The sequence below is a fragment of the Paraburkholderia agricolaris genome (genome assembly GCF_009455635.1).
Classification (GTDB): Bacteria; Pseudomonadota; Gammaproteobacteria; order Burkholderiales; family Burkholderiaceae; genus Paraburkholderia; species Paraburkholderia agricolaris.
The window spans coordinates 55,036-112,706 of record NZ_QPER01000002.1 but is presented as its reverse complement, the minus strand read 5'-3'; the positions used below and the strand labels follow the sequence as shown (position 1 = coordinate 112,706).

47 protein-coding genes and 1 pseudogene (2 of these 48 only partly in view) are annotated in these 57,671 nt (G+C 60.9%); 14 read left to right on the top strand and 34 right to left on the bottom strand.

Annotation, left to right across the window (positions count from 1 at the left end; genetic code table 11):
• Positions 1 to 174, top strand: the 3' portion of a protein-coding gene (locus GH665_RS21810; RefSeq protein ID WP_153138795.1) for an aldo/keto reductase. Its footprint begins 822 nt before the window's first position; the window shows 174 of its 996 coding nt (coding positions 823-996); its start codon lies beyond the left edge, outside the window; it ends in the stop codon at positions 172 to 174.
• A gap of 124 nt (positions 175 to 298) precedes the next feature.
• On the opposite strand, the gene GH665_RS21805 is transcribed toward GH665_RS21810, so the two are convergent.
• The 5 genes from GH665_RS21805 to GH665_RS21785 all read right to left on the bottom strand — a co-directional run bounded on the left by GH665_RS21805 (position 299) and on the right by GH665_RS21785 (position 8,265).
• Positions 299 to 868 (bottom strand): YbhB/YbcL family Raf kinase inhibitor-like protein, encoded by a 570-nt coding sequence (locus GH665_RS21805; RefSeq protein WP_153138793.1) that lies wholly within the window; start codon positions 866 to 868, stop codon positions 299 to 301.
• 18 nt (positions 869 to 886) lie between these two features.
• The gene (locus tag GH665_RS21800; protein ID WP_153142226.1) at positions 887 to 1,687 is read right to left on the bottom strand and encodes an ROK family protein; all 801 of its coding nucleotides are present in this window, start codon (positions 1,685 to 1,687) and stop codon (positions 887 to 889) included.
• A 33-nt stretch (positions 1,688 to 1,720) separates the two neighbouring features.
• The gene (zwf, locus tag GH665_RS21795) at positions 1,721 to 3,322 is read right to left on the bottom strand and encodes a glucose-6-phosphate dehydrogenase (RefSeq protein ID WP_153138791.1); all 1,602 of its coding nucleotides are present in this window, start codon (positions 3,320 to 3,322) and stop codon (positions 1,721 to 1,723) included.
• Between the two features lie 119 nt (positions 3,323 to 3,441).
• A complete protein-coding gene (locus GH665_RS21790; protein WP_153138789.1) occupies positions 3,442 to 6,225 on the bottom strand; it encodes an MGH1-like glycoside hydrolase domain-containing protein in 2,784 nt (927 codons plus the stop codon).
• A gap of 51 nt (positions 6,226 to 6,276) precedes the next feature.
• On the bottom strand, positions 6,277 to 8,265 hold the full coding sequence (locus GH665_RS21785; RefSeq protein WP_153138787.1) for an amylo-alpha-1,6-glucosidase: 1,989 nt from the start codon (positions 8,263 to 8,265) through the stop codon (positions 6,277 to 6,279).
• 209 nt (positions 8,266 to 8,474) lie between these two features.
• Here GH665_RS21785 and GH665_RS21780 point away from each other — a divergent pair, with 209 nt between their 5' ends.
• Both GH665_RS21780 and GH665_RS21775 read left to right on the top strand, forming a co-directional pair.
• Complete coding sequence (locus tag GH665_RS21780; RefSeq protein WP_153138785.1) at positions 8,475 to 8,807, top strand: hypothetical protein; 333 nt, start codon at positions 8,475 to 8,477, stop codon at positions 8,805 to 8,807.
• 62 nt (positions 8,808 to 8,869) lie between these two features.
• On the top strand, positions 8,870 to 11,023 hold the full coding sequence (locus GH665_RS21775; RefSeq protein WP_028195904.1) for a phosphocholine-specific phospholipase C: 2,154 nt from the start codon (positions 8,870 to 8,872) through the stop codon (positions 11,021 to 11,023).
• A gap of 465 nt (positions 11,024 to 11,488) precedes the next feature.
• On the opposite strand, the gene GH665_RS21770 is transcribed toward GH665_RS21775, so the two are convergent.
• Both GH665_RS21770 and GH665_RS21765 read right to left on the bottom strand, forming a co-directional pair.
• Positions 11,489 to 12,607, bottom strand: coding sequence for a succinylglutamate desuccinylase/aspartoacylase family protein (locus GH665_RS21770; protein ID WP_153138783.1), 1,119 nt, complete (start codon positions 12,605 to 12,607; stop codon positions 11,489 to 11,491).
• A gap of 36 nt (positions 12,608 to 12,643) precedes the next feature.
• Complete coding sequence (locus GH665_RS21765; protein ID WP_153138781.1) at positions 12,644 to 13,411, bottom strand: transporter substrate-binding domain-containing protein; 768 nt, start codon at positions 13,409 to 13,411, stop codon at positions 12,644 to 12,646.
• Positions 13,412 to 13,534: 123 nt separating this feature from the next.
• On the opposite strand from GH665_RS21765, the gene GH665_RS21760 reads away from it, so the two are divergent.
• Complete coding sequence (locus tag GH665_RS21760; protein ID WP_153138779.1) at positions 13,535 to 14,476, top strand: LysR substrate-binding domain-containing protein; 942 nt, start codon at positions 13,535 to 13,537, stop codon at positions 14,474 to 14,476.
• On the opposite strand, the gene lysA is transcribed toward GH665_RS21760, so the two are convergent.
• On the bottom strand, positions 14,473 to 15,714 hold the full coding sequence (lysA, locus tag GH665_RS21755; protein ID WP_425496051.1) for a diaminopimelate decarboxylase: 1,242 nt from the start codon (positions 15,712 to 15,714) through the stop codon (positions 14,473 to 14,475). The genes GH665_RS21760 and lysA overlap by 4 nt on opposite strands.
• Positions 15,715 to 15,826: 112 nt before the next feature.
• Here lysA and GH665_RS21750 point away from each other — a divergent pair, with 112 nt between their 5' ends.
• Entirely contained in the window at positions 15,827 to 16,756 is a 930-nt protein-coding gene (locus GH665_RS21750) for a LysR family transcriptional regulator (RefSeq protein WP_153138775.1), read from the top strand.
• Between the two features lie 57 nt (positions 16,757 to 16,813).
• A complete protein-coding gene (locus tag GH665_RS21745; protein WP_153138773.1) occupies positions 16,814 to 17,668 on the top strand; it encodes an oxidoreductase in 855 nt (284 codons plus the stop codon).
• 2 nt (positions 17,669 to 17,670) lie between these two features.
• Here the strand turns inward: GH665_RS21745 and GH665_RS39135 are convergent, their stop codons facing one another.
• From GH665_RS39135 to GH665_RS21675, 13 genes are all read right to left on the bottom strand, one after another.
• A complete protein-coding gene (locus tag GH665_RS39135) occupies positions 17,671 to 18,084 on the bottom strand; it encodes a rubredoxin (protein ID WP_153138771.1) in 414 nt (137 codons plus the stop codon).
• A 372-nt stretch (positions 18,085 to 18,456) separates the two neighbouring features.
• Positions 18,457 to 19,446, bottom strand: a complete 990-nt coding sequence (locus GH665_RS21730) for an alpha/beta hydrolase (RefSeq protein WP_153138768.1) — start codon at positions 19,444 to 19,446, stop codon at positions 18,457 to 18,459.
• Positions 19,447 to 19,607: 161 nt separating this feature from the next.
• Positions 19,608 to 20,846, bottom strand: coding sequence for an aromatic ring-hydroxylating oxygenase subunit alpha (locus GH665_RS21725; RefSeq protein WP_153138766.1), 1,239 nt, complete (start codon positions 20,844 to 20,846; stop codon positions 19,608 to 19,610).
• A 204-nt stretch (positions 20,847 to 21,050) separates the two neighbouring features.
• Positions 21,051 to 22,514, bottom strand: a complete 1,464-nt coding sequence (locus GH665_RS21720) for a glycosyltransferase family 2 protein (RefSeq protein WP_153138765.1) — start codon at positions 22,512 to 22,514, stop codon at positions 21,051 to 21,053.
• A 58-nt stretch (positions 22,515 to 22,572) separates the two neighbouring features.
• The gene (locus GH665_RS21715; RefSeq protein ID WP_153138763.1) at positions 22,573 to 23,172 is read right to left on the bottom strand and encodes a cytochrome b; all 600 of its coding nucleotides are present in this window, start codon (positions 23,170 to 23,172) and stop codon (positions 22,573 to 22,575) included.
• 169 nt (positions 23,173 to 23,341) lie between these two features.
• Positions 23,342 to 23,941, bottom strand: a complete 600-nt coding sequence (locus GH665_RS21710; protein WP_153138761.1) for a uracil-DNA glycosylase family protein — start codon at positions 23,939 to 23,941, stop codon at positions 23,342 to 23,344.
• Between the two features lie 145 nt (positions 23,942 to 24,086).
• Positions 24,087 to 24,308 carry a hypothetical protein gene (locus GH665_RS21705; protein WP_153138759.1) on the bottom strand — a complete coding sequence of 74 codons (222 nt, stop codon included), beginning with the start codon at positions 24,306 to 24,308 and terminating at the stop codon, positions 24,087 to 24,089.
• 138 nt (positions 24,309 to 24,446) lie between these two features.
• The gene (locus GH665_RS21700; RefSeq protein WP_153138757.1) at positions 24,447 to 26,960 is read right to left on the bottom strand and encodes a glycoside hydrolase family 95 protein; all 2,514 of its coding nucleotides are present in this window, start codon (positions 26,958 to 26,960) and stop codon (positions 24,447 to 24,449) included.
• A 237-nt stretch (positions 26,961 to 27,197) separates the two neighbouring features.
• On the bottom strand, positions 27,198 to 30,254 hold the full coding sequence (locus GH665_RS21695; protein ID WP_217361899.1) for a glycoside hydrolase family 35 protein: 3,057 nt from the start codon (positions 30,252 to 30,254) through the stop codon (positions 27,198 to 27,200).
• Between the two features lie 282 nt (positions 30,255 to 30,536).
• On the bottom strand, positions 30,537 to 30,827 hold the full coding sequence (locus GH665_RS21690; protein ID WP_153138755.1) for a GntR family transcriptional regulator: 291 nt from the start codon (positions 30,825 to 30,827) through the stop codon (positions 30,537 to 30,539).
• 182 nt (positions 30,828 to 31,009) lie between these two features.
• Positions 31,010 to 32,665, bottom strand: a complete 1,656-nt coding sequence (locus GH665_RS21685; protein WP_153138753.1) for a glycoside hydrolase family 43 protein — start codon at positions 32,663 to 32,665, stop codon at positions 31,010 to 31,012.
• Between the two features lie 946 nt (positions 32,666 to 33,611).
• On the bottom strand, positions 33,612 to 34,715 hold the full coding sequence (locus GH665_RS21680) for an SAM-dependent methyltransferase (protein ID WP_153138751.1): 1,104 nt from the start codon (positions 34,713 to 34,715) through the stop codon (positions 33,612 to 33,614).
• Positions 34,716 to 34,779: 64 nt separating this feature from the next.
• On the bottom strand, positions 34,780 to 35,556 hold the full coding sequence (locus GH665_RS21675; protein WP_153138749.1) for a DUF1295 domain-containing protein: 777 nt from the start codon (positions 35,554 to 35,556) through the stop codon (positions 34,780 to 34,782).
• 163 nt (positions 35,557 to 35,719) lie between these two features.
• Here GH665_RS21675 and GH665_RS21670 point away from each other — a divergent pair, with 163 nt between their 5' ends.
• From GH665_RS21670 to GH665_RS21660, 3 genes are all read left to right on the top strand, one after another.
• Positions 35,720 to 36,784 (top strand): DMT family transporter, encoded by a 1,065-nt coding sequence (locus tag GH665_RS21670; RefSeq protein WP_153138747.1) that lies wholly within the window; start codon positions 35,720 to 35,722, stop codon positions 36,782 to 36,784.
• A 187-nt stretch (positions 36,785 to 36,971) separates the two neighbouring features.
• Positions 36,972 to 37,175, top strand: coding sequence for a DUF3562 domain-containing protein (locus GH665_RS21665; protein WP_153138745.1), 204 nt, complete (start codon positions 36,972 to 36,974; stop codon positions 37,173 to 37,175).
• A 157-nt stretch (positions 37,176 to 37,332) separates the two neighbouring features.
• Positions 37,333 to 38,436: an NAD(P)/FAD-dependent oxidoreductase gene (locus GH665_RS21660; RefSeq protein ID WP_153138743.1), complete on the top strand. Its 1,104-nt coding sequence runs from the start codon at positions 37,333 to 37,335 to the stop codon at positions 38,434 to 38,436.
• 34 nt (positions 38,437 to 38,470) lie between these two features.
• Here GH665_RS21660 and pdxR read toward each other — a convergent pair whose 3' ends face one another.
• The gene (gene pdxR, locus GH665_RS21655; protein WP_153138741.1) at positions 38,471 to 39,943 is read right to left on the bottom strand and encodes a MocR-like pyridoxine biosynthesis transcription factor PdxR; all 1,473 of its coding nucleotides are present in this window, start codon (positions 39,941 to 39,943) and stop codon (positions 38,471 to 38,473) included.
• Positions 39,944 to 40,055: 112 nt separating this feature from the next.
• On the opposite strand from pdxR, the gene GH665_RS21650 reads away from it, so the two are divergent.
• The 5 genes from GH665_RS21650 (at position 40,056) to GH665_RS39675 (ending at position 44,801) form a co-directional block, all read left to right on the top strand.
• Entirely contained in the window at positions 40,056 to 40,322 is a 267-nt protein-coding gene (locus GH665_RS21650) for a hypothetical protein (RefSeq protein ID WP_153138739.1), read from the top strand.
• A 50-nt stretch (positions 40,323 to 40,372) separates the two neighbouring features.
• Positions 40,373 to 40,834 carry a GNAT family N-acetyltransferase gene (locus tag GH665_RS21645; RefSeq protein WP_153138737.1) on the top strand — a complete coding sequence of 154 codons (462 nt, stop codon included), beginning with the start codon at positions 40,373 to 40,375 and terminating at the stop codon, positions 40,832 to 40,834.
• A 286-nt stretch (positions 40,835 to 41,120) separates the two neighbouring features.
• Positions 41,121 to 42,830 (top strand): molecular chaperone HscC, encoded by a 1,710-nt coding sequence (locus GH665_RS21640; RefSeq protein WP_153138736.1) that lies wholly within the window; start codon positions 41,121 to 41,123, stop codon positions 42,828 to 42,830.
• A 6-nt stretch (positions 42,831 to 42,836) separates the two neighbouring features.
• Positions 42,837 to 44,579 (top strand): J domain-containing protein, encoded by a 1,743-nt coding sequence (locus GH665_RS21635; protein ID WP_153138734.1) that lies wholly within the window; start codon positions 42,837 to 42,839, stop codon positions 44,577 to 44,579.
• 120 nt (positions 44,580 to 44,699) lie between these two features.
• Positions 44,700 to 44,801 carry a SymE family type I addiction module toxin gene (locus GH665_RS39675; protein WP_153138732.1) on the top strand — a complete coding sequence of 34 codons (102 nt, stop codon included), beginning with the start codon at positions 44,700 to 44,702 and terminating at the stop codon, positions 44,799 to 44,801.
• A 106-nt stretch (positions 44,802 to 44,907) separates the two neighbouring features.
• On the opposite strand, the gene GH665_RS21625 is transcribed toward GH665_RS39675, so the two are convergent.
• The 12 genes and pseudogenes from GH665_RS21625 to GH665_RS21570 form a co-directional block, all read right to left on the bottom strand.
• The gene (locus tag GH665_RS21625; protein ID WP_153138730.1) at positions 44,908 to 45,210 is read right to left on the bottom strand and encodes a hypothetical protein; all 303 of its coding nucleotides are present in this window, start codon (positions 45,208 to 45,210) and stop codon (positions 44,908 to 44,910) included.
• 307 nt (positions 45,211 to 45,517) lie between these two features.
• Entirely contained in the window at positions 45,518 to 45,913 is a 396-nt protein-coding gene (locus GH665_RS21620; RefSeq protein WP_153138729.1) for a hypothetical protein, read from the bottom strand.
• A gap of 10 nt (positions 45,914 to 45,923) precedes the next feature.
• Complete coding sequence (locus tag GH665_RS39670; RefSeq protein ID WP_153138727.1) at positions 45,924 to 46,442, bottom strand: RHS repeat-associated core domain-containing protein; 519 nt, start codon at positions 46,440 to 46,442, stop codon at positions 45,924 to 45,926.
• Between the two features lie 116 nt (positions 46,443 to 46,558).
• Positions 46,559 to 46,915: a hypothetical protein gene (locus GH665_RS21610; RefSeq protein WP_246216315.1), complete on the bottom strand. Its 357-nt coding sequence runs from the start codon at positions 46,913 to 46,915 to the stop codon at positions 46,559 to 46,561.
• 48 nt (positions 46,916 to 46,963) lie between these two features.
• Positions 46,964 to 50,611 (bottom strand): RHS repeat-associated core domain-containing protein, encoded by a 3,648-nt coding sequence (locus GH665_RS21605; RefSeq protein WP_153138725.1) that lies wholly within the window; start codon positions 50,609 to 50,611, stop codon positions 46,964 to 46,966.
• Between the two features lie 37 nt (positions 50,612 to 50,648).
• Positions 50,649 to 50,915 (bottom strand): RHS repeat domain-containing protein, encoded by a 267-nt coding sequence (locus GH665_RS21600; protein ID WP_246216314.1) that lies wholly within the window; start codon positions 50,913 to 50,915, stop codon positions 50,649 to 50,651.
• A 435-nt stretch (positions 50,916 to 51,350) separates the two neighbouring features.
• Positions 51,351 to 52,755: pseudogene (locus tag GH665_RS21595) on the bottom strand (MFS transporter).
• 25 nt (positions 52,756 to 52,780) lie between these two features.
• Positions 52,781 to 54,046, bottom strand: coding sequence for an NAD(P)/FAD-dependent oxidoreductase (locus tag GH665_RS21590; protein ID WP_153138722.1), 1,266 nt, complete (start codon positions 54,044 to 54,046; stop codon positions 52,781 to 52,783).
• A complete protein-coding gene (locus tag GH665_RS21585) occupies positions 54,039 to 55,004 on the bottom strand; it encodes a VOC family protein (RefSeq protein ID WP_028195924.1) in 966 nt (321 codons plus the stop codon). The genes GH665_RS21590 and GH665_RS21585 overlap by 8 nt, the downstream gene beginning before the upstream one ends.
• A 17-nt stretch (positions 55,005 to 55,021) precedes the next feature.
• Entirely contained in the window at positions 55,022 to 56,512 is a 1,491-nt protein-coding gene (locus GH665_RS21580) for an aldehyde dehydrogenase (RefSeq protein ID WP_153138720.1), read from the bottom strand.
• 32 nt (positions 56,513 to 56,544) lie between these two features.
• Positions 56,545 to 57,375, bottom strand: a complete 831-nt coding sequence (locus GH665_RS21575; protein WP_028195926.1) for an aspartate dehydrogenase — start codon at positions 57,373 to 57,375, stop codon at positions 56,545 to 56,547.
• Positions 57,368 to 57,671 carry the end of a thiamine pyrophosphate-binding protein gene (locus GH665_RS21570; protein ID WP_153138718.1) on the bottom strand. Its footprint extends 1,355 nt past the window's final position, so the window shows 304 of its 1,659 coding nt (coding positions 1,356-1,659); the start codon falls outside the window, past its right edge — the gene reads right to left on this strand; its stop codon occupies positions 57,368 to 57,370. The genes GH665_RS21575 and GH665_RS21570 overlap by 8 nt, the downstream gene beginning before the upstream one ends.

The window sequence follows — 57,671 nt, the reverse complement described above, 5'->3', positions numbered from 1 at the left end:
TCGCTTGCATGGGTGCTGGCGAATCCGCTGATTACCTCGGCGATTATCGGCGCCAGTCGCGCTGAGCAGTTGAGCGATACGCTGGCGGCTTCGGAGCTTGTACTCGACGCACAAGTCAAAGCGCAGCTTGATGAGGCCACGCTGGAATATCGCTGGGGCGATGCGGCGAGGTAATGCGTAAGCTTTGACGGCGTCGGTCGATTGTCCGCTTGTCCGCTTGTCCAATGGTCCGCTGGTCCGCTGGTCCGCTGGTCCGCTGGTCCGCTGGTCCGGCCGACCGCCGCGAAGGCAACAGAAATCACCGTCCGTATCGTAATACCGTACTGGTGGCAGCCAGGACGTGATCCTTCATAGCCGCCTGCAACGCGTCTCGCGTCAATCCCGCCGGCAATGCATCAGGCGGTAGGTCAAGCGCATAAATCTGCACGACATAATGATGCGGCACATCGCCGACCGGCGGGCATGGCCCGTAGTATCCCGGACCGCCAGTCCGGTTCGTTCCGGCCACACTCCCTGCCGGCGGCGTAGCACCGCTGCCCAATCCGGTCACCGAAGGCGCGAGGCCATATAACACCCAGTGCACGATTCCCAATCCCTTCGCGCCGTCCGGATCGAAAAGAGTGACCGCGTAACTCTTCGTGCCGGCAGGTGCGTTCCGCCATTGCAAGGCCGGCGACACGTTCCCGCCGCCGCAATTGTTCGCGCTCGCCGCGTGGCTCGAATCCAGCGTGCCGCCATCGGCCAAACCTGGCGACGACAGCGCAAAACCATCCGCCGCCCGGACATTTGCCGCAACTAGAACCAGCGCGGCGCACATACCGGCTGTGAGCAGGCGTCGCAGATCGCTGGCGTCATTGAGTCGAATCATCGCTGAGCGTCTCCCGTTTCACTTGAAGTGGCCGGTCCGCGCATTAGCCTCCGGCAACTGCCGCGTCTCGCGCAACGACTTCGGATGCCACAGGCGCGCGCCGCCTTCGATCCCCGCGTCGTTCGACACGGTCGCGACATTCGCGGGCAATTTGAAGTTCAGCCGGGCCGCGTTGCCACCGCCAATCCACAGCTTGTCGTAGTTCACCAGCGAATCGAGAATCTCGATCACCTTCTCGACCCGTCGATTCCAGCGCTTATTCCCCGCCTTCTTGCGCGCCGCGTCGCCGATGTACTCGTCATACGCAACGCCCTTCTTGCTGACCGGATGATGCGCAAGCTCGAGGTGCGGCATCAACTCGCCGTCGCGAAACAGCGCCGTGCCCGCGCCTGTGCCAAGCGTCAGCACGAACTCGAGTCCGTGTCCTTCGATCGCGGCGAAGCCCTGCATCTCGGCGTCGTTGATCATTCGCACCGGCAAACCGCCCAGGCGTTGCGCCAGCGAGTCCGCTAACGGAATGTCGTGCCAGCCTTCAACGCCAAAGTGCGGCGCCGTCAGAATGCGGTTGTTGCGCACCACACCGGGAAAACCGATCGACATGAGTGTAGGCGGCGCCTCTTTGACAAGCGGCTCGACCAGCTTGGCCAACGCATCCACCAGTTGATCGGGCGTGCAAGGATGCGGCGTCGCCACGCGCAAGCGCTCGGTTTTCATCTGTCCGTCCGCATCGATGATCGCGGCTTTCAGGCCCGTGCCACCGACATCGATCGCCAGAATCCGCTCGGTACTGCTTTTTACTTTCGTCTTACGTGTGGCCACGGTACCCCCGGTTGTGTTGGTGCGTTTCACGATTTACTTCTTTTCCACTGCATCCCGCTTCAAAGGCCGCCATGCGTGGCCGTCGCGCGCGAGCAGCGCGTCTGCTTCAGCCGGCCCCTCGCTGCCGGCCGGATAACCATGCACAGGCATCGCGCCGCCGGTCTTCGGATGCAGCACATCGTCCACCGCGGCCCAACTTGTCTCGATGCTGTCGGCGCGCTGGAACAGCGTCTCGTCGCCGAGCATGCAGTCGTACAGCAGCGTTTCGTAGCCTACGTTGGCTTTTTCCGCGAAGAAATCGGCATAGTCAAAAGACGATTGAACTGCGCCGATCTGCATCAGCGGCCCCGGCGTCTTCACGTTGAAGTCGAAGCTCGTGCCGTGCGCGGGATCGATGCGCAAGGTCAGCACGTTCGGCGTTAGCGCATCGACCGGCGTGTCGCGGAACAGACGGAACGGCACCGGCTTGAGTTGCACCGAGATCTCCGTGCGGCGCGCGGCAAGCCGCTTGCCGGTGCGCAGATAGAAAGGCACACCCGCCCAACGCCAGTTCTCGACGTACACGCGCGCAGCGGCGTAGGTTTCCGTCGTGCTGCCTGGTGCAACGTCCGGTTCCTCACGATAGCCGACGCCCGCCGGCCCCTTTTCGTATTGACCGAAGACGACGTCGGCGGCGGTCAGCGGCTGGATCGCGTCGGAAATTTCGGCCTTCTTGTCGCGCACGGCTTCGGCATCGAACGAATTGGGCGGTTCCATCGCGACCATGCCGAGCAACTGGAACAGGTGGTTCGGCAGCATGTCGCGAAACGCGCCGGTCTGCTCGTAAAACTTGCCGCGCCCCTCCACGCCGATCGTTTCGGCCGCGGTAATCTGCACACTGTCGATATATTCGCGCCGCCAGATCGGTTCGAACAACGCATTCGCAAAGCGCACTGCGAGAATGCTCTGCACGGTGTCCTTACCGAGAAAATGGTCGATGCGATACACCTGCGACTCGTTTGCGTACGACAGAATGTGCGCGTTCAGATCACGCGCGGTGGCAAGGTCGGTGCCGAACGGCTTCTCGACCACGATACGGCGGAAGCCGCCGCTGCCGCCGTCGGCTTCTTTCAGCAAACCGGCGTTGCCGAGATGTTCGACGATCGGCTTGAAAAAGCGCGAGCTGACCGCGAGGTAAAAAATCACGTTGCCGCCCGGCGCTTGATCGAGCTTCTGCTTGAGCTTCGTGAACGTGTCGTCGGTTTCAAATTCGCCGGCCATGTATTCGAGCCGTTGCGCGACCCAGTCCCACGCTTTGTCGTCGAGCTTGCCGGCGTGGAACGTGCTGGCTTTGTCGGCGGCGAACTGCTGCAGCGACTTGTGCAGATCCTCGCGCCATACGCTTGTCTCGCGCTCGCCGTGATTCACGCCGATGATCTTCATGCCGTCGTCGAGCAGGCCATCGACTGCGAGGTTGTACAGCGCGGGCACCAGCAGCCGTTTGGTCAGATCGCCGCCCGCACCGAAGATCACGAGCGTGCAAGGCGGCGCAGGCCGTTTGCCGGCCGGCGACGACGGTCCCTCATGCGGACCCGCGCTGACTTTGCAACTGGGTTCGTGGCTGGCGGAAGTTGAGGTGTTCGGTGTAGTCGACATGGGATTCACTTAAGGAAGCCAATGGAACGGACGTGGCAGTACATGACAGACCACGCTTGAACCCACACAGTTCAAAAACAAAGACTAAACCTGCCCGGCGCCCCGTACTCGCCCACACGCTATTTGGTCACGACCGGTTCCGGCGCGGATTCAGGCGGGCTTGCGAGGGTAGACGCCGAAGCCCCCACCGGCGCCTGGTCCGGGTCGCCGGTAAGCGGGACATTACCCGACGCGCCCATCGCTCGCGGTTGCAGCAGCAACGCCACCAGCCCGCTCCAGCCGGTCTGATGCGAAGCGCCCACGCCACGCCCGTTGTCGCCATGAAAATACTCATGGAACAGCACGAGATCGCGCGAACGCGGGTCCGCCTGCAGCAGTGGGTAGGCGCCCATCACCGGACGTTCACCATTCTTGTCCTTCAGGAACAGCGTGGTTGCCCGGCGTGCCAGTTCGTCGCCGATTTCGCTAAGCGAGAACTTCTGCCCCGACCCGGTCGGATACTCGACGCGGAAATCGTCGCCGTAGTAGCGATGAAATTCGTACAGCGATTCGATCAGCAGATAGTTCACCGGCATCCATACCGGCCCGCGCCAGTTCGAGTTGCCGCCGAACACACGGGTGTCGGATTCGGCCGGCAGATAGCGGACCGTGACGCTGGTGCCGTTGTGGTTGAACTCGAACGGATGGTCGCGATGGAATTGCGACAATGCCCGCACGCCGTGATCGGAAAGGAATTCGCTCTCGTCGAGCGCGCGGCGCAACAAGGCTTTCATCCGATGCCCGCGCAACAGCGAGAGCAGCAGCGCGTTGCCCTTGCCAGGCTCGTCCCAGCGCGAAACCAGCCGCGCCAGATCGGGACGATGTTCGAGGAACCAGACGAGCCGCTCGCGCAGACCCGGCAAGTGGCCATGCAAACGTTCTTCGAGCACGTGCACGGCGAACAGCGGAATCAGGCCGACAATCGAGCGCAGGCGCATCGGAATATTGCTGCCGTCGGGCAGGCGCAGCTTGTCGTAAAAGAACTCGTCTTCGCTGTCCCAGAGACCGGTATCGCAGCCGTCGTCGCAACTCACGGCTTCGGCGATATACAGGAAGTGCTCGAAAAACTTCACACCGATATCGACGAACACATGGTTCGCATACGCGAGTTCGAGCGCGATCCGCATCAGGTCGAGCGCGTACGCGGCCATCCAGGCCGTACCGTCCGCCTGGTCGATATGCCCGCCGGTGGGTAGCGGCGACGAGCGGTCAAAAATGCCGACATTGTCCAGCCCGAGAAAACCGCCCTGGAATATGTTGTGGCCGTCGGCATCCTTGCGGTTCACCCACCACGAGAAGTTCAGCAGCAGCTTGTGAAACACGAGCTCCAGAAAATCGCGATCCGCTTTGCCCGTGAGCGCACGGTCGATTTCGTACACGCGCCAGGCAGCCCACGCATGCACAGGGGGATTCGCGTCGCCGAGCGCCCATTCGTAGGCGGGCATCTGGCCGTTCGGATGCTGATAGCGATCCTTCACCAGCAGCAGCAATTGACGCTTGGCAAACGCGGGATCGATCAGCGCGAATGCGGCGGCATGAAACGCCAAATCCCATGACGCGTACCACGGGTATTCCCACTTGTCAGGCATCGACACGATGTCAGCGTTGCACAAATGCCGCCAATCCACGTTGCGGCCGTGTTTGCGGGACTCAGGCGGTTTGGGTTGCAGCGGGTCGCCTTCGAGCCAGCGCTGCACGTCGTACTGGTAGTACTGCTTGGACCACAACATGCCGGCGAGCGCCTGACGCTGCACAAGGCGTGCGTCGGGGTCGGCGATCTCATGCTGCAACGCGCCATAGAACTCATCGGCCTCGGCGATACGGCGGGCGAACACCGCATCCGCATCGAGTTGCGCGTCATCGGGACTCGACTGCGGACGCCAGCGCATGTACACCACCGCACGGCCATGCGGGCCCAGTTCGATCGGCGCGTGCGCGCCCGCCTTGGTGCCGGCGTCGCGGCGTACCGCCTGTTCGTCGCTGTGGATCAGGTAGTCGTTGAAGCCGTCCTTGAACGGCCCGGTGCCGTCCATATTGAACAGGCGCTTGACGTTGGTGTCGTTCTCACAGAACAGCCACGTTATATGCGGCGCGTCCTTCGACCACGCCGTCACGACGATCGGTTCATGGCCATGCTGACGGCCGACCACCTGCACTGCGCCGTCGTGGTCCTGGCCCGCAACGAGCGACGGCTTGTCCTTGTTCTCTTTCCACGACCACGAATTGCGCGCCCAGATTTGCGGCAGCACATCGAGCGAGGCTGGCTCGTCCGCGCGATTCTCGATAGTCACGCGCATCAGGATGTCGTCGGGCGCGTGTTTCGCGTATTCGACCTGCACCTCGAAGTAACGTAAATCGTCGAATACGCCGGTGTCGAGGATTTCGTATTCCGGCATGTCCCCGCCGCGCCGCCCGTTTTCCTGAACCAGGTCGTCGTATGGGAAGGCAGCATGCGGGTACTTGTACAGCATCCGCATGTACGAATGCGTAGGTGTGCCATCGAGGTAGAAGTACAGCTCCTTCACGTCCTCGCCGTGGTTGCCCTGCGCGTTGGTGAGCCCGAACAGGCGTTCCTTCAGGATCGGATCTTTGCGGTTCCACAGCGCGAGCGACACGCACCAGTTGAGCTTGTCGTCGCCGAAACCGGCAATGCCGTCCTCACCCCAACGGTAGGCACGGCTGCGCGCGTGATCGTGCGGGAAGTGGTCCCAGGCGGTGCCGTCCGGACTGTAATCCTCGCGCACGGTGCCCCACTGACGCTCACTGAGATACGGCCCCCAGCGCTGCCAACGGGGGCAGTCGGCGGAGTGCAGGCGGGTACCTTCGATCGTACCGAGCAGATTGGCAGCGCGCAGCGGTGGCATGAATATGTCCTTGCGTCGGGCCTGGCGGTGGGATACACATCGTAGCGCGGTTTACGCGGCGGTGGGCTCCAACCGCACAAGCAGGGTTTCGATGCGCAGCAACTCCCCCAGCGACCACGCCTGAAACGGCGTGCCGGCGGGCGTGTGAGGTGCGTCGCCATCGGCGATTTCGGACAGGTGGTCGAGGCCGGCGTGATCGAGATGCGCGTACAGAGGGTCGAGAAAGCGCGCTTTGGCTTGTGCGCGGGCATCCGGCTCGTCGCCATGAACCCGCAACCAGGCTTCGACGAACGGGCCCAGCAGCCATGGCCAGACCGTCCCTTGATGATAGGCGCCGTCGCGCTCAAGCGGCGTGCCGCCGTAGTGCCCACGGTAGGCCGGATCGGACGGTGCGAGCGTTCTGAGGCCGAGCGGCGTGAGCAGGTGAGCTTCGACCTGATCGACCACGGCGCGCGCCGCCGCGCCTTCGAGTAACGGAAACGGCAAACCGCCTACCGCGAAAATCTGGTTCGGACGGATTGAGCGATCTACTGCACCTTTGACGAAATCCACATCGACGTTGTCGACAAGCGCTTGTGTCGACGGATCGGAAAACCGTTCATGAAACGCTTGTGACGCTCGCTCCGCAGGCGCCCGCCACTGCGAATTCCACGTTGCTGCAATGCGCAATGCGTTGATCCAGAGCGCCTGCACCTCCACGGGTTTGCCGATGCGTGGCGTGACCACCCAGTCGCCGACCTTGGCATCCATCCACGTGAGTTGCACGCCGGGGACACCGGCACTCAGAAGACCGTCGTCGGCAGATGCCTTGATGTTGAAGCGCGTGCCGTTCGTGTAGCCCGTGAGGATGGTTTCAACGGCCTGCCGCAGACGCGTTCGCGTGTCGGCTTTCGCGTGGTTCGTCGCCAGATAGTCGTGCACGGCGACGACGAACCATAACGATGCATCGACGGAGTTGTATTCCGGCGTGTCGCCATAGTCGGGAAAACGATTCGGCAGCATGCCGGCGGACAAGGTGCCCGACCATTCGAGCAGGATCGCTTCGGCTTCGTCGAGACGGCCCGTGGCGATCAGCAGGCCGCGCATGGCGATGAAGGTGTCACGGCCCCAATCGGTGAACCAGGGGAAGCCTGCGAGAATCGTGCGGCCCTCGTTACGCGCGACGACGTAGGCATCGGCCGAACGCTGCAGACGTGAGCCGAGTGCGTTGCGGCGCTGCTGTTCGACGCGCGCGAGTTCAGTTGCGTGGGCGGCAGCAGGTTCGGTGCTGACCGGCACCGTTGCCGACCCTGAGGACGCGACCGACGCGCTGAGGATCATTACCGCTTCGCCATCAACGGGATTGAAGCTGAACACGCCGGGCGTGGCGAGGTCTTCGCTGAAATCAAGGCCACGCTCGCGCTCGCGAACGTAGCAGAAGTTCCGGTACCAATCGGGCGCGTGCGTGTAGGCGCCGTTCGTTACGACGTTGATGGCCGGCAGGTCGCCATAGGGCTGCCAACTCACGCAGGCCGGGTTGTCGCTCGTCCTCGCGTTGAAGTTGAACGCGGGATTCTCATGGTGCAGTGCGTGGTAATCCCGGCCGGAAAGCAAAGGCCGCACTTTCAGAGTGAACGCGCCAGAAGCAGACGCACCGCCCAATCCTTCCAGCCGCCAGCGCAAAACCGTTTCGCGCGTCGCCTTGCTCACGAATACTTCGGCCGTCACCACGCGCTGCGGATCAAGTTGGAAGCGCCACGTGGGCCACGGCTCGGTATTGAACGCAAGAAGACTTGTCGTCAGATCGGGATAGATTACGTCTGGCACGTATCGCTGCATGCTCAACGGGTAACGCTTACCGTCCGCTTCGAGCCACGCTTCGACTCCGTTGACGAGCACCACGCGCCCGCCAGGCGCTCGCGTGGCCGTGAGCAGCAACGCGTGATAGCGACGCGTGCGCAGCGTGCCCACGGTTCCCGAGGCGAAGCCGCCGAAACCGTCTGCTTCGAGCCATTCGTCTTCGAGACGCGTGATGTCGAAAGGTCTGTCGATGTGTGTCATGCGCGTACCGGGTTATGCAAACCGCAATTCATTCGGTGTGCCTGGACTTCAGGCGCGTGGCGTCACTGTGACCATTCTCCTGCTTATCGCTTTCCATTTCCTTTCGTCTAACTGACGAATTTAATAAGCCTTATTCACTCGCAAACGTTTCACAATTATTTCTCGAAAGGATTGGAGACTGCATCCGCCGCCACAAATTGGATGCAGACATGAGAACAGACACTCGCCTCGCCGGCGTCGTTCTAGTTGCGCTCGCAACTTGCGCGTTAAGCGGTTGTGGCGCCGACGACTCCGCTTCGGCCTCGACGTCTTCAACGTCTTCAACGTCCTCATCGCCAACCGCCGCGAACAACGCTGCCGCACCAGGCACCACGATGGTCCCCGCAGCCGGCATGCCTGACGCATCGGCACCCCTCGCAGCCGCCCCCGCTGCCGCGTCCGACGCCATTACCCAGAACATGCAAGCCAGCCTTGCTGCCGACAGCCAGCAAGTTGCGCCCGTGATGCATTACGCACCGGGCGACAGCGCCAATAGCAACTGATCTGATTCCACCGGCGCGCGAGGCGCGCTATTCTTTCCCCCACCCGCAGAAGGTGATATTCGATGACATCAAATAGCCGTCGCCGTTTCCTGCAGACCGTGGCTTCATCGGCCGGCGCTGCTGCCGCGCTGACCGCGCTGCCCGAGTCCATTCGCAATGCGCTTGCCGTGCCCGCGTTTTCGCGCACCGGCACGATCCGCGATGTCGAGCACATCGTCGTGTTCATGCAGGAGAACCGTTCGTTCGACCACTACTTCGGCCATATGCGCGGCGTACGCGGTTACAACGACCGCTTCCCGATTCCGCTGCCGGGTGGCCAGCAACCCGTGTGGTACCAGCCGTCGAAGGAAAACGCGGCGCAACCGGTGCTGCCGTTCCATCTGAACACGGCGACGACCAGCGCGCAATGTATCGGCGACCTCGACCACTCGTGGTACCCGACGCACTACGCGATGAACAACGGCGCGTACAACCAGTGGCCGCAGTACAAGACCGACATGACGATGGGCTACTACCTGCGTAGCGACATCCCGTTCCACTACGCTCTGGCCGACGCGTTCACGGTGTGCGACGCCTACTTCTGCTCGCTGCCGGGACCCACGCACCCGAACCGTGCCTATCTGATGAGCGGCATGGTCGATCCGACCGGCACCATGGGCGGCCCGCTGCTCGACAACAACGATTTCGTCGATAACGACGGTCCGCCGACCTATCAGTTGCTCTCGTGGACCACGTATCCGGAACGTCTGCAAGCCGCGGGGATTACATGGCAGGTGTATCAGCAGGGTCTGACGGGCGCCGATCCGTTGAACGGCAACTACGGCACCAACGTCCTGCAGAACTTCGCGAACTTTATCAACGCGCAACCGGGCAGCGCCCTGTACGAGCGCGCGCAGACTGTGCGCACGATTGCGGACCTGAAGAACGATGTGCTCGCGGGTAATCTGCCGCAAGTATCGTGGCTGTGCCCACCCGCCGCGTACTCCGAGCACCCGAGCTATACGCCCGCATACGGCGCGGAATACACGTCGCAGATTCTGGACGCGTTGACGTCGAATCCCGAAGTGTGGAGCAAGACGGTGTTGTTCATCATGTACGACGAGAACGACGGTTTCTTCGATCACCTCGTGCCGCCGCAACCGGCGACGACGCCGGCCCAGGGCCAGTCGACGGTCAGCACCGACGGCGAGATTCACAACGTGGTGAATCCGGGGCGCGGCGGCAGCTACACTGCTGACGGCTTGCCGTACGGTCTCGGCCCGCGCGTCCCGATGACGATCGTATCGCCGTGGAGCAAGGGTGGTTTTGTGTGCTCGCAGGTGTTCGATCACACGTCGGTGATTCGCTTCATCGAGACGCGCTTTGGCGTCTACGAGCCGAACATCACTGCATGGCGCCGTGCCGTGTGTGGCGACCTGACCACCGCGTTCGACTTCCGCACGCCGGACGCCTCAGTGCCGACGCTGCCGGACACGAGCAATTACCAGCAGATCGCCAACGAGTGCTCGTCGCAGCCGAAACCCACGGTGCCCACCACGCCGGTCGCCTTTGACCCGCAGGAAAGCGGTATCCGTTTCGCCCGTGCGTTGCCGTATGAGTTGCACGTGAACGGTCATGCGGACGTGAAGAAGAACACGTTTGAGATCGTGTTCGCCAACAGCGGCCGTCAAGGCGCGCATTTCTACGTGTACTCGACGAATCGCACGGACGGCCCGTGGCGCTACACCGTCGAGGCTGGCAAGTCGCTCAGCGAGAGCTTCGATCTGACGACGACGAACGGCGTGTACACGTTCGAGGTATTCGGACCGAACGGTTTCGTGCGCAAGTTTGCTGGTAACACGCAGACGGCTACGGCACAGACCGCGCAGGCGGCGGGTTGGCACGGCCACAACAAGCCCGCGGAACCGGAGATCAAGGTGCAGTATGACGTTGCGAACGGGAACGTGTTTATCAAGTTCAGCAACAAGGGTGGCGGTATTGCGCGCTTGACGGTGACGGACAACGCGTATGGTGCGCGCACGCGTCCGGTGCTGGTGCCGGCGGGGGCGCATATCGAAGAGGGCTGGGTGCTGGCATCGAGTCACCACTGGTACGACTTGACGGTGACGAGCAACGACGACACCAGTTTCTCGCGTCGTGTGGCGGGGCACGTGGAGAATGGCCGACCGAGCATCAGTGACCCGGCGGCTGTCGCGCCGGTATTGGTGGTGAGCTAAGGGCGAGCGGGGGAAGTAGATGAGCCTCGGTTGGGTAGCTGCTGTTGGGCCGCTCGATCGAGGCTTGGCGATGCAATATTGAAGCGCGGTAGGAATCTTGCGGACGTCTTGGGCCGATTGACCAAAGTTAGCGTCTTGCGGCGGCAACGGCAACGGCAACGGCAACGTCTTGAAGAAATACCGCATCGGCGCGCGCAGCGCCGCCGGAAGTATGACTGCCTTGTCACTGATGCGGAGTGTGCGAGGAGACGGATTCCAGATGCACCACTACCGTAGCTGCGCGGGGGACCCGCTTATGAGCTAGCGGTGTAAAGCCGCTTTCTTTTGCCTACTTTTCTTTGCGGCCGGCAAAGAAAAGTAGGTGCCGCCCCGCACAGGGGCAACGCTAATAGACCACTAACACAACAAGGAAAGGCCAAACACCATAAGCACACAACCAACCCAACCGCCGAGCAGGCCAAACCCTTAAGCCCCCAACAAGACTCCAGTCCTAAAAGCCCGCGTCCCAGTCACGCGCCCCAACGGCGCCCCAGCCGTCACAAACCGAATTGCGCGCCGCATATAAAACACGCCTTCGGTGTTGCTACACAGCGTAGTAGTCTCATCAGTCAACGGATCGACGATATCGAACAGTGCCTGCCCGACACGAATCGTGTCCCCAATCTTGGCGCGATGAACAAGAATCCCGCTAACGGGCGCATAGAACTGTTCACTACCGGCAAGCGGCGTCGCAGGCGCCAATAACTCGGGCAATGGCTTAACAGCATCAACCCGAACAACGTTCCGCCAAACCAGATAATCAATCAACGCATCAGCATCTTCCTGCGCGACTTCATAAGAAACATCCCGCTGCCCACGGCATTCCACCGTAACAGCAATCGCCCCATTGGGCACAGGCTTATCAGCAGGCAAAGCTTGCTGCAATTGCCACCACAACAAACTATGCGTCTCATCAAACGACTCCCCACCCGAGTTAGTCGCCAGCAACGAAGCCTGCGCCCCCAGATACCGCGCCAAAGGCTCAAACTCCGGCCACGCCGCCTCACTGGTATAGAGATGCATCGCCGCTTCCAACGAGCAATGCAAATCGATCACCACATCCGCATCGAAGGAAAGCTTCAGCAACGCCAATTGCAGCGACTCGAACTCGGTCAACGGTTTCTGTTCAGCCAACTCAGCGGCGATCAGTTCGCGAACAATCCGCCGATTCTCCGAAGCATCCGAACCCAACGCCTCCTTAGCCCGCGCCACCAGCCCAGAAAACTGCAGGAAGTGTCGATTGAAGTTCTTACCACTACCCAGGTCGAAGCGGCCAATAAACTGCCCCAGCACGTACTGCCCGAGTCCAACCGGATTCGCCACCGGCACCAGAACAACTTCCGCATTCAACGCACCCTGCTTCTCCAGTTCGAGCAATCGACGTTTAAGCAAAACCGTCGTCAGCATCGCCGGCGTTTCATCGGCATGCAGCGACGACTGGATATAGATTTTCTGTCCGCTATCCACCGGGCCAAAATGAAACGACACCAGTTCACGGTGCGTGCCGATAGCCGGCGATAGAAGCGGAATCGATTGCTTATTCATGAACAGAGAATCTGAAAAAGAAAATTAGAAGGAAGATCAATTGCCGTACGGATCGAAATCGAAGTACTTCTTCGCGATCTTCGCGTACGTACCGTCCTTAAGCATTGAAGCAATCGCCTCGTTCATGGACGCCTGCACCGCGGTCTCATCCTTACGCAGACCAATCCCCACACCACGATCACCCATCGAAAGCGGCTCCCCGACAAAAGCAAACCCCTTCCCAGCCGGCGTGCGCAAAAAGCCGTAGTCAGCTTCGACAGTGCCGAGCAATGCGCCATCAAGCCGGCCATTCTGCAAATCGGCGAACACCTCATCCTGACTCTTATACGCGACCACATGCGCGCCAAGCGGTGCCCAATTCTTCAACGCGTACCCTTCAAACTGCGTCCCCGTCTGCACGCCAATCTGCTTGCCGGCCAACGCATTCGTCCCACCCGCAAGCGCCGAACCCTGGCGCGCGATCAGCCGCGATTTGAACTGGAACAGCTTCGACGAAAACAGGATCTGTTGCTCGCGCTTCTCCGTGATCGCCATCGACGAAAGAATCGCGTCGATCTTGCGCGCCTGCAGCGCCGGAATCATCCCCGAGAACTCGAGTTCGACCCACTGGCAACGCGCATGAATGCGCCGGCAGATTTCGTTGCCGAGATCGACGTCGAATCCTTTGAAGCTGCCGTCGGGCGCCTTGGCGTCCATCGGCGGATAGCTCGGATCGATACCGAGGCGCAGCGTGGCGGGGTCGGCGGCGAACGCACCACTGCTGAAAGCCAGCGCGGCGCTCAAGATCATCAGCGAGATTTTCATGGGAGGCGGGTGTGGGTTGGGCGGATTACTACGGAGTACGGGGCCATCCTATGCCGCCGCCGCGCCTCAAAGAAGTCCCGAAAGTAATATCATGATCACTTTTACCGATCACGGAAACTCCGCATGGCGTTGACGATCTCCCAACTGCGCGCGTTCACCGCTGTGGCAGAGCATGGCAGCATTCGCGCAGCGTCGCGGGCGCTCGGCATCGCCCAGAGCGGCATCACGCAACAGTTGCAGCACCTCGAATCGATGCTGGGCGCGACCTTGTTCACCCGCACGAACCGCGGAATCGCGCTGACCGCGCTCGGCCAGCGCCTGTTGCAGCGGGCCGGCGCGATTCTCGGCGAATGCGAGCGGGCCGAGCAGGAAGTGCAGCAATTGCGCGGCGACTATGCGGGCGAGGTCACGTTCGGCATGACCACCGAGCCGCTCGTCGACGCCTTCGCACCGGTGCTGACGGAATTCCGCGCGCGCTTCGAGCGGGTCGCGGTGCATTTGCGCACCGGTACGTCGCGGATGATGATTTCGTGGATTCGCGAAGGCACGCTCGATTTCGCTGTCGCACTGGTGTCGAAACATACCGACACGGCCGATCTGTCCGTCACGCCGCTCTATCCGTCCGATCCCGTGATTGTCTGCCGTCGCGGTCATCCGAAAGCGGGCGCGACCTCGCTTGCCGAGCTCGCCGATTGCACGTGGGTGGCAACGCGTTCGCCCAATCTCACCAACGACCCGCAAATCAACCGCCTGACCCATCTGCTGGAGAGTCACGGCTTGCCACCGCCGAAAATCATCGCCACGGTGGAAGGTCTGTACGAGACGCTGCACCTGGTCAGTGCGACGGACTGCCTGTCGCTGGAGGCGTCGATCGTCGCGAAACGGGGGCCGTTTGCGAGCACGCTCACATCGATCAACGTGCGCGAGCGTGCGGTCGAACAGAACGTGTGCTTGCTGCAGCGTGCGGCGATTCCCATCACACCCGCCGCCCAGGAACTCGCGACGATGATCGCGTCGTACACCCGCACGGTGAGGGCTCGCAGCGACCACGCTCGACAGAATTAGCCCAGCGTTTCGAGCGCAATCAGTTCCTGCATGCTCTGCCTGCGCCGAATCAAACGCGGCGTGCCATTCTCCAGCAATACTTCAGGCGCCAGCGGCCGGCTGTTGTAGTTCGATGACATCGACGCACCGTATGCGCCTGCATCGTGAAACACAATGAGGTCTCCCACTTCCGGCGTCGGCATAGCGCGGTTCGTCACCACCCCACCCGCCTCCTGCGTAAACACATCGCCCGCTTCGCACAACGGTCCGGCCACCGTGAAGGCGCCAACAGTCGCTTCACTCCGCATGCCATTGCCTTTTACCACCGTCATCTCATGACGACTGCCGTAGAACGATGGCCTCACCAGGTCGTTAAAGCCCGCATCGACCAGGACGAACTGCCGGTTCGGCCGGCGATTTAGCGCGTGCACCTCGGCAACCAGCACACCCGCTTCCGCGACAAGAAAGCGCCCCGGTTCGATCTCCAGTCTCACGTGATGCCCGAGGTGTGCTTCGATCTGCTTGCGCGCATCGTCCCAAAGACGAAAATAGTGCTCGGCGTCAATCCGCGGCTCGCCTGCGCTATACGGCACCGACAACCCGCCGCCTGCCGAAATCGCTTCGATATCGTGCCCCAGACTCCGCACCGCTTCGACCATCGCGTCGCACACACGCGCTAGATGCGTGTAGTCGACGCCCGAGCCGATATGCATGTGCAGCCCGACCAGCTTCAGGCCGTAGCGCCGCACCATCGCTATCGCCAGCGGCACGTCGTCGAGCCAGATGCCATGCTTGCTATGTTCACCGCCTGTGTTGGTCTTGTTGCTGTGGCCGTGACCGAAGCCCGGATTGATTCGCAGCCACACCCGGTGCCCTTCAGGTGCATGCTGTCCCACCCGTTCAAGCATATCGAGCGATCCGGTGTTGACCGTGATGCGATGTTCGATCACCGCAGCCAGCGTCGCGTGATCGACGAGATCCGCGGTCAGCACCACGCCCTCGGGATCGCCATCCGGCGTAAACCCCGCCGCAAGACTGCGAGTGATTTCGCCCAGCGACACCGCATCGACCATCGCCCCTTCGTCTCGCATCAGCTTCAGGATGTGCACATTCGAACACGCCTTCTGCGCATAGCGGATCACGTCGAAGCGGCGCAATTCAGCGATACGTTGGCGGATCACGTCAGCGTTGTAGACCCAAAGAGGGGTGCCGTACTGATGCGCGAGTTCGACAAGCTGTTGTGGATTGAAAGTAGTCACGGTGCTCGGCTCTTGATCTGAAAGCATGGTTGTGACCAACATGATGCTAAGAACTGGCCATTCAGTAAAATACCCATTATTCGCCAACCCATTCATTTCTGATATAGACATCATGGCGCTCACCCATCGGCACATCGAAGTCTTCCGCGCATTGATGACGGCAGGCAGCGTCACCAAAGCGGCCGACATGCTCTTCACCTCGCAGCCCACGGTAAGCCGCGAACTTGCACGCATGGAGCAAAGCATCGGCTTTGCCCTGTTCGAACGCGTGCATGGGCGGCTGCGTCCAACCCTGTCCGCATTGACGCTGTTCGACGAAATCAAGCGCGCATATATCGGACTCGAACGGGTGGCATCCACAGCCGCAAGCCTGCGCGAATTTCAAGGCGGCCAGCTTTCCATCATCGCGTTGCCCGCGTTTTCGCATTCGATTCTGCCTGGTGCGTCGAAACGTTTCCACGGCGCACAGCCCGGCGTCAGCCTCTCGATCGCGACGCAGGAATCGCCGTTGCTCGAAGAATGGCTGACCGCGCAGCGTTATGACCTCGGCTTGACCGAACACGGCGCGCCGCCCGCCGGAACCCGCCTGACGCCATTGCTCGAAGTGGACGAAGTCTGCGTGCTGCCCGATGCGCATCCTTTGCTCGCCAAGCGCATAATCGAGTTGCAGGATTTGGCGAATCAGCGATTCATCAGCCTGTCGTCGAACGATCCGTACCGGCTTCAGATCGACGAAGCCTTCGCACAAGCGGGCATCGCACGCCGCCAGATGATCGAGACGCCCACCGCCGTCTCCGTGTGCAGTTTCGTGCGGCAGGGGCTCGGCGTGGCCATTGTCAATCCGCTTACCGCGCTCGATTTCGCGGGGCGCAATCTGCATATCCGGCCGCTTGCCATTTCGCTGCCGTTTCGCGTGAGCGTGGTTCATCCGGAGCATCGTCCAAGCCATCCGCTCGCGGGCGCGTTCGTTGAAGCGCTGCAAAGCGAGGCCGCGGCGCTGCGGCTACAATTAAAAACCCACTCACGACGTAAGAAGTGTTAACGGCGCTGCTCGACGATCCATCCGCGCCACGTTGGCCCATCAACCGGAGTTTCCCAAATGATGAATCGAGACGATCCCGTCTGGCTAATTACAGGCTGTTCCACCGGCTTCGGCCGCGAATTGGCGAAGTTGGTGCTGGAGCGTGGCTGGCGCGCGGTCGTCACCGCACGCGACCCGTCAAAAGTGAAAGATATCGCCGAAGGGCACGGCGACCGCGCGCTGGTGCTGCCGCTCGACGTAACGAACCGCACGCAGATCACCGACGTGGTCACGCAGGCTAAACAGCGTTTCGGCCGTATCGACGCGCTCGTCAATAACGCGGGTTACGGCTATCTGGCCGCGATCGAAGAAGGCGAGGACGACGAAGTTCGCGCAATGTTCGAAACCAATGTGTTCGGTCTCGTCGATATCACGAAGGCGGTCCTGCCGATCATGCGTGAGCAGCACAGTGGCTTGATCGTGAATGTATCGTCGATTGGCGGCCTCGCGAGTTTTGCCGCGACCGGTTATTACCACGCCACCAAATACGCGGTAGAAGGTTTGTCCGAATCGCTTGCCGCCGAGGTGAAGCCGCTCGGCATCGACGTACTGATCGTCGAACCCGGCCCGTTCCGCACGAACTGGGCTGGTCCGTCGATCAAGCAATCGGCAACGTTGATCGACGACTACGCCGCCACAGCCGGCGAGCGCCGCAAGCAGACCGAGGCGCGCAGCGGCAAACAGGCGGGCGATCCTGTGCGCGCGGCTCAGGCGATCATCGACGCCGCGCTATCGGACACGCCGCCGCTGCGTTTGCTGCTCGGCAAGGTTGCGCTCGAACTGGCACGCAAGAAGCTGGACTTCATGCGCGGCGACTTCGATGCCTGGGAAGCCACAACGCTCGGCGCGGACTTTCCGCAAGGGACGGATTAAGCTTAAAACTCGACCAGCGCGAAATCTTCCTTGCCCACGTCGCACAGCGGGCAGCGCCAGTCGGCCGGGACATCTGCCCAGCGGGTGCCCGGCGCGATACCTTCTTCCGGCAAACCGGCGGCTTCGTCGTAGATCCAGCCGCAGATCACGCAGACCCATTGTTTGAAGTCGTCCGCGGACATCGCGCTTGCTGGCGAAGCCGTCTCAGCAGACGCTGGCGACGCCGGCGTTGCATCGAGGCTTACCACCAACGGCGCGGCCGTTCCCGCGCTGCTTTCAGCAAGGCGGGTCTGCAAGCTTTCCAATAGCCGTTGCGCTTCGGCCTGCGTCAAATCGATCCAGTACGGATCGCCGGCGCCGTCGTTGAGCCGTTCGGGGGAAAACTGGATTTCTACCGCTACGCCCTTCTTGTACATGGCAAATCGGGATATCGATGAAGCCGACGGCGAGCGCCGGCTTAGGGTCGGATGCTTGAAGCGAGCGCTTTATAGCGGGAGATGGGGTCAGACGAACTGGTTCAGCACGATCGCTGCGATCAGTCCGGCGGCGCCGATGATGCCCAGCAATTGCAGCAGGGTGAGGGACTTGCGGGATGCGGTGGGGATTTGTTGCGTAGTCACGGAGCTATTCTTCAAGGTCGGAAAAAGCGAAATGGTACACGGGTCGACGGCCCGCGCATCTCGATTGGCGCAAACCCGTATGTGTCAGATGCCATTATCGCCGCTCGAACGGCCCGAATTCCCCACCGGCTGGAGATGGATTAATTCCCCAGCGAGTGGAAAGCCAGCCTACGAGAACGCCGCCTCGCCGGCACGCTCAGCCACCGTGTTCACAATGGCGGCAACGGCCGTGGCGTCGAGTGTCAACGCGATATGCGTCACGCCGGGCACGATCGTGACTGGCACTGCCCGCCCCGCTTCCGCAAAAACCCCGGCAAATGCCTCGGCGTGAAATACCTCGTCATTCGCGCCGGCCAGCACTTCGATCGGCTGCCGCGTCGCCCGAATATTCGCGCGGTAATCCTCATGCGGACGAAAGTTCTGCATCAGGTTGTACGAGTATTGCGGCGTGAGCCTGGTCGCCGCCTCGGGCGACAACGCAAAAGCGACGGTCGGCAGATAGTTGAAGAGCGTGATGCGCAGTTTGTTGAGCATCACCAGCACGATCACGCGCGGCAACCCGATATTCGCCCAGCCGCCGGCGGAAGCCGGCGTGGTCAGCGCGTCTTGATGAAGGAACGGCGCAAGCAGCACATAGCGGTCGAATGCCATTTGCCGTGCATCGCCCGCAAACCGCAGCGCAAAACCGCCGCCCGAAGAAAAACCCACCAGCGTGCGCGGACCGGCCGGCTGAAGCGCGTCGATAAAATCGCTCAGATCGTCTTCGAGCTGGCCGATATACGCGATGGTGCCTTTCTTACCGGATTCGCCGTGCCCACGCATATCGGGCACATAGACGTCGTAACCGGCCGCGGCGAGCGCCTTCGCCAGGGTATGCAGGCTTTCGCCACTTGCCGACGAGCCGTGAATCAGCACCACACTGCCGCTCGCGGGCGTTATCGCACCCGCATAGCGCCGGTAGGCGAGCGACGCGTTATCGCGTGCGGTATAGCGTTCAACGGGAGGCAGATCGGAAGTATCGACCGACTTGAAGGGTTCGTTGATCGACGCGAGCGGCGGCGGCTGCTTGGGACCGCCCTTCACCAGCGCCGCCGCCATGACGGCGAGACCCACCAGCAACACGACAACCGGCATCACTGCATGCAGTTCGGTACTCATCGACTAGACCCCTCAAGCGAATCATTATGATTTTGGCTTTCCCGATCGATGAGCCCGCACTTTATGCGTGTTATGCGTCTTGTTATAGCCGGCGCCGCCGGCGTACCGCTCATCGTCGCCGACGATTGTACGGTCCGCTGTAGCGCCAAAAAACTCGAATATCAGGTATTCGACAATGGGTTGCCGTGGCGCGAATCCCAGAAACGGATCACCTGGGCATCGCCCGTGCCCGCGCCCACCACCTGATCGGGCGCGCCGCTCTCACGCAGCAACGCGCGTAGTTCGTTGATGACCGGAAACACCTCGTGATTCCAGTCCGCGCCCTGCGTATCGTGCGCGCGCTGCTCGGCTTCGACGATCTCGCGGTCTTCCTTGAAAATGCGTTCGGTGAACCACACGAGCAACGGCCACGCGAGATTGAGCACGCCGGGAATTCCCGGTTTGCGAATCGACAGCAGGCCGAAGGTGCGGTTCGTGCGCTGTTCGCGATCGAGCGGCACGTAGACAATCCACAAGTCCATCACCAGTGTCTGTTCGGACGTGCGGATCTGCAGCGTCTGATACGGATACTCGGTGCGGATCGTCATGACGTCCTTGTCGTTGTCACCGCCCGCCTTGCGGCTCTGGCCGAACACGATCGCTTCGCCGATCGGCTGCTGGCCGGCCATGCGCGCAAACGTGTAATCGACTTCAACCCAGCCTTCGCCGCGCCGCCGGCCCAACGAACGCGCGCGCATCTGCCCCATCTGCCGGCGATGCAGGAACTGATGGTTCATATCCATCAGGTTCTCGTGCATGAACGAGTAGTGGCAATTCACCGGACGGCCGAAACGGCGCGTCTTGTACTTCTTGTCGGACACGGAGCCGAACGCCGGTAACGGCCGCTCGTCGGCCAGTTCGGCGTTGCCGGGAAAGACGAAAATCAGGCCCTCGATCTCGCGGCACGGATAGGAACGCACGCCATTCGGCAAACGTTCCCGGCCGAGATACGGCACGTCGATACATTTACCCGAGCAGTCGTAAGTCCAGCCGTGATAGCCGCAACGGATCGATTCACCGTCCACCACCCCCTGATGCAACGGCACCTGACGATGCGCGCAACGATCTTCGAGCGCGAACACCTTGCCGGACTCCGTACGCGCCAGCACGATCGGCTCGCCCGCGAACGTCACACCATGCGTCTTGCCCCGCTTCACTTCATGCGACCATGCGAGCGGATACCAGTAGTCCGGGTGAATACCGACACGGCGCAGATCGCGCACCGGGGCATCGGGGGCGGCCTGATTGGGCGCGCCTGCATTCCCGGTTGCTGGGGCTTGGGTTTGCGTGGCTGCCTGAGCAACCGACGCATCGACCGGCGCATCGACGATGTCTTGTTCGAGCGGGGGAACAGCATGCATGTGTGGGGCCTCCGTGCACGAGCGGATGGAAGGTCGCCGCCCTGCAATTCGCAGGCCGGTATCGTTGCACAGTCTACTAGAACCCGAAGCCCCATGGTTCCATAGCAGACACGGCACGCCCTGCCCCCACCCGGCGGACCATGGCCGCAAGCGTGCCGGTTTGCCGCTGTGGCCGTGTCAGATAAGACGATTGAAGACGATTGGCTAGTGACTTTCGTCGTGCGTGACGAGCCCGGAGCGGCGTTGCACGCCCCATGAGCGGCCACCACGCAGGAAATGGAGCCAGCCGAGCAGTGCGCCGACGTGCCGCACCAGTTGAAACGTGAACGGCTCGGCGATCGCCGCGAGGACCGCCATCCGCAAACTGGAGCCGGTGCGCAGTCCGGTCCAGCGGCGGTATAGATGGATACACCAGAGATAGAACGCAAGATCGATCGCCGTTTTGAGGCCGATCACGCTGAAAATCGACACGACGATCGCGCCATGCCCGCCGAACAGAAAGCCGAGCAACAGCGCGAAGGCGCTCAGACCGTAGATCGGCTGCATCGTATCGATGGCCTTGACCGGCAGCATCAGCATGCCCATCGTGCCGTAGCGCGGGTTGCCGGTCATATCGCGGTTCCAGTATTGCGTTTGCAGGAAGCCCGCGAACCAGCGGCGCCGTTGCCGCAGAAAACTGCCGAGGTTATCCGGCGCGTCGGTACGCGCGCGGGCGTCGCCGACCACACGCACGTCCCAGCCGAGACCATGGTCGACCGAATAGCGGCGCAGCCGATGAATCAGTTCATAGTCTTCGACCAGACACTGCGGATCGAAGCCGCCCACGTCGACCAGCGCGTCGCGCTTGAACGACGCGAAGGCGCCAGAGATCAGCAGCAGACTGTCTGCGCGCATCCACGCAAAACGGGCGATGAAGTTGCGCATGTACTCGTAGGTCTGAAACCACTGGAACACACGGCCCGACACCGATTTGCCGCACACCGGCACCAGAATGCCGGCCGCCGCGACCAGCTTCGGCTCGCTCGCGAAAGCGGCACGCATCGCGTAGGTCGCGTCGTCCTCGAGCAGCGTGTCGGCGTCGACGGTCATGACGGTGTCGGTAGTCATGACCATGATGGCGGCGTTCAGCGCACGCGCTTTGCCGCCGTGCGGCACGCGCAGCCAGTACAGATTGGAGTAAAGCGTACTTGGCGCGCTCAGCACGCCCTCGGGTGCGGCGACCAGGCCGAAGCGCTCGGTGAGCAGCGCGTGTGTCGCATCGGTGGAGCCGTCGTCGGCAATCACGATTTGCGCCGGTCCGTGTGTCTGGCGCAGCAACGCCGCGAGCGTCACCGGCAACACCGTCGCCTCGTTGTGCGACGCGACGATCACGCCCATGTTCGGCAGAGCGTGCGGATCGACATCAGGTCCATCAGGTTCGAGCGGTAACGTAGGCCGCATCAGCGGCAATGTTTTCCACGTGACGAACGCGAGCAGCAACGTGTCGTACACCACGTACGCAATCCCGGTCGACCACGCCACCACACCTTGCAGAAAGAATGCGCGCGCGAACAGCAGCAGCCACAACACAACAACGCTGAGATGAATCAGCGAACTCAGCAGCGTCTTGGGACGCGGCAGAATGCGCGGGGAGGCAAGGGCAAGCGCCTGTTCCAGAGTTTTCTTCAAAATGACTGCTGAGTCCGTCGTTGATGCGGTTGTTAGAGTAAAGACAGCGTGATAGCGCTCACGGCACCATGCGCTTCAGAACCGACTTCCGATCGATCCATTGATGCTTCAACGCGCCGCCGATATGCATGGCCAGCAGCGCATACAGCGCATAGCCGAGCCACGTATGCAAAGCGCCGAAGCGGTCGTGCAAGGTCTCCTTGAGCGCCGGGTCGAGGTGCATCACATAGCCGATGCGCGGCCACGGGAACAGGTTGAACAGCCGCATCGGATGCGTGGCCGCATCTTTCCACGCGGAATCGTGCAGCCAACCGGACAGCGGCAACGCAATCATCAGCAGGTACAGCAGGAAGTGAGCCGCATGCGCGGCGATCTTCTCCCATGACGGAAACTCGCGCGGCAACGGCGGCGGCTTGTGCGACACGCGCCACAAAATACGCATCAGCGCGAGGCCGAGCACCGTGATACCGATCGACTTATGGGTATCGACCACCGGACGCACCCAGTCGTCAGGCCACGATTCAGCGGTCAGACCGAGTACGACATTGCCGATCATCAGCAGCGCGATCAGCCAGTGCAGCGCCATCGCCGTGCGGGTATAGCGCGACGACTGCAAGGTCCCGTTCGAATCGGTCAGGGCATCGGCGTGGGTATTCATGGGTCGTTCCGTCTGCAAATGGGGTTCTCAGCGAAAGCTATTTGAAAATTCGGCCATGCCGGGACAGGTCCGGTCGCGCCGCCGTATCAAGCTAACGTGCCAGTGTGCCGTTTTATTCCGCCGGGCGCTTAATTGTGTGTTTCCGTTTATTTCGCCCGCGTGTAGCGAATCATGCTTTGAGCGCGGCGGCAACGCGCGTCTGCAAAGTCGGCAACACCTCGGCCTCAAACCACGGATTGCGCTTGAACCAGGCAATATTGCGTGGCGAAGGGTGCGGAAGCGGCACCAGGTTGGGACCATATTCCCGCCAACGCAGCAGCGTGTCGGTGAGCGTCGGCCCGAACGCGTCACTGAGACCAAAGCGCTGCGCGTATTGACCGATCAGCAACGTGAGCCGCACCTCGTGCAACTGGGCGAGCAAGGTTTGATGCCAATGCGCGGCGCATTCGGGCCGCGGCGGCAGATCGCCACTCGCGCCTCTGCCTGGAAAGCAGAACCCCATCGGCACGAGGGCGAATTTCGAGGCATCGTAGAAGGTTTCGTCGGAGACCCCGAGCCAGTTCCGCAAACGTGCACCGCTCGCATCGCTCCATGGAATGCCGGAAGCATGCACGCGCGCGCCCGGCGCCTGGCCGATGATCAGAATGCGCGAGTCGGCCGATGCCACGACAATCGGCCGCGGCGCATGCGGCAGCACCGGCGCGCACACCGTACAGGCGCGAATGTCGTGCAATAGCCGATTCAGTGAAATGGCTTTCTTTACGGTCATAACCAGCGTTTCTATCCCGGGTGCTTCGAGAAACGCTACGTTTACCCCGTCAACGACGCCCGGTCAACCGCGCCGCCCAAGGCCGGGGCGAAGAAGCGCGATAACAGGCCTGGCAGGCGATTGAAGGAGGGACTTCGCCGATGGGTTAGTGCTTATGAGCAAAGCACGCGTGAGCAGCTTCTGCCGGCGCCACGCCGGCTTTAAAGTAATGCCGCAAAAGGCTCACCGTTTCCGCGTCCGGATGATAGGACACGTTGATAAATTCCGCCTTGACCGCTTCGTCGTACCAGGCGCGCACCCAGGTCTGCAGCGCAAGCAGATTTTCGAGCAGAGTCTGCTCCGATCTTTCAGGCATGGTGATCTCCATTGACCCGCTCGACAGGTTCACCGTTATTGGTCTCCACAAAAAAAGTCCAGTCAACCCGTACTTCCGTGGGCGTGTTAAACACCCACCCTCGGGTGGCAACACGCACCACGTATACGGCTTGCTCAATGTTTCTCCAGCTCAGGGCAACTCTCCCGCGCTCAAGGTAACTGATCCATTCAGGGGCACGTGCACCAGTTTGCTTCTCCCCATATAGAACAACGTTGTTGAAGTGCCGCCTACGCTGGTCAACGTCACTGAGGTCGGTGTCGAATTAGCCCATGCCAGGTCGATAGAGAATCCTCCCTTGGCACGCAACCCGGTCACGCTTCCAGTTCCCCACTGCGATGGAAGCGCGGGCAACAACGTGATCGATGTAGTTCTGCTTTGCAGCAGCATCTCGCACACCGCAGCGGGGCCACCCATATTCGCGTCGATCTGAAACACCTCGGGCCCATCGTCGTAAGCGTCCAGCATATTCACAAAGCTGCCGTTTCCTGGGTTAGAAAAGGTCACTGGCGTGAGCAGCAATGGAATCATCGAATACGCTATCGACGGTTGTTGCAATTGCGCCCAACACGCCATTCTCCAGGCCATCCCCCACCCGAAACTGGTGGTGCCTCTGGCCGTCAAAAGCGCCTTGACGCCGTTCATGAAGGTGGGATCACTGTTGATCGAAAGACGCTCCCCCGGGAAGAGTCCGATTAGCGGCGAAAGATGACGATGCGTGGGGTCGGATTGCTCCGTTTGAGCATCGTATGAGGCTTGCATCCACTCCTCGAGCATATTGTTGTTCTGAGGATTCAACTGGGGAAGATAAAGATTCGACAGCAACGTCGTGATGGTCGCAACATAGCTCGAGTCGACGCCCAGCACAGACGCAGCCTTGATGTAGTTTGTAAAGAGATCCCAAACCAGCTCCTGCGCATAGGTAATGCCCTGCAAATAGTTTCCGTGCTCGGGCGACCAGTCCACGTCGTCGACAAGCTGCATTAACGCCGATCCATCGGGATTCGTACCCGTTTGGACTGAGACCAGACGGGCCTCCCAGAATTGGCATGCAGATTTCAGGACCGGATATATCGTCGAGAGATAGTTGCCATCTACCGTATATTCGTAGTGCTCCCAGAGATTCCGGCAAATCCATGCATTTCCGGGCGGGTGCCATTGCCAGGCTTGAGACCCGTATACGTTTGCCGAAATACCCACTGTCCAGCCCGCAATCTTCTTGCTGGAATTTGCAAATGGGTTGCTCGGACTGTTGAAACTACTTTGTGTCAAGGTTTCCCAGTCTTTGTACTGGCTAAGAACAAAGTTCAGAAACGGCTCGAAACATTCCGGCAACCCGCCCCGGTCTGCAAGCCAGTAGGCCATCTGGACGTTGATGTCTGTGTGATAGTCCGAGAACCATGCCGGATCATTCGTCGTGTTCCATAGTCCCTGCAAATTCATCGGCAAGGAGGTACGCGAGGATGCAATGCTCAGATAGCGCCCAAACTGCACGTATAACGATTCCAGCCAGGGATCCGGTGGACTGTTCGGCGCAGCACGCGCCTGCAGGCGATCAGGAATCGTCAACGCATTCTGAGCGGAAGTTGACGCCCCAAAATTCACGCTGAATCTTCCGAACAGGGGCTGATAGTCCGCGAGATGATTGGAGAGCAGTGTTCCAAAGCTGCTGCCCTCGGCAGCGGCGATCTGGCCATGGGCCGTGTCCAAAGGTGAGCCGGCGCCCAGATAGTGATTGGCACTAACGCCGTCATAATTAGTGCTGGCGGATACCAGAATGGTAAGACCGCTGCAATTCAGGAAGATAATCTGATTACCGTTAACAGTCAGTTGCCCGTCGTCTGGCAATATCTTCGCGCACGCGGAATAGAGTTCCCCGTTAGGTAAGCTCCCAGAGAAAGATAACATCTGGGCACTCCCATCCATGAACGTTGTCGCGCCTCGGCCACCGTCGGCAAGAGCAATCGATCCAGTGTAGGAATTTGGTGAACTGCTGGTTAGCCGAATCACAATGACATCATTCGGGAAACTGCTGAAAATCGTTCTCTCGTAGTTCACCTGATTGACGGAGTAGGTCGTTCTGACAAGCCCGTTGCTGATATCCAGCAAACGCTCATATTGGGTCGAGTTAGTATGTGTGGGTAAGCTTATCGTCAAGGTACCCAGCGTTTGATAAGAACCCATTCCACTCGACGTGTAGGCGTAATCCATTATGTCGGATTGCCCGGACCAGAGGGTGATGTCGTTCAGATAGAGCAGTTCCTGCGTGGGAGCGCCGCCAACGAGCGCCCCGAGACGGCCGTTGCCGATTGGCAGACCTTCATACAGCATGTACGTCGACGACGACGCATTGGCGCCAATGGAATCGGGAGACTGCCCCGCAGCGTAGGCATACTTCATTTGCAACGCGTTCGCATCGGGTATCAAGCTCGCAGTCGTGGGTTCCTGACCGGAAGCAGGACTGGAAGCGGCCGTGGGTGCCGAAGCGGCGCCGGCGGCGGGGCCGGCTCCTGTGGTTACTGGCTGCGAGCCACCCGAATTCGCGGAATCGGTATTGCCCCCGCAAGCGTACAGGTACGGCAGGATCGGCGACAATCCGCCGAGCTTGATCAGGGAACGGCGCTTTGCACTTGGTTTGTTTTCCATCGATGTCTCCGCTACTACAGGTCTGTTTTGGACAGATCCGCCGGCACATCCGGCCCCTGTCGATAAAATTTTTTGTTTCAGTATTTTTTGGATTACTAACTACATGTGGATGCAGGTAATGAGATAACTGGAACGTATTCCTGCGAGGCCGGGTCCTTCACGTTGCCGAAAAATCAAGGCCGGACCCCGCAGGGGGTCTCGGCGCTGACCGAAAGTACTTTCTCCGCTCCGGTGTTATTAGTTGGCTGATAGCCAGGCTGAATAATCGGGAGAATCATTGAGTTGAACCGGCACGCCGCCTCGAACCGTTCCCAGATTGACAAGCCGGACACTTTCGAGGCTGTCGGACGGGTTGCCGTTGCTGGTCACCGCAATGGCGATCGTGTTTTGTCCGTTGGGATTGAGGACGCCATTCGGGACCACAAAGGTATGTTGAGGTCCAACATTCGCAATGTACTGCCCCATGTTCCAGCCGTTCACGAAGATCAGGGCGCGATAGTTTCCGCCCGTGATGGTGCCGTCGGCGCCGCCAATCTGAATGCCGACCGAGACGTCATTTCCAGCCGGGATCGATAACGGGAAGGTCGTCCTGAACCATGAAGTGCCCGGGTACGCCTGTGCGGCCGGCAACGTGGCGGTCGACCAGCCGGCAGCCGGAAATCCTGCGAGATACCAGCCGTTGCGTTCGCCCCATAGTCCGCCGTTGTTCATCGGACCGCGAGCGGTATCCCAAAGATTTTCGCCACCGGCATTTCCTTGTATCTTCCACGCGATGTTCGTGGTCGAACCGGAACCGAGAGAAACTGAAACGAGCCCTCTTCCCTCCTTGTGGCCGTCATTCGCGTACCAGTCCTCGTTGTGTCCATTATTTCGAATCATTGTCGCGATGACGTGCGGTCCTGGCGTTAATGTCACCGGGACAGTAAACGTTCCGCAGGTTGAGCCGCCCAGTACATTCTGTCCGAGATAGTTGCCGTCAACCCAGACCTGATCCAGGCCGGCCTGGCTGCCACAGTAATTCAACGTAATCGACGATACGTTCGAAGCCGAAGTGAATTTCCCACGGTACCAGACGTCGCCATGATGAAAGCCGTAGTCGTCGGCGGTGAGCACCGGCTGTCCGGACGGCGGAGGCGTCGTGCTACTGGTCGAAGTCAACGTAGCGCTGAGCCACTTCGAGTCATCAAACGCGGATTGTGCTTCGGGCGATTCCTGCATGTAACGCCACGGTTGCGCCGTGAGATCAGGGAGCGATACAGCGTCAGGTCCGCTCAATGCATTCTGCGCCAGCAGACTTCCCGATGCGGTTGATTGACTCGCAAGAGCAGCACCATTCCACGAGAGTTGCTTGATTGCCGCCGGCGCCCATACTTCCAGCGAGCCAGTCGATACCGTGTCTCCGGTCATCCCGAGTGTCGTCCCGCTAATCGCAGCGGTGCGAAGCAGCGAAGGACCGCGTGCGAGTATCGGGCCGGCGCTGGTACTTTGCCTCCAGAAGGTCGACGCTGTGTTGTCGTCTGCGATAAGCAACATCAGCGGTGTGGTGCTGCCGCCGCCGGCTATCAGGATCCTCGTCAGTGCGTTATGTTGATAGTTCAACCGCAGTTGCCCTGTGGATGGATCCCATGCCTGGCTCACATTGCTGGACGGTCCTCCGATCACCGACACAGTGGGTTGCGAGGAGAAGCGCAGTACGGTCTCTCCGTCTTCTGCCTGCCGGCCATATAGCAGGACGACGTCGCCCGACGCAGCCGACAATTGTGCGTCGAAGTCCGACGTCGTGTAGACGAGATGATGCTGACCAAACGAGTAGTTCGCGAGCAGCAGTTTGGAATCCGCGCCGTTAAGTCTCAAGGTCCCTTGCTGGGGCACGGTGAAACCACCGTCAGGTGTAACGACCGGGAAAGTAAAGGTGTCGTTTGAAGTCGCATTTGAGGGCGAGTGCAGGACAGTGTACAGATTGGTTCCGGAGGTGTTGTCCACGCCGTGCAGAATCTGGATCGATTGCGATGACGGGCTAACGGCGCTTCCTGCATCCACATGCATGATCGCAGGCACGCTTTGAACAAAATTGCCCAGCGCCTTAAGCGTAGCCAGCTTTGGCCGCGGTTGACGGCCCTCGTCTATCGCTGCCCCATAGTCATACGACGTATACAGCCCGGTGGACGGCAACCAGCCCCAGTTCGTTCCACCAAACGACATGTAAATGTTCTGTATCGCGATTCGGTTCGCGATGTTGGTTCCGTAAAAAAGTCGTTCGAAGTTTGAGCCGGCGCCCGATTGCGACATGCATGGATAAATGCCGGAAGAGCCCCAGTTGTCAAACCAGCCGCCTTCCATTTCCGCGATGAATCCAGGCGTATAAGGTGAAGCTGTCGCCCCGCCCTTCGCCCCTCCAGCGCTAAACAGACCGTACCACCCCGCACCTGGGTTGCCGGTGCAGTTTGTCTGCGGATAGTTGTCAAAGGCATACAGATCGACCGGGCCCGTTACCACGCCTGGGATCGGGGAGTTTGCCGGAACGAAGTTGCCGTTCGGCCCCGGATCGTTGTGGAAAATCGGCACGGAAATCCCATCTGACCGGGCCCAATCATGAAGATCCTGCATGTAAGCCGTCTGGCTAGTGTCCTGCATTTCATTTTCGATCTGATACAGGATGACCGTGCCCTGACCCGTGCTCAGTTGGTGTCGGGCGATGATCGGATTGATTTTGCTCATCCACTCGCGCGCGGCCGCCAGGTAATCAGGTGCGCTGGTGCGGGCTTTGCCGCTCTGCGTAAGCAGCCAGCCAGGAAATCCGCCGGCGTCCGTCTCCGCGTTGATGTACGGACCCGGGCGCGCAATGACATAGAGGCCCGCTTGTGCCGCCATATCGAGCAGCGTATCCATGTCACGGATTCCCGTGAAATCATAGGTTCCTGCCTTCGCGGAGCTATAACCCCAGTCGAAGTAGATGGAGACGGCGTTAAAGCCATTGGCCTTGAGTTTCTGCAGGACGTCGAGCCACAGACTTGGACTCGGCAACCGGAAAGGATGAAATTCGCCCGACCAGATCGGTGTAGTTTTTCCGTCGACCCTAAGCGTGTAATGGTCCCAGCCGATCTTGTGCGCGACGAGCTGCGGCGGGGTTCCCGACGGCAGACTTGGCAGGGTCGGTCCGGCGCTGGTCGTCGTGCCTCCTGCGCTGGTGCCGCTCGTCGTGGTACCGCCGGGCTCCGAATTGTCGCTTCCGCCACACGCACTCATCAAAATGGCCCCACATGCCGCCGCCAACAACAAACCAGAAAGCTTCATGACAATCTCCCAATTGCGCCTGCCAATCGACCACCTTATCGGCGCTATATATTTTGGAATGCAAATCAAATTACCAACGAACGTGTCCGGACAAGATCTCCAGACCACGTCGTTCGCAAGACTTTGGGATCTACCGCCGCTCACGCAGCGAGTCCTTCGTTTGAAACCGTGCCCGCAACCGCGCTGAACTGCGCCGGGCCATTCCAGAGCAGAGACGCAGTTGCTGCCTGTCGCACGTCACTCAACCCAGGCGGCGCCCTGTCGATCGGATGCCCAGGTTATCTATCTCTCGCAAAAGGAAAGCACGACGGTGCCTGAACGGGTGTTGCCACGCGTGCGACCGCGCCAAGCCAGTTCACGCAAACCACGATTGACCGTATTGACATGCAAGCCAAGAAAGTCGGCCATCAGTCGTTGAGACGGCAACTTTTCTCCCGGCCGCACGAGCCCGGCATTAATCGCATCCTCGATCGCGCTCGCCAATGCCAGATAAGATGGCCCCGAATACCCCGAAATTGAAGGCATCCAGGCTCGTACGGTCTTGCCCGATACATCGTGACTGAAATGATTCATGAGGCCTGCTCCGAACTCAGTCAAGCGAACTTCGCGATATTCCGCGCTTGTGCTCCGTCAGATACGCAACCTTCTCCGCGCCCCAGACCATCCGTGGGTCGAGCGGCGATCTTGCCTGCGTCCCGTGCCGGCAAGATCGTCCGCCACCGTTCCCCAAGGGGCAACGGAGAATCAGGTCACACCTAGTTATCGAGGAACAGCTCCTCGATATCCGGCCCGTAACTCGTGCTCTGGCCTGAAACGGTTGCACTGGAGATCGACACGCTATTTGCGCCGGCCATGAGGCTCAGAGGCACAGGGACCGTGCCACCGTAGGTTCCGGTCGGTGGGAACGTCACCACTACGCTCACGTTTCCGTTGGTCGTCACCGTGGCGTATCGAGGATTGGAATCGTTGTTGATGTAACTGATGTACGCAATCTCGGTGACGGGGCTTTGCGCGTTAATTCCACTAAAGGTCATGGTGCCATTGCCCGGTCCGCCGATGTAACCCACTGCGGTGCCGGACATGAAGCATTGTGAGCAGTTGTAGGATGCGGCACCTCCCGACAAACTGGTGCCGGGCGAGGTTGCGTCATAGTCCTGGGTAGACACGTTGGATTGGAGCAATCCGGTTGTCAGATCGACGCCGAACGCGTTGTCCCACTGCGGCAGTCTTACTGTTCCGCCGTTCACCGCGAGCGGGAGCCAGACGTAGGAAGAGTTCTGAAGATAATTTCCGTTCCACCGGTCGCCCATGTACATGTAGGTGGTTCCGCCACTTCCTGTGACTGGCAGGACGTAGGTCGACTGGGAAGAGAAAGTGTTCGTGCCGGACGGGGCCAATGTTGTCGGACCGCTCCACGGACCTGCCGGCGAGCTTGCCGCCATGTAGAAGTTGTCGTTCAGATTCCAGCCGGTCAGGCCAGAGCCGATCACGAAGTAGTAGCCGTTGGCCTTGAACATCGTGGGCGCTTCAAGCGCGACCCACTGATTCGGGCCGCCTATCGTGTAGACGAGGCTGTCGACGCTGAGATAGTCGCTCGTCAGTTTATAAATATGCGTCCCGACGCCACGATCTTCGCTCAACAGATACGCAGTTCCGTCGTCGTCCTTGAACAGCCCCATGTCGCGGCTTGAGCTGCTGTTGGGCGGCATGAAGCTGCCCTGGTAGGTGTACGGGCCGCACGGTGTCGTGCTGGTCGCGACCCCAACCCTTGCAAAGGAGTACGATGTATTGTCCACGTGCATATACATCACGTACTGCTTTGTGGTGTCGTTGAAAATGACCTTGGGTCTTTCGACAACCTGACTGGCGGCAATGTCACCAGTCGGCTGGGGTGAAAGCGCGTTGCCTTCGAAGTGCCAGCTTTGCAAGTTCTTCGACGAATAGCATTTTACGTTCTGGAAGGTGCCGGAAGTTGTCTCTCCGGTTTTGTCTTCGCCAACCCAGTAGTAGGTACCTCCCACCTGGAACATCCCGCCGCCGTGTGCCTGGATCTGGTTCCCGGCGTCATCCTGCCAAAGTGCAGAAGGATGAATGACGGATTGCACATCGGCAACCGGCGTGGTGGAAGTCCCTCCAGACGAACCGGAAGAAGAGCCATTGCTGGAGCCAGGATTCGAGCCTGTCGTGGATCCCGGCGAGGATCCCGTGCTGGCGCCGGTATTCGGGTTCGACGATGAGCCTGAAGGCGATGAACCCGCAGGCGAGCTGCCCGAACTCGACGCGGTCGAGGAACCGGATTTCTGCCCGGAATCGGTGCCGCTACCTGGATTGCTGCTGCCTCCGCCGCATCCTGCCAAAAGCAGCGCGGAAATCAAGGCGCAGCCAACGGGGGATAAGAAATTTTGCTTCACGATTGTCTCCTTCTGTTATTTGTGCGCGAGGTCGTCTTTGGGATTCCCGCCTTCGCTTATAGTTTTCCAATGAAATTGCCGTGGCTTTACACCGCCATAGCCAAAAAGGCGATGCCGCACGAATCCCATTTATTTAAAACGGTGTGCCGTCCAATGAGATTTTTCTTCAATAATTGGAAATATTTGTTGAATCGTTAATTAAAAAATCGCGCTCACACTATATCCATTCGTAGACCTAAAAAAATAAGGTCTATACATGATGAGGTTTACCATAGCGATGATGGAAATAGTCTGACTTTTCTCTCATATATGAGACCGCCCGCCGTGCGCGGCGCCACCTTCTGGCTTAGTTTGACGGCGATTCTATGACAACGCCCCGAAAATAAACAACGCTTTCGTTTCTAAACCAAAATTTGGGAATTAACGCCTTATTTCGTCCCACACCAACTATTTTCAAATAATGAACAAGCAGGAATCCTATGTATGCGGCGTTTATTTCATACGAGAATTTAAAGCAGCAAAATCCCTGACTCGCAGAGTCGGAAATACGATTCGCGATTGACGAGCAAGCGCGGAAGATCGCGGAGTTCTATGGGGGTCTACGGAAAGCGTCTCTCAGTCTTTTTCGATGTTCGGCCCTTCGTCTCGTCTTGCATGGAATACACGGCAGTCGCAATGTTCCGCATGAATCAAACGCTTCAACTTGTTTCGATCGCCTTCATAGCGCCTCAGGGCATGACGCCCATCCACCTCGCCTGCCGCCGCAATCGGACCAGACGGGCCGCCCCACTAGGGGCTCCGGACCTCAATGCGGCGTCGTGACGCATAATATGGCGATTTCTGACAGTTAAACATTGACCTTGTAGATTGTCAACACGGAGCAGAACTGGTCACGAATTTGGGACACGGCCGACCGTGCAAACAGCTAGACGAACGCCGACACTGTTCACCGCTTCACCAACCGGTAGTGCCCCACGCCCCACTCGTTCCCCTTCGCGTAGCCGAATAACTCAGCCACGGCCATGTAGAACATCCGCCACCGCTGCAGCCACACGGCCGCGTCGCGCGCACCATACGTCTCGACGAGCATCGGCATCACACGATCACGCGCCGCGTCGAGCGCGGCGAGCCATTGATTCGCCGTGCGCTCGTAATGTGCGCCACTCACCCACCATTGCCGCTCCATCCGCAGATCGTCCTGAAAGTTCAGCAGGAGCGCTTCGGACGGCATCGTGCCACCGGTGAAAAAGTACTTCGACATCCAGTCGCTGCCGTCCTGCACCTGAAAGTGATATGCCAGCGTGCGATGCGCGAAGAGATGCACGAACAGCTTCGCGTCGTCGCGCATCCAGCGCGAAATTTTGGCAAGCAGCAGCCCGTAGTTCTTCATATGCTCGAACATTTCGATCGAAACCACGCGATCGAAGCCATCGCCACGCTGCGCTTCGTCGAATTCGAAATCGACGACATTGCCCGTGACCACCGAAAGATTGCGCAAGCCGCGCTCTGCCGCACGCGCTTCGATGAACGCGCGCTGCCCGTGCGAATTCGAGAGCGCGACAATCTGCGCGTGCGGGTAACGCGCCGCCAGCCACAACGACAACGAACCCCATCCGCAACCGAGATCGAGAATCCGCTGACCGTCGGCCAGCTCAGCGCGTTCGGCATAGCACTCCAGCATCGCCACTTCGGCTTGCGCGAGCGTCTCGTCGCCGGTCGGGTACAAACAGCACGAATACTTCAGATGCGCTCCGAGATGCGCATGAAAGAACGACGCCGGCACCTCATAGTGCTGCGTGTTGGCGGCCTGCGTTTCGATAGCAATCGGACTCGCGCGCAAGTGATCCAGCAGACGATTGAGCCGTTGCGCGCGCAGCTCGCCGTTGTCGATCGCTTCGTCGCGCAAACGCTGGCGCATCAGTTGACGCATGCCACAACGGATCAGGCCATCGGGCAGCCAGCCGCGTTCGCAGCATTGGATCAGCCAGCTATCGCGCGACTCAGCGGGAGACGGCGGCGGCATGGTATGGCCGGTGGTGGAAAGGCTCATGAGGCTGACTCCCTATCGTTGTTCCGGACTCGTCCGAAGGTTCACCAATACCCTGGCCGGTTCATCAACGCCGCGGCGGCCACGGAATCAGCGCGCTGGTGGTGCGCATGTACTCGGCGTAACCGGCGCGCCTTTTGGCCATGCTTTCTTCGAGCAGCGGGATGCCGGAGAGCTTCAGCAGAAGGAACGCCATCAGCACCGGTGGCAGCAGCGTGAACCATCCCCAGGGCGTGCCGACCGACAGCGCGAGGTAAGCAAGCCAATGCACGCATTCAAAGAAGTAGTTTGGATGCCGCGAATAGCGCCACAAACCCACGCGGCAGACGGTGTCGTGATTGGCCGGGTCCTGTGCAAAACGTTTGAGTTGCCGGTCCGCGATGCTTTCGCCAACTACCGACACGATCCACAACGCGATAGCCAGCACGATCCAGCCGATCGCCGGTGGGCTGCTGCGGTAAGACGGCACCATAAAGGCGATCGACAGCAGCATCGAGACCGCGACTTGCGCCTGAAAGAGCCAGAACATCTTGCCGGCGGCCTTGTTGCCCCACGTTTCGCGAATGCTGCGATAGCGCGCGTCTTCCGGCTTGCCGTAATTTCGTTTCCACAGATGCGTGCCGAGCCGCATACCCCAAATCAGACCACCCAGCGCAGTCAGCGCCCGCGACACCGGGTCGCCGTTGCCGAGCACGGCGTATAGCACGGCGACCAGACCGAGCGAACCGGCCCAGACCGGGTCGATCATGCCGGCGTTCCCGGTCTTCAACTGCCACGCCCAAACGGCACTGAAGATCGCAACGAGCCCAATCAGGGCGACCACGGCGGCGGCGAGCGGCGGCATGCGGATCCTCGTTCAAAGGTGACACGGGTTATACGTCGTAAGGGCAGGATCGGATGCACCCGGCCGGCATTCCCAATCCGAATGCAGATCAGCCAAGTAAGGCGTTCGCAACCCGGTCGGGGTATCGTGTCGGCAACGCCTGCCTTCACCGAATTTCCCGCCCATGCCCAGCCGCTTCAATGCAGCATTCACCGCGCTGCTCGCCGCCGCCTTGTTCGGCGCCACCACGCCGCTCGCCAAGGCGCTGCTCGGCTCCCTGTCGCCATTTCTGCTGGCCGGGCTGTTCTACCTCGGCAGCGGCATCGGCCTTGCCACGATTATTCTGGCGCGCCGCCTGAAAGGTCATGCGAACGGGCAGCCGGTCGATCAGCACCGTTTCCCTTCGCGCGAAATGCCGTGGCTCGCCGGCGCAATCGTGGCCGGCGGCATCGCGGGGCCGGCGCTGTTGATGCTGGGCCTGAAGACGACCCCGGCCGCCACCGGCTCGCTGCTGCTGAATCTCGAAGGCGTCCTGACCGCGTTGATCGCGTGGATCGTGTTCCGCGAGAACGTCGACATCCAGGTATTTCTTGGCATGGTCGCAATCGTCGCGGGCGGCGTGGCCTTGTCGTGGCAGCCCGGCGCCACCGGCCTGCCCGCAGGCACGCTGCTGCTGATCGGTGCCTGCGCCTGCTGGGCGGTCGACAACAACCTCACACGCAAGGTGTCGACCAACGACGCCATGTTCATTGCCTGCGTAAAAGGACTCGTGGCCGGTTCGGTCAACGTGGCACTCGCGCTCACTTTTGGTGCAACCTGGCCTAAGGTCCCAACCGTTGCGCTAGCCATGCTGACGGGGTTCGCGGGCTACGGCGTAAGTCTCGTGCTATTCGTCGTCGCACTGCGCAATCTCGGCACCGCGCGTACCGGCGCCTATTTTTCGGTGGCGCCGCTATTCGGCGTGACCCTGTCGTGGTTCCTGTGGCCAGAAATGCCGCCGCCGCTATTCTGGGTGGCCGCTGCACTGATGACTCTGGGCGTCTGGCTGCACATCCGTGAACGTCACGAGCATCCACACACGCACGCGCCGCTGGACCACACGCATCGTCATCGGCACGATGCGCATCACCAGCACGAGCACGATTTCCCGTGGGACGGCGAAGAGCCGCACACCCATGCGCACGCCCATGCGCCGATCACTCACGTGCACGCGCATTTCCCGGATATTCATCATCGACATACACATTGATTTCCCGCACCGCCACGCGGTACGGGCGCCTGCTGCAGTGCAAGACAAAAAATTTATCTGGAACGGTTCATACGATAGGTCGATTCAATTGGTATCGCGGCCAAACGCATCCTCTAATAAAACTCCTGTTGTGCGCGCCTGTTTATTTCACCCCCACCTGCCCACCCCGCTTGCCCCGGAGATATCCATGTCCCAACCCGAGCCTAATGTCGACGAAGTGGTGAAAAGCATCGCAGAGGAAACCGATACCCCCGCGGAAACGGTCTCGAAGATGTATGCAGACACACTCGCCGACTACCGGCACGAAGCGCGCGTGTTCGATTACGTGCCGTTGTTCGCCGCGAAGAAAGTACGCGACAAGCTGCGTCATACGTCGAAACACAAACACTGATACGGCGGCGCGCGGAGACCACCGCCTGCTTGACGACACTTGATAGCACTCCGGATCGACCTCGCCCGCTCGCGCGGCGATTCACCAGAACGCGTATCGATTTATTTTTCCCACTGCTAGACTCTGACCCGGATACATCGACTCGGGGGAAGATGGCATGCGGGTGACAATCATAGGCGCCGGGATTGCCGGCTTGAGCACAGCATGGTCGCTCTCGAAGCTGGGACACGACATCACGCTGATCGAGCAGGGCTCGATTCCGAATCCGCTCGCAGCCTCGGGCGACCGTCACCGCATGATTCGCCGCGCCTATGGTGACGCCGACGGCTACGCACGCACCATCAGCGAGGCGTTTGACAGTTGGGATCTGCTGTGGAATGACCTGGGCGTCTCCCACTATGCGAACTGCGGCGTGCTAGGCATTTCGCAACATGCCAGCGATGGCGCCGCGCAATTCCGCACCGGCCTCGACCGGATGAAATTCGAGTATGAACTGCTCGACCCGCACGAAGCAGCCGGGCGCTACCCCTTTCTCGACCCCGCCACGTTTCGCTACGCTTACCTCGATCACGACGGCGGCGCGCTGTTCAGCGAACGCATCGCACGCGATATGAAAGCGTGGCTCAAGATGCGCGGCGCGGAGATTCGCACCCATGCCAAGGTGCTCGCAGTCGACGCGCATGCGGCCTCCGTGCGAATCGAGGACGACACCATCATCCGCGCCGACCGGCTCGTGGTCACCGCCGGCGCATGGACGCTGCAGTTATTCCCGGCACTCGCCGAAAATCTGATGACCTATCGCAATGCGGTCGCCTATATGGAGCCGCCCGCGGATCTGGCGGACGCGTGGTCGAATGCGCCCGCTATCGTGGATATCGGTGGTGACAGCGGCGGCTACGTGCTGCCGCCGAGCGACGACATTGGTCTGAAGTTTGGCGCCGGCGTGCACAAATCGCGTGCACCCGATCCTGACGCCAATCGCGATGCGGCACCCGGAGAGGGCGACAGCCTGCGCCGCCTGTTTTCACCGCCGCTCAGCCGCATCGACGAATATACGGTCACCGAAGTAAAAACCTGCATCTACACGTTTACTGCGGATAGCCGCTTCTTTTCGAAGCGCCTCGGCAACACACTGGTGGTATCGGCATGCTCGGGGCACGGCTATAAATTCGGTGCGGCCGTCGGGCGCCGGGTCGCACAAGCGCTCGATACGGATGACGATGCCATGCTCGCGCGTTGGCTCAGGGCGGAAGCGCCCTGATCGTTCGCCAGGACCTTCGCTCGCGTATTGGCAGCTAGCCTAGCCCCCGCACCACGGCGGCGAGTCGCGCCACCAGCGCGTCTGCTTCGTGCGGCTTGATACCCGCATAACCGAGCATGAAGCCGTTATAGCGCGAGGCATCTTCAGCGGATGGCTGGCAAAACCCACTGAGCGCGGCGATATGCAAACCGTGCTCACGTGTTGCGGCGCTCACGTCCTGATCGCGCAGCGGCGCATCGAGCCGCATTGTCAGATGCATGCCGCCGCCATCGGACGAGACCGTCACCAGGTCATGCATATGCCGCTCGATTGCCTGCACCAGCGCGGCGCGGCGCTGCTGATAGAGACGCCGCATACGCCGCAAATGCCGCGCATATTTCCCACTATCGATGAAATCCGCCAACGCGACCTGCTCGGCCACGCGCCCTTGCCGGGCGATCTCACTGAGCGCCTCGTCAATTTCGCCGACAAGATGCGCCGGCACGACCATGAAGCCCATGCGCAACGCCGGGAACATCGTCTTGCTGAAGGTGCCGAGGTAAATCACCGGTGTGTCGGCCGCGAGACCCTGAATCGACGGCAACGGCGGGCCGCTATGGCGCAGTTCGCTGTCGTAGTCGTCTTCGATGATCCATGCACCGCGCGCCGTCGCGTTCTCGATGATCGACCAGCGCCGCTCGAGACTCAACACGCTGCCGAGCGGATACTGATGCGAAGGTGTGATGTACATCAGGCGCGGCGGCGTCTGTTCCCAATGATCGGGCGTCGGCGCGATGCCGGCGGCGTCGACAGGAATCGGCACCAGTTGCAAACCGGCGGCCTGAAACGCCGCCTTCGCGCCATGATAGCCAGGGTCCTCGACCCAGACGCTGTCGCCGGGGTCGGCCAGTATGCACGCGCATAGATCGAGACTCGCCTGCGTGCCCGACGTGATGAACACCTGCTCCGCCGAACACCGCACGCCGCGCGACACGCGCACGTACTCCGCAATCGAGCGGCGCAATGCGGGATGTCCGGCGTTGTTGCCGTACCCGAGTTCGCCGGGTTCGACCAGACGCCATGCGCGCTCCATTGAAGCACGCCATTGCGCAAGCGGGAATTCATCGAGTGCGGGCACACCAGGACGAAACGGTGTGGGATCGTCCGGACTCGTGCGTTCGCGCGGCAGAGCCGCGACGCGGCGCGATAAACGGTTTTCCGGCGTCTGCGCACTGCCGCTTGCCGCGGCGATCGAGCTCACTGAACCACTCACCATGCTAACGATAGAACCGTGCCGGCTCGCGGTGATGAAGCCCTCGTCGGTCAACCGTTCGTAGGCGTAGAGCACCGAGTTGCGCGCAATGCCCAATTGTTCGGCGAGCGCTCGCGTAGCAAGAAGACGGCTGCCATGACGAATATCGCCATCGAGAATCGCGCGACGCAGACTCTCGTAGAGCAGGTCCTGCTGCGTGAGCTTGCGCCCACCCATTGCGCGCTCGACGTTCGACATCAACAGACCGTAGTCCAAGTTCGTGGCTCCAAATTCTGGCTTTCTTGTGGTGCTAACAATGGTGCCACAAATTTCTTATGCTGACGGTTCCAGAGACGCGCCACTGAATACAGCGAGAGAGGTCGATGCCATGAACACGCCCGCACATCACGCCGTCACCGCGCGCCGGGGCTATGGCGCCGCGGTAAAGTGGTGCGTGGCGCTGGCGTGCGCGGCATACGGCTATGGGCTGCTCGAGCCTGCGGCAACGGCACGCGCCAGGCTCGATGCCTGCGTGAACGAGAATCTGGCGCAGCGCAATAGCGAAGTGGGCGCCGCTACAGCAACAACCGCCGGCGAAATAGAGCGCGAACAGGCATTCAGCGCTGCCGTCTATGCCTGTTCGAATCAGCCCTAGCGAGGCCGATCGACTCGCCGGCCACCCTCACCCAACAAGGAACCACACTCATGTCCGAAGCCATTCAAATCCGCCCCGTCACGCCCGCCGACTTCGACGCCTGGATGCCGCTGTGGGACGCCTATAACGCCTTCTACGGCCGCTCGGGCGAAACAGCATTGCCGCGCGAGATCACCCAGGTCACATGGGGGCGTTTCTTCGATGCCTACGAGCCGATGCACGCGATGATCGCCGAACGCAACGGCCAGTTGCTCGGCCTCGTGCACTTCCTGTATCACCGTCACACCACCATGGTGGCACCGACCTGTTATCTGCAGGATCTCTACACGCTGGACACGGAGCGCGGCAAAGGGGTTGGCCGTGCCCTGATCGAGGCGGTGTATGCGCGAGCCAGGGCAGACGGTCTGCAGCGGGTCTATTGGCAAACACATGAAACGAATCACACGGCGATGAAGCTGTACGACAAGGTCGCGGACCATTCCGGTTTCGTGGTCTATCGCAAGTCCTTGTAGCAGACCACAGCAGGCCCGCCTGACGGGCCTTGCGTCTCCCGCTTCATCACCCCATTCCGGGCCGCCTGTTTTGCGCGGCCACGCGCCGCATCCTCGGGTCCCGCAGCTCACCAGGCCACCATGCGTACCGCATTGCCTGTACCGGTTCTCACCGCATTCGTTCCCCGCCCGGCTCAAGTTTGCAGGCAGCTTGCCGTTATCGCCATTGGACGGAGCACCATCTGGCTCCCACGCGACCTTGGGCGATCTCCTCACGGAGGGGCGCAAAACGAATCGGAAACTGTACATGCCTTCGATCATCGGCATCGATCTTGGAACCACGCATAGCCTTGCGGCCGTCTGGCGCAATAACGAAGCCACCCTCATTCCGAACGCACTCGGCGACGTGCTCACGCCGTCGTGCATCTCGGTCGACGACGACGGTTCGATCCTCGTCGGCCGCCCCGCCCACGACCGCCTGCATACGCATCCCGAACGTACTGCCGCCAACTTCAAACGCTATATGGGCACGAATCGCAACGTATCGCTCAGCGTACGGACATTGCGTCCTGAGGAGCTGTCGTCGCTGGTGCTCAAATCGCTGAAGGCCGACGCCGAGGCATTTCTCGGCGAACCGGTACAGGACGCCGTGATCGCGGTGCCGGCCTATTTCAGCGACGCGCAACGCAAAGCCACGCGCATCGCCGGCGAACTGGCCGGGCTCGACGTGCTGCGCCTCGTCAACGAACCGACTGCCGCCTCGCTCGCATACGGCGTGCATCGGCGCGACAGCGAACGCAAGTTCCTGATCTTCGATCTGGGGGGCGGCACGTTCGACGTCTCGGTGCTCGATTTCTTTGAAGGCGTGATGGAAGTACGCGCCAGCACGGGTGATAACTTTCTGGGCGGCGAAGACTTCACCGAGGCGCTCGTCGCACTGTTCTGCCAGCGCAATAATCTGCGCGCCGAGGCACTCACGCCGATTGCCGCGCAACGCCTGCATCAGCAGGCCGAGCGTGCGAAACGTCTGCTCACGCAAAACGGTGCCGATAGCGTCACGCTCAAGCTCACGGTTGGCGACGCTGAGCACGGCCTCGAACTCGACGCAGCCGCCGCGGAGCGCACCTGCGAGCATTTGCTGCAACGGCTGCGCAAGCCGGTCGAGCGAGCGTTGCGCGATTCGAAGATCGCTGTCGATGCGCTCGACGAAATCATCCTGGTCGGCGGCGCCTCACGTATGCCGATGGTGCGCAAGCTGGTCTCGAAGATGTTCGGCCGTTTGCCCGCCGCCCATCTGAACCCGGACGAAGTGGTAGCGCTCGGCGCCGCCGTGCAGGCGGGGCTAGTCACGCGCGACGCAGGACTCGACGAAATGGTGCTGACCGATGTCGCGCCGTATAGTCTCGGCATCGATACCGCGATGCAGGTCTGTGCCAACCAGTACGTGCCGGGCCATTTTCTGCCGATCATCGAGCGCAATACGATCGTGCCGGTCAGCCGCATGCAGCGGATTTTTACGGTGAGCGACCGTCAGCAGATCCTAAGCATCAAAGTGTTCCAGGGCGAAGCGCGTTTGACCGCCGACAACGTGCCACTCGGTGAATTCACACTCGACGTGCCGGCCAAACCGGCTGGCCAGGCCGGGGCGGATGTGCGCTTCACCTACGACATTAACGGCGTGCTGGAAGTGGAGGCCACGGCCTTCCCCGATGGCGTGAAGCGCGAGATGGTGATCGAAGAAAATCCCGGCGTGCTGACGCCGGAAGAAATCCGCGAGCGGCTCGCCGCCTTGGCCGCGCTCAAGATCCATCCGCGCGATCAGTTGGAGAATCGCACGCTGCTCACGCGCGCCGATCGCGTGTATGAGGAGACGCTCGGTGAGCATCGGCAATATCTGGCCGCGCATATCGCGCGGTTCCAGTCGCTGCTCGAGCGGCAGAACGCCGAGGAAATCGCCCGTGTGCGCGGCGAATTGGGCGCACTGCTGGATCGGTTCGACGTGCACGTGACTTATTGATCGGCCATGGATACCACTTCTGCCTATCACTGGCCGTGGGACGTACTCGGCATCGCAGCGAACGCCGACGAGCGCACCGTGCGCCGCGCTTATGCGCGTCTGCTGAAACAGCAACGTCCGGATGAAGATGCCGAGGCGTTTCAGCGTCTGCGGTATGCGTATGAGTCTGCTTTGCAGATGGTGAATGCCGGCGCGGCGGGCGGGGTGACCGCTGATGTTTCGGCCCATGCGCGAATGCCGCAATCCGTGCCGATTCCGGATGCGACGCCTGAGACGGTGCAGGTCTCGCTGCCGATGCCAGAGCCGACGTCGCCATCATCTGGCTTCGCCCAGGCATCGCCTGCGGTCCGCCGTCGCGAGCCCGACGCTTTCGAAAGCGCGGTCCAACTCTGGCAAGACTTCGTCACACAACGGGATAAGCTCGAGTCGCGCCGTTCTTTGCAGGATCTGTTCTCCCATGTCGTCAACATTCAGACGCGCGACGAACTCGAATGGCAGGCGCTGGTTCATTGCCTGAACGAGGATGCGTCGGCCACGCTACGCATGAACCTGAGTGCGGTTCTGGGATGGCGCGACAACGCCGCCCATCTGCGCCGGCGCAACGCTGCCATTGCAACGCTCGCGCTAGACCGTGTGTTCGCCGACGAGGACTACGGCGCGTTGCGGCTAGGTTTTACGAATGCGATGGCACTCCTCGAAGGGCCGCAGCTCCCGTTGGCTACCGGCGCGCGTGCATTGCTGCGCGCGGGGATGCGCACCGAGATGGAACAGTTGCTGACTGCGCTCGGCCGCTACCATCCGAATGTTGTGCGCTTGCGGCTCGACAGTGAGAAGGTCGAATTCTGGACCCGCTGCCTGACGTTCCGCGTCGGCGCGGGACGCCTGTTCGGCCCGACGCTCGCGTTGAGCGCGTGGTGCGGTTTGCTGTTCGCCAGCGCTTCGATGAACCTGAGCGGCGATCGATGGTTAGATCAATGGACACCAGTCCAGCTGGCGGTGCTTCTTGCCACACTGATGGTGACGCTGGTCACCAGCGCCGCGATAACCGTGCTGCTGTCAGAACCGCAGCAACAGCGGCTGCGGGCGCTACGCTCGATTGGCTGGCTACGTTACGGCTGGATTCCGCTGTGGCTTGGCGCAACGGCCGGCGCGTTGTGCGATGCAGGCAACGAGCGGCTGAGCTCGGTTGCAATGGGCACACTCGGCGTATGCACGATATGGGCCGCGCTGATCTATGGATGGCCGCGCATCAGGCAGCTCGCGATACTGGCTGCCGTCGGTGCGATAGGGTTTGGCTTCGTCGGACATTGGCTCTCCACCGATCTTCGAGCATGGCCGATGCCGTTCGCATACGGCGTGCTGTTCGCTTTCTACTTCTCTTTTGCGCAACAGGAGTGGCGTGGCTGGTTCGCACGCCGACCACGCGCTGCGTGGTTTGGCGTGGCGATGTGGTTTGCGGGTTTCGTCGCGCTGATCGTTTTGCTGCTGCAACGTGAAGAGCGTTCGACGCAATTCGCGTGGGCGCTCTTTACGGTGATGGCGGCGATGGGTGGCGTATTGGCGACGACGCGCTGGAATGATCTGCGCCGGGCTGTGCCGGCATTTTTCCGCGGTTATGTGCACATGGTCTGGCTGGCGATCGCTGTGTCCAGGCCGGATATCATTGCTTGCGTGAGCGCGGGGTTGATGAGCGTCTGGATTATTGATGGGATTAAGCAGAGAAGAGGCTCGCGGGGGACGTTGGGGTGATGGGGTGGTGGCTGGCCGCGGGTGGGAATAACGGTCTGCTACTGTGGAGTGATTGGAGCGCTGGCGGAAATCGGTACGGCTGTGCTTCCATATGTACAATGATCCGCCCACCTTCCGTGGATGAAGCCCTCCGGACAATGGATCGAGACCGCCGGTTTCGAGCCCGGACAGCGCGTGCGTATCACCGTCGAACACCAGAAACTCATCATTAAGCCGCTTTAAATACAGAAGGGCCGCGCGAGCGGCCCTTCTGTCACGTCACGGATGCGTGGCAAGAACTGAAGCCTTGTTCTCTAGCAGCTCCAACACAATGCCCCATAAATTATGTTCACTCCGCAAGAGATGTCTCAAACATGCTCTTGTGCCAATAGGCCTGCTCATCGCTTAACCACGCAAATCTCTTCCGGGTCGCCAACGCCTGCAATGGGACAAGTACGATTCCATAACGCCAGAACAGAGCGATCATGTCTCGCAAGGCATCCTCGCTCAAATAGCGCAGGTCGATGTCAATCAGCAACCCCCTTCCTACACCCTGTATGTGCTTGATCGCGGCAACCTCCTCTAGTGTCTTAAAGAAACGCCGCTCATCACCCAATGAGTAGAAGCTGCTCAGACGAATTTCAATCTGCATTCTTTGATTCCCGGAAATTATCGACTGCGCCCACCCGTCATCGTTTTTGTATGCGCCCGTCGGGCCATACGCTTTGGTGGTTTAAGCACAAGCAGAAACCGGCACGCCTGCCCTTCCATATGCGCGAGCAGCCGCTCACCTTTTCGTGGATGAAGCTCTCCGGACGATGGATCGAGATCCGTCGGCTTTAAACCCGGATCGTTCGTATCACCGTCGAACACCAGCGGCTCATCATTACGCCGCTTTAAATGCGGAAGGGGCCGCAAGCGGCCCTTCTAGCATCTGACGCTTGCCTCAAAGCCGCAGGCTAGCTTGCGCCATCTTCCCCGTTTTCGGAGAAGTAACGCTTGCCTAACTCAATGTCGATCGATAGAAAGCCACAATCAAGATTTGTCATGCAATCCTTAATTGCTTCTTCAAATTTATAACGGATAGGATCGGACCTCAAATCAGACATCTTGATACGTACAATGTAGGCTGCGGCATCGCGAACCGCCCGATAGATGGCGTAATGCAAATTGCGCATAATTATCTCATCGGCAGTACCGATATGCCTCGCCTCGATTGCATCCGATATTTCTGCGAGCCCCCGGACTGTATAGCTGGTCGATGCCGGAGCGCTCCGCACGAGACGTCCCAGATCAATCTCGACCGGCCACTCCAATAGAGCTCTTGCGAATAGGTCACCAAAGGTTAGTGACATGTTTCTCCTCCTATTTCCGAATACGTCCATCGGGCCAGATGCTCTGCGGCGTACGTCCGTTTTCCCAGGCCTTCCTGTTCGGCCAGCGCTTCCATTGATCTCCGCCATGACTGGCCGTGTCCTTTTCCCAAACCGAACCATCGCTAGGGCATGTCTTCCCTGCTGTTCCTTTGATTGGGGTGAATTTCTCATCACCTGGACTATCCGGATTGTTCGGATAAACAACGGGATCATCGACGTCACCGTTCGAGAATATCCCGCCAACGGTATCCCTGATCCAGTCGCTAGCCCCCTGAGCACCCCACGGCGGAGAAACCCACGACGGTGTGCTCGGTCCAGCCCCTCCACCTGGCATCGGACCAGCAGGAATCGGAACCGCCCACTGTAATCCAGACGGATCCGTGAACTGCACCGGATTGCCGTTGACATAAGCATACGCATTCGTCTGCCCACTTGCCCACCCGACCGGATCCTCACTGATGAACCGTGCGGTCGCCGGACTGTAATACCGATTGCGATCGTAATACATCGGTATTGCGGCGGCACGCTATCGTCGCAGTTGGGCGATCACGTCGTAGCTGCATTTCCCGAATAGACCTAACAACAGGATCCAGCCGAGATGCGGCTTTTCCTCTTGACTGTAACTCAGGGTTGACTTCGTAGAAATGTTCCATCCGGATTAATTGCTTCTTCGTCCTTGCGAGTAGGGTAGAAATTTTTCTTCTCTTCCAACTCATAAAAAATTATTCCGTGTATACCTTGAGCGTCCACTTTCCTTATGCGGCGGCGCCAAATTCTTCCAAATGCCTCGTCCAGTTCGTCTGAATCACCCGATTCATATATCTCATCAATGAATGCCACGTCTTGACCGGAAGGAAAAATCAGGTCGAACTCTTCGTCTGTCGCCGAAAATATGTCGTACACGCAATTAACCGCGCCATCGATGATCTGTATATTTTTCACAGTTACTCCTTGTTCTGCGGAGTGAAAACCTACCGCCATTCGTGTTCTCACTCCTGCGTGGCTTCGAATACTTCCAAAGATCGCTGGCTAATTTCCGGGCCTGTATTTCCCACCGGGATACATGTTTCCATACTTGCCGCCCGGTCCTTGTATGTCCCAATGTGGATCGCCGTGCGCCCGGCCGCCCTGTCCAGTCGGACACCACACGTTCCCATCAGCGTCTTCCCATCCCCACGCAGAGCCGCCTCGTCCTGGATTCGGATTGGGTACCCAGTTTTCACCACCCTTCGGGTCTTGAAATCCATCAGCCGCTGAGGGCTTACCAGGCGCCTTCGGTCCGTTCGGATCGTAGGCATTTGCCGGCGGCTTGATCGACGTAATGCCGTTGACCAGATCGTTGAACCATGACGGAACACCGCCGCCCGTTCTCGGTCCCATCCCCGGCACTGGAGGAGGTGTAATCGGGAAGGCCCACTGCAGCCCGGCCGGATCCGTGAACTGAACCGGATTGCCGTTGACGTAAGCATACGCATTCGTCTGCCCACTCGCCCAGCCTATGGGGTCTTCGCTAATGAACCGCCCGGTTTGTGGGCTGTAATACCGGTTCCGATAGTAATACAGCCCCGTCCCATCATTCTCCCGCGCCGTGTACTGCTGCGGATTGCTATCCGCCGTGCCGCTCTGCGTGGTCCGGCCATACGGCTCGTACGTATACCGCGTCACGATCTGCTGGTTCGCATCCGTCAGCGCAATGACGTTATTGTTCGCATCCCGTAGCGGGTACCGGTCCTGGTTCGCATCGTCGCCGATCCGGCGGAACATCAACTCGTCCGATGCGCCCTCGCCGAACAGCGAGAACTGGCGCGTGCGGTGCGCCCAGTCGTTGTCCGTGTTCACCAGGCTCAGGTCGTCGCCAGCGCTGAAATAGTCCGTGCGCTGGCTGTTGATCTGCGCCCACCGCCGGCGGCCGAACATGTCATACACGTACGACGCGTTCCACGCTCCCGCCTGCCGCGTCAGCGACTGCAGCTGGTCCTGGATATCCCAGCCGTACTGGTTCTCGCCGTCGCCCGTCAGGTTGCCGTTCAGGTCGTACGTGAACGTGAAGCCCGCCCAGCGCGTGAGCTGGTTCGCGCCGTTGTACTGCGCGTCTCCGACCGGTTGCGGCAGCGCCGTCTTCGCCAGACTGCCGCCCATCTTCGTGCGACGCCCCGCCAGGTCGTATCCATAGGTCAGGTCGCCCAGCACGCTGCCGTCCGCGCGACGGTACGTGATGCCCGTCAACTGGCTCGCCGCGTCCCACGTGTACCCGATGGCGATGCCGTTGGCGAGCGACGCCTGGCTGCGCCGGCCCAGTGCGTCGTAGGCGAAGCCGAAGGTCTTCACCGTGCCGTCGTTCAGCTGGTACTGCACCTGCGTGAGCCGGTGTGCCGCGTCGCGTGTGTACTGCACCGTCACGCGGTCGAGCAGCAGGCGCTCCAGTTCGCGGCTCGCGGGGGAATACGCGTACTGGATGGTCTGCCCCGGCACGATCGGTGTCTGGTCTTCCCTGGCCAGCTTGCCGGTGAGTGCGTCGTAGGCATAGATCTTCATCGAGATCTCTTTCACCGACGGATCGCGCGCCGTGTTCTGCGTGACCCCCATCAGATGGCCGTTCGCGCTGTCCCAGGCGTAGCTCCACGACCGGATGAAGCCCGCGGTGGACGACGGCGACGCCACCTTCGACACCAGGCGCCCCGCCGCGTCATACCTGTATGTAGTGACCTGCCCCTTGCGGTCGGTCACGCTGGCCAGTTGCCCGGCACTGGTCCACGTGTACGTCTCACTGTGGCCCAGCGGGTCGGTTTTACTCACCGGACGGCCGATCGCGTTATAGGTGTAGCGCGTGGTCACCCCCTTCGGGTCGCTCTGGCTGAGCAGGTGCCCGTTACGGTCCCACGTGAAGCGGGTCACGCCGTTCAGTGCATCGGTGATATCGGTCGTGCGGTCCAGCGCGTCGAGTGTGCGCTTCGTCCTGTTGCCCAGCGGGTCCTGCACCGCCGTCACACGGCCTGCCGCATCCGTCGTGTACTGCGTGGTGCGGTTCAGCGGATCGGTGACAGCCGTCAGGTCACCGCCGGTATAGGTGTAACGTGTGACGCCTTTCAAGGCATCGGTCACCGTCAGGACGCGACCCTGCGCGTCGACCGTGAAAGTCGTGCGCTTACCGAGCCGGTCAGTGACCGTCAGCAGGTTGCCCTTCGCGTCGTACGTGTAGACGGTGGCCACGCCCCGCTGCGGATCGCCCGCTTCCGCGTCCGTCAGGACCTGGCTGTAGCCGTCATGGGTGCGCGTGTGCAGCGTGCTGTACTGATCGGCCTCACTGATGCGATTGCCGTTCGTGTCGTAGCCATAGGTGTACTGGCGATCGCCTGCCGCCAGGTTCGTCACCCGGCCCGTCGCGTCGTACGTGAAGGTCTGCACCTGCTGCGCGGTGTCACCCAGCGGATACGTATTGCGCACCACCCGTCCGTTTGCGTCAAACTCCACGCGGCGGATGCTGCCGCGCCGGTCGGTCACGTCGGTCTGCGTGGCCTTGCCGCCGCCCAGCGTGTAGGCGAACGCAAAGGTACTGCCGTCCGCGAGTTTCTGGGCAATGACCCGATCGTTGTCGTCGTAGGTGCTGGCGACCTGGAGATTGCCCTCGGGGTCGGTGATGACTGCAAGGCGTGAGTTGCTGTCCCAGCCGTATTTCCAGATGCCGCCGGCTGCGTCGCTCACCTGAACCAGACGGTCCGCGCTGTCGTACGTGTAGCTCACCTGGCGGCCCAGCGGGTCGGTCACGCGCGAAATGAGCGGCGTGCCGCGCGCCCCCACGATCGACGTGAACGTCAGCGTGCGGCCATTGGGGCCGCTCACGCTGGTGATCGCGCCCGTACTGCTGTCACGGGCGATCACGACAGCATTCCCGTTGCGGTCCTCGAGACGGCTCAGGCGGTACACGCCGCCGATCGACGTGAAGCGCTGGATGCGGCCATCGCTCAGCGTCAGCGTCAGGCCGGTCGTGCCGGCCGCGTCGATGCGGGCGCGGTAGTACTCGCCGGGACTGGTCAGATCGTCCCAGCCCTTGCCGCCGCTGCCCGCGCGCGGCGTGAACGGCACACGGATGCCGGTGGCCTGGCGCAGTTCGAGGCGCTGGCGGTCCGTGCTCATCGCCAGGATCGTGTCGAAGCCCAGGCCGCCGCCGACGCCGAACGCGCCCACCAGCGGCCGCCCGCTACCGTCGTAAGCGCCGCTGCGGTAGGTGCGGGCAAGATCCAGCGGCAGCGTGTCGGCCAGCGCCAGATCGTGGCGAAAGAAGTAGAACTGGCCGGTGTACAGGTTGACCGGTTCACCGCCCGACGTGCTGCTGCCGCACCCGGCAGTGGCGTCGGCCGCGCAGTTGTCCTGGTCGTCCGGCATGCTGCCCTCGGGCGAAACCGGTTCGGTCGTGTCGGTGGCCGACGGACCGCTGCAATAGCTCGCGATCACCGAAGGATCGCCACAGACGTAGCCGCCCATGCCGCCGAAGTCAGCGGCCGCGGCCTTGAGCGGGCACATCGGATCGGCAGGATACGCGCCGGACGCCGCGTAGCGGCCGGGACACTCGACCGCATGCGCGTGCGGCGTGACAAACCACGACAGCAGCACGAAGAAGAACAGCACGAACGGGCGCAGGAGGACCCGACGCGCCGTGAGGGCATCGATAGTGTGCATAAGGATCTGGGAGAGGCGGGGGAAGGAACCCGGAAGATCAGGCGCCGCGAACCTGGCGCGCGCTGGTCTGAGTCGGGATTGACGACAATGCCGGCGACAATGCCGGATTACCGGCATCCGCAGCCGGCGGAGAACCCGTGCCGCTCACCGGCACCGCAGAAGCCACCCCACCCTGCCGCCGGATTGCCGTGATGTTGCCCGCCGCGTCGTAGTCGTAATACGCGGTGGCGCCAGACACGGCGACCGACGTCAACCGGCCCAAGGCGTCGTAGCCGTAGGTAATGTCGTCGGCGTAGGCAGGCATCACAGGCATCAGTAGGCAGACCAGAGCGCAAGAACCAGCTATACGCCCGGCCGCCGTTCGCCTAGCTTCTCGCCGACTGCCTATACAGGAGGGAAACAAACGTCCAATTGAACCGACCATCAATATCCCTCATATATAGGCTTACTAATTAACAGAAAGATATTGAAAAGCAGATTGGATTCATAGAGGATGAATCTGTAATTGAGTAGTAAATCCCCTACACAAGGCACGCACTTTGAAGGATCTTGTGCGAGCGCAAGTGACCCGACCGCATGGACTCACCGCACTTGACATTAAATTTCCAGAGCGCATCCATTGCCGTCCACAAAAAACAAAGGGCGCACCACCCAGTGCGCCCTTCATCTCCCTGCCATCGCGGTTCCTTCAACCTCAACATCAACCGCCCACCAAACCCATCACACGCCCAAAAAGACATCAAGCCTCGAGCTGCTCCAGCACCTTCCCCTTGGTCTCAATCCCAAGCAAGTGCACCGTGATCGCCGCAATGAACGGCACAGCCGCGAGAATATAAAACGCCACCTCCAGATTACCGCCGATCATCGTCTTCGACACGATGGCGGGCGCGAAGATCGCCGCCACCTTCAGCCACGCGCCGCCCACACCGCAGCCCATTGCACGGATGCTGGTCGGGTACAGTTCCGGCGTGTACACATAAGCGGTGATAAAGCCGCAGGCGAGAAAACCGAGCGCAAACGCGCAGCACGTCGCCACCACATACACCGACGCGTTGTGGAACACACCTGCCAGCAACAGCGAAAGCGCGCACGCCACGAAAGACAAATTGATGATCGGCTTGCGACCCACCTTGTCGACCAGCAGCGCACAGGTCAGCGAACCCACCACGCCCAGCACCGAAGCCGCCACGGCCAGATTCAACGCCAATTGCAGCGGCGCGTGATAAACCGTGCGGTAGATCGTCGGCAGCCAGGTCGAGAGACCGTACTGAATGAAACCGCACGTAATCCACAGCATTGCCACGGCCATCGTGCGCTTCAGATAGGCCGGCCCGAACAGGTCGCCCATGCGACGCTTCGGATGCCGATTGGCCATCGCATCGAATTCCGCCGACTGGGTGACGGGCGGCAGCGAACCCTTCACGGCACGTTCGAAAGCGTGCACAGCGGCATCGGCGTCAGCCATCCGTTCACGTTCTGCAAGCCAGCGCGGCGATTCGGGCACCAGTTTGCGCAGTACGAAGAACAGAATCAACGGCATGCCGCCAATGAAGTACATGGCCTGCCAACCGAACCGCGGCACGATCCATGCACCCAACGCATTCGATGCGAGCAACCCGACCGGAAAAAACGATTTCATACAACAGCACGAAACGGCCACGGCCATGCGCGCGGCTAATCTCGTTGATATAGGTCGCCGCCACGGGCAATTCGCCGCCGAGCCCCAGCCCTTGAATCACGCGCAGCGCGACAAACACCGCGAAGGTCGGCGCAAAGCCGCACGCAATACTCGTAATGCCGATGATCCCTGAGCTCAGCGCAATCGCCTTCACGCGGCCGTTGCGCTCTGCGTACCACGGGAACACGAACGCGCCGATCAACTGTCCGACCGAACCGGAGCCGATCAGAAAGCCGATTTCCCACGGCGTCAGATGCCACTTCGCAATCAGGATCGGCAGCGTGGCCGCGATCGCGATCACGTCGAAGCCGTCGAAGAACGTCGCGAGACCGATCAGTATGCGCGCGCGCACCTGCATCGCGTTCTTCGGCAAACGTTCGAGACGCGCGATGATCGAGCCCCGGGTCACGGGGCCTGAGACACCGGCGCTGCTGCGGTCCCCCATGGTGTTGTCGATGGTTCTCATGCCGTGGTGCCGTCCGTAGATGTGGTTAGGCAAGCGCCGTTGAGGCGTCGGTCAGGGTGGCAAGGTCGATCGTCCGGCCCTGGTTCATCCACTTGCGCGACAATTTCAGTTCGCGCGGCGTGTTGATGGCAATCACACCGCGAATCGCGCCGTCTTCCAGATGGAAAAGCGTGGCGCGTTTGCCCGGTACATCACCGCGTATCGCGAGTTGCGCATCGCCCGGAATGTCGCCGAGGATTTGCAGATTGACGTCGTATTGATCGGACCAGAACCATGGAATGTCCGCATACGGCTCGAAATTGCCAAGCAACGCTTTCGCCGCCGAGATCGCCTGGTTCTGCGCGTTGGCCCAAGATTCGAGCCGCACGCGGCGCTTCAACCACGCGCTCGGATGGTTCGCGACGTCGCCGCACGCGAAGATGCGCGGGTCGTCGGTCGCGCCGAAATGATCGACGACGATGCCGTCGTCCACCTTGATACCCGCGGCTTCCGCCAGCGCCGTATGCGGCGCGAGGCCGATGCCGGCGACAGCAAAGTCGGCGTCAAGCGTGGAACCGTCGGCGAATGTCGCGCGAATACGGTTGGCGTCGTCCGGATGATCCGCAATCGACACGAGCGACGCGTTCAGCCGCACGTCCACGCCATTTGCCCGATGCAGTTGCAGCAGGAAGTCCGACACCATCGGCGGCAACGAGCGAGCGCACAGACGCGGCGCGCCTTCCACTACCGCCGCTTCCACGCCGAGCTTGCGCGCCGTGGCCGCGACTTCGAGACCAATCCATCCGCCGCCTACAACGAGCACGCGTTGGCTGGCACGCAGCCGCTCGCCCAAAGCGACGGCTTCGTCGAGCGTACGCAGATAGGTGATGTGCGAGGTATTCACCAGCGAATCAGGCAAACGCCGCGCCGCGCCGCCCGTTGCGATCACCAGCCGGTCGTATTGCACTTCACGGCCCGACTGCGTGCGAACAATGCGCTTTTCACGATCGATCGACGTCGCGCAGTCCGGTTGCCATGCTTCGACGTTCAGCGCATCGAAATCGTCGGGCTTCACGAGGCGCACGGTCTCGATATCCGCCTCGCCGGAGAGCACCGCCTTCGACAGCGGCGGCCGCTCATACGGCAAATGAATCTCGTCGGCGATCATCACGAGGCGGCCATCAAAACCTTCCTTGCGCAACGTCTTCACGACCCAGCCAGCAGCCTGGCCTCCACCGATTACGACAATCGTGCGCGGTGCTTCCAGGCCGGCGTGTGCGGCTTCAGCCTTTGCAACAGCAGCGTCAGTCATTTTTCCGCTCCGTCATGAACTTGCCTTCCGGCGCCTTCGCGTTTTTCTGGCGACGCGTATTGCCGTCGATGCCACCGTCGATCGCCCATTCGGCGAACACGGTCGGACCCGGTTCGAAATCACGCGGCTGCCATTCGGGCGTGAGTTGGTCTTCGTCGGCGTAGTACTCGATCAAGCCGCCAGCCGGATTCTGGAAATACCAGAAGTACGCCGACGAGACCGGATGACGCCCCGGCCCGAGTTGCGTGTCCCAACCACAGCGGCTGATATGCATGCCGCCGCCGAACACTTCGTGAATGTCGCGCACGGTGAACGCCACATGATTGAGACCGCGCTTTCCACCCGGCAAGGCCAGTAGAAAAATGTCGTGATGCCCGCCGTGCGGTGCGCAACGCATGAACGCGCCACGGCCCGGATAACGGTCCGACATTTCGAAGCCGAGCAGTTCCTGGTAGAACTTTTCCTGTTCCGCCAGCTGGTTCGTGAAGAACACCACATGACCCACTTCAACCGGTTCAGCACGTTCGTAAATCGGCGACGGTTGATCGACGCGCAGCGTTTGCCCCCACACGTTCGAAGGCGAGCCGTGAATATCGAGCGCACGTTTGCGAGTCACTTCGACGCGAATCGCCATACCGTTCGGATCGATACAACCCACGGCGTCTTCCGTTTCGAAGTGGCCGGGTTGGCCTGCAAAGCGGCCGCGCAGTTCGTCGAGTTCGGCTTTGGTCGCCACACCCCAGGTCACTTCACGCAGCGTCGGACCTTCTTCGAAGGCGGGCGGCAGCGACGGATCGTTCGCATCGACCAAGCGTACCGTGCAGCCGTTCAGCGTTTCGAAGCGCGCGTGACTATCGTCATGCTCGATCTCTTTCAAACCCCAGTCCGCGAAAAACCGGCGGCAGGTGGCGAGATCCGTTACGCCGTAAATAATCTGTTCAATACCGAGAATCGTCATACCGTGCCTCTTGCGTATTAGTTCGCCCACGCCAGCGGCGCGTCGTTCAAGCCCCAGTAGAGGCTCTTCTGCTGCATATATTCGCGGATGCCGAGACGGCCTTTCTCGCGTCCCATGCCGCTCTCCTTCCAGCCGCTAAACGGCGTCGAGATCGAGAACAGCTTGTAGGTATTGATCCAGATCGTGCCGGCTTCGAGTGCGCGAGCGATGCGGTAGGCGCGTTTGTAATCACGCGTCCAGATGCCGGCGGCAAGGCCAAACACGCTGTTGTTGGCTTCTTTCAGCAACGAGGCTTCGTCGTCGAACGGCATCGCGACCAGCACCGGGCCAAAGATCTCTTCCTGGCAGATGCGGGCGTCGTTCGTGAGGCCTTCGAGTATCGTCGGCTGAAAGTAAGTACCCTGCTCGCGGCCATCGCCAACCGGGCGCTCGCCACCGCACAACAGGTGGCCACCCTCTTCCAGACCTAACGCGACGTAACGTTCAACCGTTTCGCGATGCGCGGCGGTAATCAGCGGACCCATCTGTGTTTCCGCGCGCGACGGATCGCCGACACGCAGCTTGCGCGCGCCTTCCGCGAGACGTTTCATAAACGTGTCGTAGATCGAGCGCTGCACGAACAGACGCGAGCCCGCGATGCACGCTTCGCCCGACGAACTGAAAATGCCATACAACACGCCGTTCACAGCGTGGTCGAGATCGGCGTCGTCGAATACGATGGTCGGCGATTTGCCGCCCAGTTCGAGCGAGACCGGCATCAGCTTGTCCGCGGCAATGCGCGCGATACCGCGGCCCACTTCGGTGCCCCCCGTGAACGACACCTTCTTGACCAACGGATGGCGCACCAGCACGTCGCCGATCACCGAGCCTTTACCTGGCACGACACTCAGAACACCCTTCGGCACACCGGCTTCTTCGCAGATACGCGCCAACGCGAGCGAGACCAGCGGCGTGACTTCGGCCGGCTTGAGTACCACCGCGTTGCCGCCGGCCAGGGCCGGTGCGAGCTTTTGCGCGTCCGAAGCAATCGGCGAATTCCACGGTGTAATCGCCGCGATCACCCCGATCGGCTCGTAAATGCTCATGGTCAGATAGTCGCCACGTGAGGGCGTGACTTCTTCGTCGAGCGTTTCAAGGCACGCAGCGAAATAACGGAACGTGTTAGCGGCGCTTGCCACCAGCACACGCGTTTCGCCAATCGGCTTGCCGTTGTCGCGACGCTGCAATTGCGCCAGCGCCTCGTGACGCGCCATGATCAGATCGGCGATGCGATACAGAATCAGCGCGCGTTGATGCGGCTTCAAACCCGACCAATCCGGCTTGCGCCATGCGACATCCGCGGCTTCTACGGCTTCGCGGGCGTCGTCGGCATTGGCCGTCGAGATTTCCATGTTGACCGACTGATCCGCCGGATACAGGCTTTTGTACGGATTGCCACGCCCTTGCCGCCATTCGCCGCCGATGAAAATATCGCCGGTGGGCACAAGGCTGGTATCGAAGTGAGTCATGTCGGTCGTTCCGGTTTGCTTCAGCTAATGGCTTAAATCACGCAGCGTGCCGCGCGATTGCGTAGCGCACGAATCGCGCTGTACGCGGTCAATGCGGACGTCTTGGGGTTGTCCGGCAGCGGCTTGCCGCACATTTCCAGCGACATCTCGCCGAATGCGCCGCGCGCCACAATGCGATGTACGTTGCGCGTCACGTTCGGGTCGGCGATCAGGCGGACCATGGTGTGGTCCAGACCCAGGCCGGCGAGCGCGATGGTCGCGGCGACGTTGGCGTTCTTCGGGTACAGGCGCGCCGCTTCACGTGCGCTGCCTTCGAAGATCACGATTTCTTCGCTCAACGTGTGCAGATTGCAAACCTGCTCCGCTGGCGTGCCGAGCCAACCCGTGGGCGGCTTGCGCCCCGTGTACAGCACTTCGTCGAGGCCGCCGAGTTTGGCGGCGGACAACGCGTCCACGCCGCCGATTGCGCCCGACAGCAGCGTCAACGTCGCGTCGCCTTCATCGGCGGCGGCGGCTAGCGCGTCCAGCAACATCATGTCGGACAGCGCGCCGATCGAAGCCACCGCGCAATCCGTCCCGGCTTTCAGCAAGGGCACCACGTGATCGACAAGCGCGCTGTGCCCCGCGCATTCCAGCGCGAAATGCGGATGGCTGTTCAACGCGGACACCGACGAGACCACGTCGACCGACGCACCCACCACTTCACGCACCGACGCCATATGGCGTTCCGGCACGATCACGTGCGACACGCGCACCGTCGGATCCGACTCGACCGAGCGATACACCGCCTGGCCAATCGCGCCGAAGCCGATCATCGCGACGTCGACGGGTGCGTGATGCCCCGCGTAGCCGGTCTCACGCATGTTCCGGCTCCTTTTCCTTGACCGGCGGCCCCGCGAATGCGGTGGCGAACGAGCCGACCGACAGCATGTCCACCTCGACCAGCACGGGGCCCGTCTTCGCCATACCTTCGCGGATAATCTCCTCGGCCTGATCGAGCGACTTGATGCGGTAGTGCGTGAGCTTCAGGCTCTCGCAGAACTGCGCAAAATCCGGCTGGTGCAGATCGACGTAGCAGCGGCGGCCGCCGTATTGCGCGTCCTGAATGTTGCGGATCACGCCGTAGCACTGGTCGTTCATCAGCACGATCATCACGTTG

Excerpts from the sequence above, each read along its gene's own strand:
- GH665_RS21575 (WP_028195926.1), bottom strand. The coding sequence starts at position 57,375 with ATGCGTGAGACCGGCTACGCGGGGCATCACGCACCCGTCGACGTCGCG.
- GH665_RS21660 (WP_153138743.1), top strand. The coding sequence starts at position 37,333 with ATGCGGGTGACAATCATAGGCGCCGGGATTGCCGGCTTGAGCACAGCA.
- GH665_RS21765 (WP_153138781.1), bottom strand. The coding sequence starts at position 13,411 with ATGAAAATCTCGCTGATGATCTTGAGCGCCGCGCTGGCTTTCAGCAGT.
- GH665_RS21620 (WP_153138729.1), bottom strand. The coding sequence starts at position 45,913 with ATGTCACTAACCTTTGGTGACCTATTCGCAAGAGCTCTATTGGAGTGG.
- GH665_RS21745 (WP_153138773.1), top strand. The coding sequence starts at position 16,814 with ATGATGAATCGAGACGATCCCGTCTGGCTAATTACAGGCTGTTCCACC.
- GH665_RS21635 (WP_153138734.1), top strand. The coding sequence starts at position 42,837 with ATGGATACCACTTCTGCCTATCACTGGCCGTGGGACGTACTCGGCATC.
- GH665_RS39135 (WP_153138771.1), bottom strand. The coding sequence starts at position 18,084 with ATGTACAAGAAGGGCGTAGCGGTAGAAATCCAGTTTTCCCCCGAACGG.
- GH665_RS21645 (WP_153138737.1), top strand. The coding sequence starts at position 40,373 with ATGTCCGAAGCCATTCAAATCCGCCCCGTCACGCCCGCCGACTTCGAC.
- GH665_RS21675 (WP_153138749.1), bottom strand. The coding sequence starts at position 35,556 with ATGCCGCCGCTCGCCGCCGCCGTGGTCGCCCTGATTGGGCTCGTTGCG.
- GH665_RS21580 (WP_153138720.1), bottom strand. The coding sequence starts at position 56,512 with ATGACTCACTTCGATACCAGCCTTGTGCCCACCGGCGATATTTTCATC.
- GH665_RS21650 (WP_153138739.1), top strand. The coding sequence starts at position 40,056 with ATGAACACGCCCGCACATCACGCCGTCACCGCGCGCCGGGGCTATGGC.
- GH665_RS21730 (WP_153138768.1), bottom strand. The coding sequence starts at position 19,446 with ATGAGTACCGAACTGCATGCAGTGATGCCGGTTGTCGTGTTGCTGGTG.
- GH665_RS21715 (WP_153138763.1), bottom strand. The coding sequence starts at position 23,172 with ATGAATACCCACGCCGATGCCCTGACCGATTCGAACGGGACCTTGCAG.
- GH665_RS21610 (WP_246216315.1), bottom strand. The coding sequence starts at position 46,915 with ATGGCGGTAGGTTTTCACTCCGCAGAACAAGGAGTAACTGTGAAAAAT.
- GH665_RS21605 (WP_153138725.1), bottom strand. The coding sequence starts at position 50,611 with ATGCACACTATCGATGCCCTCACGGCGCGTCGGGTCCTCCTGCGCCCG.
- GH665_RS21590 (WP_153138722.1), bottom strand. The coding sequence starts at position 54,046 with ATGACTGACGCTGCTGTTGCAAAGGCTGAAGCCGCACACGCCGGCCTG.
- GH665_RS21760 (WP_153138779.1), top strand. The coding sequence starts at position 13,535 with ATGGCGTTGACGATCTCCCAACTGCGCGCGTTCACCGCTGTGGCAGAG.
- GH665_RS21770 (WP_153138783.1), bottom strand. The coding sequence starts at position 12,607 with ATGAATAAGCAATCGATTCCGCTTCTATCGCCGGCTATCGGCACGCAC.
- GH665_RS21585 (WP_028195924.1), bottom strand. The coding sequence starts at position 55,004 with ATGACGATTCTCGGTATTGAACAGATTATTTACGGCGTAACGGATCTC.
- GH665_RS21790 (WP_153138789.1), bottom strand. The coding sequence starts at position 6,225 with ATGCCACCGCTGCGCGCTGCCAATCTGCTCGGTACGATCGAAGGTACC.
- GH665_RS21680 (WP_153138751.1), bottom strand. The coding sequence starts at position 34,715 with ATGAGCCTTTCCACCACCGGCCATACCATGCCGCCGCCGTCTCCCGCT.
- GH665_RS21600 (WP_246216314.1), bottom strand. The coding sequence starts at position 50,915 with ATGCCTGCCTACGCCGACGACATTACCTACGGCTACGACGCCTTGGGC.
- GH665_RS21710 (WP_153138761.1), bottom strand. The coding sequence starts at position 23,941 with ATGACCGTAAAGAAAGCCATTTCACTGAATCGGCTATTGCACGACATT.
- GH665_RS21670 (WP_153138747.1), top strand. The coding sequence starts at position 35,720 with ATGCCCAGCCGCTTCAATGCAGCATTCACCGCGCTGCTCGCCGCCGCC.
- GH665_RS21725 (WP_153138766.1), bottom strand. The coding sequence starts at position 20,846 with ATGCATGCTGTTCCCCCGCTCGAACAAGACATCGTCGATGCGCCGGTC.
- GH665_RS21640 (WP_153138736.1), top strand. The coding sequence starts at position 41,121 with ATGCCTTCGATCATCGGCATCGATCTTGGAACCACGCATAGCCTTGCG.
- GH665_RS21775 (WP_028195904.1), top strand. The coding sequence starts at position 8,870 with ATGACATCAAATAGCCGTCGCCGTTTCCTGCAGACCGTGGCTTCATCG.
- zwf (WP_153138791.1), bottom strand. The coding sequence starts at position 3,322 with ATGTCGACTACACCGAACACCTCAACTTCCGCCAGCCACGAACCCAGT.
- GH665_RS21805 (WP_153138793.1), bottom strand. The coding sequence starts at position 868 with ATGATTCGACTCAATGACGCCAGCGATCTGCGACGCCTGCTCACAGCC.
- GH665_RS21785 (WP_153138787.1), bottom strand. The coding sequence starts at position 8,265 with ATGACACACATCGACAGACCTTTCGACATCACGCGTCTCGAAGACGAA.
- GH665_RS21665 (WP_153138745.1), top strand. The coding sequence starts at position 36,972 with ATGTCCCAACCCGAGCCTAATGTCGACGAAGTGGTGAAAAGCATCGCA.
- GH665_RS21625 (WP_153138730.1), bottom strand. The coding sequence starts at position 45,210 with ATGCAGATTGAAATTCGTCTGAGCAGCTTCTACTCATTGGGTGATGAG.
- GH665_RS21705 (WP_153138759.1), bottom strand. The coding sequence starts at position 24,308 with ATGGAGATCACCATGCCTGAAAGATCGGAGCAGACTCTGCTCGAAAAT.
- GH665_RS39670 (WP_153138727.1), bottom strand. The coding sequence starts at position 46,442 with ATGTATTACGATCGCAATCGGTATTACAGTCCGGCGACCGCACGGTTC.
- GH665_RS21690 (WP_153138755.1), bottom strand. The coding sequence starts at position 30,827 with ATGAATCATTTCAGTCACGATGTATCGGGCAAGACCGTACGAGCCTGG.
- GH665_RS39675 (WP_153138732.1), top strand. The coding sequence starts at position 44,700 with ATGAAGCCCTCCGGACAATGGATCGAGACCGCCGGTTTCGAGCCCGGA.
- GH665_RS21780 (WP_153138785.1), top strand. The coding sequence starts at position 8,475 with ATGAGAACAGACACTCGCCTCGCCGGCGTCGTTCTAGTTGCGCTCGCA.
- GH665_RS21700 (WP_153138757.1), bottom strand. The coding sequence starts at position 26,960 with ATGGAAAACAAACCAAGTGCAAAGCGCCGTTCCCTGATCAAGCTCGGC.
- GH665_RS21750 (WP_153138775.1), top strand. The coding sequence starts at position 15,827 with ATGGCGCTCACCCATCGGCACATCGAAGTCTTCCGCGCATTGATGACG.
- GH665_RS21695 (WP_217361899.1), bottom strand. The coding sequence starts at position 30,254 with ATGAAGCTTTCTGGTTTGTTGTTGGCGGCGGCATGTGGGGCCATTTTG.